At 61.1% G+C, this 41,137-nt stretch carries 29 protein-coding genes and 2 pseudogenes (1 of these 31 running past the window's edge); 15 read left to right on the forward strand and 16 right to left on the reverse strand.

Annotation, left to right across the window (positions count from 1 at the left end):
• On the reverse strand, positions 1-109 hold the start of the coding sequence (locus ACP7C5_RS13140; RefSeq protein ID WP_426264624.1) for an RNA polymerase sigma factor. Its footprint begins 440 nt before the window's first position; the window shows 109 of its 549 coding nt (coding positions 1-109); the start codon lies at positions 107-109; its stop codon lies beyond the left edge, outside the window.
• Positions 110-493: 384 nt separating this feature from the next.
• Between ACP7C5_RS13140 and ACP7C5_RS13145 the strand changes: the two genes are divergently transcribed.
• Complete coding sequence (locus tag ACP7C5_RS13145; RefSeq protein ID WP_426264585.1) at positions 494-1,405, forward strand: LysR substrate-binding domain-containing protein; 912 nt, start codon at positions 494-496, stop codon at positions 1,403-1,405.
• 151 nt (positions 1,406-1,556) lie between these two features.
• On the opposite strand, the gene ACP7C5_RS13150 is transcribed toward ACP7C5_RS13145, so the two are convergent.
• The 4 genes from ACP7C5_RS13150 to ACP7C5_RS13165 form a co-directional block, all read right to left on the reverse strand.
• A complete protein-coding gene (locus ACP7C5_RS13150; protein WP_426264586.1) occupies positions 1,557-4,916 on the reverse strand; it encodes a beta strand repeat-containing protein in 3,360 nt (1,119 codons plus the stop codon).
• A 270-nt stretch (positions 4,917-5,186) separates the two neighbouring features.
• Positions 5,187-5,570 carry a response regulator gene (locus ACP7C5_RS13155; protein WP_426264587.1) on the reverse strand — a complete coding sequence of 128 codons (384 nt, stop codon included), beginning with the start codon at positions 5,568-5,570 and terminating at the stop codon, positions 5,187-5,189.
• Between the two features lie 48 nt (positions 5,571-5,618).
• Entirely contained in the window at positions 5,619-9,104 is a 3,486-nt protein-coding gene (locus ACP7C5_RS13160) for a chemotaxis protein CheB (RefSeq protein ID WP_426264588.1), read from the reverse strand.
• 375 nt (positions 9,105-9,479) lie between these two features.
• A complete protein-coding gene (locus ACP7C5_RS13165; protein WP_426264589.1) occupies positions 9,480-9,848 on the reverse strand; it encodes a response regulator in 369 nt (122 codons plus the stop codon).
• 116 nt (positions 9,849-9,964) lie between these two features.
• Here ACP7C5_RS13165 and ACP7C5_RS13170 point away from each other — a divergent pair, with 116 nt between their 5' ends.
• From ACP7C5_RS13170 to ACP7C5_RS13180, 3 genes are all read left to right on the forward strand, one after another.
• Positions 9,965-10,699 carry a Crp/Fnr family transcriptional regulator gene (locus tag ACP7C5_RS13170; RefSeq protein ID WP_426264590.1) on the forward strand — a complete coding sequence of 245 codons (735 nt, stop codon included), beginning with the start codon at positions 9,965-9,967 and terminating at the stop codon, positions 10,697-10,699.
• A 55-nt stretch (positions 10,700-10,754) separates the two neighbouring features.
• Positions 10,755-11,798 (forward strand): sensor histidine kinase, encoded by a 1,044-nt coding sequence (locus ACP7C5_RS13175; protein ID WP_426264591.1) that lies wholly within the window; start codon positions 10,755-10,757, stop codon positions 11,796-11,798.
• 136 nt (positions 11,799-11,934) lie between these two features.
• Positions 11,935-12,897, forward strand: coding sequence for an alpha/beta hydrolase (locus tag ACP7C5_RS13180; protein WP_426264625.1), 963 nt, complete (start codon positions 11,935-11,937; stop codon positions 12,895-12,897).
• Here the strand turns inward: ACP7C5_RS13180 and ACP7C5_RS13185 are convergent.
• Positions 12,881-13,927, reverse strand: a complete 1,047-nt coding sequence (locus ACP7C5_RS13185; protein WP_426264592.1) for a chemotaxis protein CheB — start codon at positions 13,925-13,927, stop codon at positions 12,881-12,883. The genes ACP7C5_RS13180 and ACP7C5_RS13185 overlap by 17 nt on opposite strands.
• A 302-nt stretch (positions 13,928-14,229) precedes the next feature.
• On the opposite strand from ACP7C5_RS13185, the gene ACP7C5_RS13190 reads away from it, so the two are divergent.
• Positions 14,230-14,856, forward strand: coding sequence for a recombinase family protein (locus tag ACP7C5_RS13190; RefSeq protein ID WP_426264593.1), 627 nt, complete (start codon positions 14,230-14,232; stop codon positions 14,854-14,856).
• A 107-nt stretch (positions 14,857-14,963) separates the two neighbouring features.
• Here the strand turns inward: ACP7C5_RS13190 and ACP7C5_RS13195 are convergent, their stop codons facing one another.
• Positions 14,964-15,212: a hypothetical protein gene (locus ACP7C5_RS13195; RefSeq protein ID WP_426264594.1), complete on the reverse strand. Its 249-nt coding sequence runs from the start codon at positions 15,210-15,212 to the stop codon at positions 14,964-14,966.
• Between the two features lie 274 nt (positions 15,213-15,486).
• Here ACP7C5_RS13195 and ACP7C5_RS13200 point away from each other — a divergent pair, with 274 nt between their 5' ends.
• The 3 genes from ACP7C5_RS13200 (at position 15,487) to ACP7C5_RS13210 (ending at position 20,196) form a co-directional block, all read left to right on the forward strand.
• A complete protein-coding gene (locus tag ACP7C5_RS13200; RefSeq protein ID WP_426264595.1) occupies positions 15,487-17,073 on the forward strand; it encodes a hypothetical protein in 1,587 nt (528 codons plus the stop codon).
• A 467-nt stretch (positions 17,074-17,540) separates the two neighbouring features.
• Positions 17,541-18,956, forward strand: coding sequence for a multicopper oxidase family protein (locus ACP7C5_RS13205; RefSeq protein WP_426264596.1), 1,416 nt, complete (start codon positions 17,541-17,543; stop codon positions 18,954-18,956).
• Positions 18,957-18,966: 10 nt separating this feature from the next.
• Complete coding sequence (locus tag ACP7C5_RS13210; protein WP_426264597.1) at positions 18,967-20,196, forward strand: hypothetical protein; 1,230 nt, start codon at positions 18,967-18,969, stop codon at positions 20,194-20,196.
• Positions 20,197-20,276: 80 nt separating this feature from the next.
• Here ACP7C5_RS13210 and ACP7C5_RS13215 read toward each other — a convergent pair whose 3' ends face one another.
• The 5 genes and pseudogenes from ACP7C5_RS13215 to ACP7C5_RS13235 form a co-directional block, all read right to left on the reverse strand.
• Positions 20,277-22,253 (reverse strand): PQQ-binding-like beta-propeller repeat protein, encoded by a 1,977-nt coding sequence (locus ACP7C5_RS13215; protein ID WP_426264598.1) that lies wholly within the window; start codon positions 22,251-22,253, stop codon positions 20,277-20,279.
• 52 nt (positions 22,254-22,305) lie between these two features.
• Positions 22,306-22,917 carry a sigma-70 family RNA polymerase sigma factor gene (locus tag ACP7C5_RS13220; protein WP_426264626.1) on the reverse strand — a complete coding sequence of 204 codons (612 nt, stop codon included), beginning with the start codon at positions 22,915-22,917 and terminating at the stop codon, positions 22,306-22,308.
• A 115-nt stretch (positions 22,918-23,032) separates the two neighbouring features.
• Positions 23,033-23,917 (reverse strand): ferritin-like domain-containing protein, encoded by an 885-nt coding sequence (locus ACP7C5_RS13225; protein ID WP_426264599.1) that lies wholly within the window; start codon positions 23,915-23,917, stop codon positions 23,033-23,035.
• A 45-nt stretch (positions 23,918-23,962) separates the two neighbouring features.
• The gene (locus ACP7C5_RS13230; RefSeq protein WP_426264600.1) at positions 23,963-24,856 is read right to left on the reverse strand and encodes a ferritin-like domain-containing protein; all 894 of its coding nucleotides are present in this window, start codon (positions 24,854-24,856) and stop codon (positions 23,963-23,965) included.
• A 247-nt stretch (positions 24,857-25,103) separates the two neighbouring features.
• A pseudogene (locus ACP7C5_RS13235) lies at positions 25,104-25,252 on the reverse strand (integrase core domain-containing protein); the annotation flags it as partial.
• A gap of 278 nt (positions 25,253-25,530) precedes the next feature.
• Between ACP7C5_RS13235 and ACP7C5_RS13240 the strand changes: the two are divergent.
• Positions 25,531-26,304: an alpha/beta fold hydrolase gene (locus ACP7C5_RS13240; protein WP_426264601.1), complete on the forward strand. Its 774-nt coding sequence runs from the start codon at positions 25,531-25,533 to the stop codon at positions 26,302-26,304.
• A 211-nt stretch (positions 26,305-26,515) separates the two neighbouring features.
• Here ACP7C5_RS13240 and ACP7C5_RS13245 read toward each other — a convergent pair whose 3' ends face one another.
• Together ACP7C5_RS13245 and ACP7C5_RS13250 are read right to left on the reverse strand one after the other, a co-directional pair.
• Positions 26,516-27,754 carry an NRAMP family divalent metal transporter gene (locus ACP7C5_RS13245; protein ID WP_426264602.1) on the reverse strand — a complete coding sequence of 413 codons (1,239 nt, stop codon included), beginning with the start codon at positions 27,752-27,754 and terminating at the stop codon, positions 26,516-26,518.
• 127 nt (positions 27,755-27,881) lie between these two features.
• On the reverse strand, positions 27,882-28,217 hold the full coding sequence (locus ACP7C5_RS13250) for a TfoX/Sxy family protein (protein ID WP_426264603.1): 336 nt from the start codon (positions 28,215-28,217) through the stop codon (positions 27,882-27,884).
• Positions 28,218-28,326: 109 nt separating this feature from the next.
• On the opposite strand from ACP7C5_RS13250, the gene ACP7C5_RS13255 reads away from it, so the two are divergent.
• Entirely contained in the window at positions 28,327-28,770 is a 444-nt protein-coding gene (locus ACP7C5_RS13255; protein ID WP_426264604.1) for a hypothetical protein, read from the forward strand.
• Between the two features lie 289 nt (positions 28,771-29,059).
• Here ACP7C5_RS13255 and mgtA read toward each other — a convergent pair whose 3' ends face one another.
• The gene (gene mgtA, locus ACP7C5_RS13260) at positions 29,060-31,600 is read right to left on the reverse strand and encodes a magnesium-translocating P-type ATPase (RefSeq protein ID WP_426264605.1); all 2,541 of its coding nucleotides are present in this window, start codon (positions 31,598-31,600) and stop codon (positions 29,060-29,062) included.
• A gap of 494 nt (positions 31,601-32,094) precedes the next feature.
• Here mgtA and ACP7C5_RS13265 point away from each other — a divergent pair, with 494 nt between their 5' ends.
• The 3 genes from ACP7C5_RS13265 (at position 32,095) to ACP7C5_RS13275 (ending at position 35,972) form a co-directional block, all read left to right on the forward strand.
• On the forward strand, positions 32,095-34,455 hold the full coding sequence (locus ACP7C5_RS13265; RefSeq protein WP_426264606.1) for a phosphoketolase family protein: 2,361 nt from the start codon (positions 32,095-32,097) through the stop codon (positions 34,453-34,455).
• Complete coding sequence (locus tag ACP7C5_RS13270; RefSeq protein WP_426264607.1) at positions 34,452-35,597, forward strand: acetate/propionate family kinase; 1,146 nt, start codon at positions 34,452-34,454, stop codon at positions 35,595-35,597. The genes ACP7C5_RS13265 and ACP7C5_RS13270 overlap by 4 nt, the downstream gene beginning before the upstream one ends.
• 120 nt (positions 35,598-35,717) lie before the next feature.
• Positions 35,718-35,972 (forward strand): hypothetical protein, encoded by a 255-nt coding sequence (locus ACP7C5_RS13275; RefSeq protein WP_426264608.1) that lies wholly within the window; start codon positions 35,718-35,720, stop codon positions 35,970-35,972.
• Positions 35,973-36,100: 128 nt separating this feature from the next.
• Here ACP7C5_RS13275 and ACP7C5_RS13280 read toward each other — a convergent pair whose 3' ends face one another.
• On the reverse strand, positions 36,101-37,048 hold the full coding sequence (locus ACP7C5_RS13280; protein WP_426264609.1) for a CorA family divalent cation transporter: 948 nt from the start codon (positions 37,046-37,048) through the stop codon (positions 36,101-36,103).
• A gap of 744 nt (positions 37,049-37,792) precedes the next feature.
• On the opposite strand from ACP7C5_RS13280, the gene ACP7C5_RS13285 reads away from it, so the two are divergent.
• Together ACP7C5_RS13285 and ACP7C5_RS13290 are read left to right on the forward strand one after the other, a co-directional pair.
• Entirely contained in the window at positions 37,793-40,192 is a 2,400-nt protein-coding gene (locus ACP7C5_RS13285) for a membrane-bound PQQ-dependent dehydrogenase, glucose/quinate/shikimate family (protein WP_426264610.1), read from the forward strand.
• A 225-nt stretch (positions 40,193-40,417) separates the two neighbouring features.
• Positions 40,418-40,924 (forward strand): annotated as a pseudogene (locus ACP7C5_RS13290) (IS21 family transposase); the annotation flags it as partial.
• Positions 40,925-41,137 lie beyond the last annotated feature (213 nt).

Here is a 41,137-nt window from a genome sequence, read left to right on the forward strand (position 1 = left end):
AGAAGCGCATCAGGATATGGCGCTGGTCGCGGTACAACATTTCCAGCTCGACGGGAGCGCGTACCGAATCGGAGGCGACAGACTTCGGATCGGGCAAGGGCGCGGGCATGCCGGTCACCGGATTTCTGAACAAGGAAAGAGCATCGCCTGCCTCCAAACTGCGAGACAAGCGAGCACTGAAGCCGGGCGTTGAGAACAAGTTTGGGAACCTGCGCTGGCGCCTTTAGCTGCGAACAGCCTGAACATACGCACCAGCCACCCGGACACACAGGTGCCCGATTCATTTCCGCCCAAACGAGGTTCTCACGCCTCGGCGTCACCCGACAGGTTACGCGGGTATGATACTAAGCCGACCCAGAGTCGCATTGCAAGGCGGCAGACGAACGGCCGTTCGCTTTACCCCCCATTCTTTGGGATACCGCGAGAAGCGCAGAGTTTTCATTGTTTTAGCCCGTGTTGTCCGACAGAACGGTCGCACGTGGCGAGGCTCATCATGATCGAGATCAACCTGCTGCGATATGCCTTGGCCGCCGCCGACACCGGCAGCTTCAGCCGTGCCGCCGACACTTTTGGTATCAAACAATCGACGCTGAGCAAACGCGTTCATTATCTCGAGGCGCGGCTGGGGCTGCCGCTGTTCCTGCGCTCGCCGCGAGGCGTCGTTCCAACGTCTTCCAGCAAACGCTTTTTCACCATGGCGCGACGTATTCTTGACGACGTAGATGCGCTGGCCGGCGCGTCGCGCGCGCTTGCAAAGGGGGACGCTGGCCGATTGCGCCTCGGCTTTTGCGGGTCGCTTACTACTGGCGACCTCTCGGCCGCACTGGCAAGCTATCGCGTCGCCTTCCCGGATATTGAAATCGAGGCTCGCGAAAGTGGACGAACGAGGCTGCTCAATGGGCTCGAAGGAGACGAAATCGACGTGGCGGTCCTTGCGGGACGCCCGGAACGCATAGGCGTTCAGTCGCTCTCCTTCTGGAAGGAGCCGCTGACGATCGCCTTACCCGCTGGCAATCCGCTTGCCGATCGAGCGCCACTGTATTGGTCTGATTTTCGGGATTATGGCTTCGTGGTCACGGCAAACGACCCCGGACCGGATATCGCCGCGATGATCATAGCGCGATTGTCAGCGCCAGGTCATCGCCCATCGATCATCTCGCAGGACGTCAGCCGCGAGAATTTAGCCCAGTTCGGGAGTATTGGACACCTGCCGGTCATGGCTGGCGCAGCGCCCGACCTGATAGTCGTTCCCAGCTCCCACAGCTATCACGAAATCCATGATGCTTCCGGACCAACCGCGCTCGACCAAGGGGTGCACTGGCGGCGCTCGAATACCAATCCTGTTCTCAAATGCTTTCTACAGCATCTGTCGCAACGATACGCGCGGCCAATTCCTCGCACCTAAATGTGATACGAGCTTACCCGCTCAATCAGTCTGCGTGGTCAAATGTCTTCTGGATCATATGTTCGAAGGGCCGTCACGGGGGAGATCGTGACGGCCCCTCCCGCAGCCGACGCAGCGCTGGGGGCGGGCGCGCGCCGACGCGGATCCCGTATTACCGAATGCTGGTGATCACATTTGTCGCCTGATTGCCGGTCGCGGTGGCAACGAGTTGATTGCCGCTCAGGGTCAGCGCGCTGCGTGTGAGCGCCCCGACCTGACTAGCGTAACTCGCGCCGGTCACTTGCGCGGTGATGGCACCGCTATTCGACTGAACATTGGCGACAGCAGCGGTAGGCAATCGGCCTAGCGCCGAGACACTTGCCGCGTTGGACGCAACGTTGCCGAACGCCGCCGCGGAAGCGATGTTTCCGGTAACACCAATCGTCGACAAGACCGCCGGAACGTCTGGGCTGTTCAGCGGCGCAGGCGCGCTAATCGCGACGGCCCTTACAGATCCCAGGTTGGTCTGTCTGTTCAGCAGAGCGGCCTGGGCCGACACATCCGATCCGTATCGGCCAGCGTAAACGGTCGGGACTGAACTGGGATTGTTCGCGCCCGCTAGCGAGACGGCATTATCCGCGACGTTGCCGCGAGCAAGCGCAGCGGTCGTGTTGGTATCGATGGGAAGTGCGCTATCGTAAACGCCTGCGCTTGCGCCGGACTTTGAAACGCCCGCGATCGTGGTTCCGGCGGTTGCGGAAACGCTTGCTACGCTCATTTGGGTGCTGGTGAGCACCGCGCTTCGAGCATCTCCACTGGCGGCACTTGCGGTTAGCGCGTTGATGGCCTGATTGGCGGTTGCGTCGGCTCGTGTCAGGTTACCGGTCACGCGCAAGGTGGAGGCATCGAGACCTTGCACGCCGCCCACGCCTTTAGGCAGGGTGGTACTGTCCGCCGTGGCGCTACCGCTGGCGAACTGCTGGTTGGCCAGCGACTGGTCACCGGTCGCATATGGCGGGCCGTAGACATTCATCGAGCCGATGGCATCGAAACCGGTCAGCGACACTGCAACGGTGGCGCTAACTACCAGCTTATTGTCGACGTCATTGATAACCGCGACGCTTTGGTTGGCATTGCCGGAGACTGTCGCATTCGAGTGCGTCAACGATCCACCGTTCGCAACGAGCCTCATAGCAGATGTGGCATGGACATCGGCCTGACCGAATTGAATCGAGGAAACGGCTGCACCGGCGGCTGGCCCGTTATCGGCGGAAATCGACGTCGCTGAAAGCGTAAGCGCGTTCGAGGCTGTATTGGCTACGGCGGTGGCGCGCTGCGTGTTGTCGGACAGCGAGACGCTGGAGTCATCGAGGCCGCCATAGCCATTGACAACGAATTTGCCGTAGATCGCGCTGGAGATCTGGGTCAGTGGAGCACCGAGTCCGATCGGATGACCGATCGACTGGTCATTTGCCAGCGCGAGCGTGGCGGCAGCGCCGTAGCCGCTGCCGATCGAACCGGCCACCGCGTCGGTATGGCCGCTGTCATTGCCCAACGTGTTGACCGACAGGCTCATCTCATTGGCGGCGACATTGCCGATCGACGTCGCGGTCGCAGTGTTTCGCTCCACTGCAAGGCTGGAGCTAGTGACTGGGCCGAGCGACGCGATGACTGCCCCACCGCGCGCCGTGGTCGAGCCAATCGCAGTCTCGACATTGCCCTCACCACGCTGAACGTTGTTGAGGTCGGCACCTGACCGCAGCAAGCCAGCGTTAACGGCAAGACTGTTCGTCGCGTCGTTACCCGTGGCGGCATTCGCCGCAACATTGCCCGAGACGGCGATCGTCGAGTCTTTGATCCGGTCGGCTAGCGAAGCGGTAAAAGATGGCGATGACTGCTGCGCATTGACGCCGCCCGAGCCATAGTCCTGCACATTCTGGACACTGAGTCCGGCGGTCGTGCTGGCATTGCCATAGTCGCCGATCTGCGCGGTGCCGACCGGGGTCAGCCCGGGATCGCCGCCACCGGGCGTGTTCGTTGCATCACCGAGCTGGTTGGCTTTGACACTCAGCGCGTTACCCACGGCGAGATTGCCTGTAGCAGCTGTACGCACAGAATTACCGGCATAGACGACCGCGGCGCTTTCGACGTTGCCATCGACAAACAGGTCGACGCCTCCGCCGGCTCTTGAGCCGACGCTTGCCTCGCCGATCCGCTGGACGTTGGTTATGTTCGCGATCGGGCCTGATCGACCATATGCGCTGGCTCCAACCGTACTGATGTCGAGATCAGCGCGGTTGCCTGACTGATTGCCGATGGCAGTGGACGAAACGGAATTGTCTTTGGCATTCAACGAAGCGTTCGTGAGGTCTCCCCTGGCCGAGACCTGCGGAACGATTAGCCGCGATTGATCACCGGCAGTCGACGTAATGTTGCCGCCGAGTGATTGAACGCTGAGAACGCCGAAAGCCGCGCCCACTGCCGCATCGCCGTCGCCGGTCGCGGGCACCATGGATGCAATGCCGGCACTGACCGGCAGTGAGGCACGGACCAGCTTCGCGCTCAGCGCATTATCGACCGCATTGCCGTAGCTGGTAGCACGCACGAGATTCGCACTGACATCGAGCGTGCTAGCATCGACGAATCGCGTCGAAAGCGCTGGCAGGCCGCTCGACGTTGCGCTGACAGATGAGGCGGCGTCGGTCTTCTGAACGCTGACAATGCCAGCGCCGCTATCGCTCGACACACCGGCGAGCGTGATGGCATTGGCCCCGTCATTCCCAAGGGCTGCCGCGCTTTGAGTATTGGCTGTCAAAGCAAGCTTACTGACGCTGACCGAGCCGGTTCCGAGGGCAGTGTTGGCGGTGCTGGACGTCGCGCTGACATGGGCACCCCGCAGGCTCTGGTGATTGACGACGGCCACGCCAGCGTCGGCCACAGCGTGATCGTCGCCCGCGCGAAGCTTCGTTGGGCCGTGTTCTAAAGTCAGATCGAGCGGATCGAGCAAAAGCGATTGGTCGGCCCGATTGGAACGGGCGGTGGCGGTCGTCACTTTGCCTGTTACGCTCACGGATGAAGAAAGGACTGGTTCGCTGCTGATCACTTGCGCGGTGTCATTGGCCTGATCGGTATTTGATGCGCTGCGTCGACCGTTACTCGTCGCCGTACTGGCGTTGTCGGTCGCGCTGGACGTCGCGCCCGCGACAGTGGGGGAATTGGCCTGAGCCGTTTGGCTCCCAGCGTTGCCCGTCGCGGTCGCGGTAACGGCGCAATTGTTCTGCTGAGCGATAGAGGTATTGTAGACCAGTGCCGTGTAATAGCCGCTGCGTCGTTTCGCGATCAGGTCAAGGATTGCCGCCTGATTGGCGCGATCGGCGGTCGTCCTAAATTGCCAGCCAAGACTTTCGCCGTAATTGTTCGCAAGCGCGCCGTCCGATATTGAGCTTAGTACTGCAGCAGCGATGGTTGTGATAATCACGCGCTGTCGGACGCTATTACGATGTTCGCCCGACGAGTTTTTCGAATTCAACATATGATAGATCCCCGTGGCCGACCGCGACATGCGGTTTGGTGTTGGGGGCCATCAAAGGGGACACAAAAGCAGTTGCTGCAACACCTACGTTAGATGTTCGCAGCGTAGCGTAGAACGACAAAGGATCGGCGACGGCCTGAGGTGAAAACAACCCTGTTTGCTTAAAGAAAATTTGCCGAGTCGGCGTACTTTGCGATCGTAAACGTCTGCGTATCCGAACTCAAAAGATGTCTTTAAGCGCAAGACCCGAACGCACACTATTGCGAGCCGTCATAGACACCCTATTGCAGGGTCAACGTGGAATATCATTCCTTCAAGTTGCGCCACTATCACCGCTGCCCGGGTGGGTTTGATCCGGACAACGAGGTTGGGAAAGCGCGCGGCCAGATCGGCAGGAAGGCCAACCCCCGTTTGAAGAATGAGCGGAACTCCGTGTTCCACCAGATATTCCACGACGGGTGAAATATCCCCATCGACCAGATTTACATCGAGGATCGCTGCAACGACGGGACGGCTCTCAAGCAGCGCCAAAGCTTCTTTGATACTCGCAGCCGGACCGACCACTTCGCCGTCCGCATCCTCTACCGCCATGGCGAGGTCCAGCGCGATGAACGGTTGATCCTCTGCGATCAGGACGGCCGAGCGATTGAGCAAATATAATACCAACTCGGCGAAAGCGTCGCCTGAATTGCTTTGAACCCATTAGGAAGCAAGCCGTTCCGCCGCGGCTGAAAGATGCACAGTCAACCCCTCCGGGTTCCAGTCGTAAGCCAATTGCCCATCGAGCTGACCGTTGATGCTGCGGCGCGCCAGCAGACTGCCAAATCCTTCGCGTGCGGGCGGCCCTTTGACGACCGGGCCACCTTGTTCCGCCCATGTCAATTCGAGCCGCTCTTTCTTGACGTCCCAAGAAATATCAACCCGCCCACCCAGTTTTGAGAATGCTCCATATTTTGCAGCATTCGTGGCCAGCTCATGCAGGACCATTGCCAGACTCGTAACGGCGTCCCCGCTTATAGGAACCACCGGCCCCTTGAACACCGCGCGACTTTCGCCGTTTGCGTCGGTCGTTTCGATGTGCGGGCGTAAGACCGTCTCGACGATATCGGCGAGGGTCGTTTCCGGCTTGTCCGCGCCAGCGCCAAGTCGGCGTGGTCGGACGAGTTGATGGGCGCTTGCCATAGCACCCAAGCGCCCCTGAATGGTCGCGGCCATATCCTCCGGCGTGGTTGCCGATCGCGCGCTTAAGGATACCACGCCGCCGGTGATGGCAAACAGGTTTTTGACGCGGTGGTCCATCTCCAGCAGTAACAATTCCTGTTGTTCGTCGTGGCGCTTGCGGTCGCTTATATCAAGGAAAATTACACCCAGTTTCAATCCCGAGCCGTCATCGAAGCGAAAGGCAAATGCTTCGAGCACTCGCCCCCGTGTAATAAGCTCGCGCTCAAACCGCACCGGCTCTCCGGTTGCCCAGACCTTATCGTAAATATCGAACCATTCCTGGGACTCTTCAGGAACGACTTCCCGGATCGTCTTGCCGACGACGTCTCCGATCCCGCTTTGCTGTTCGAAACCCGGATTGGCGGAAAGATAACAAAAATCGCTCAGTTGACCAAGCTGGGTATCGACCTTCATCAACGTGCAGAAACCCTCGTCGATATTATCGAACAGCATCTGAAATTTGGCCTCGCTAGCGCGAACGGCTTCGTCCGCAGCCTGGCGATCTGTAATGTCGACGAACGTCAGCACCACGCCGTCGATGACATTATCAACCGTGCGGTATGGCCGTATCCTAAGGATAAAAGTCGCCTTCGTGTCTTGAATCGTGACCTGACGTTCGATCGAAGATAGCTTGCGCAGTACGGTTTTGACATCGCGTTGGAGGTCGCGGTAGTCGAGCAAGGTGACGATTTCGGTGATCGGTCGCCCAACATCGGCGTCACGCAGATGGAAAACCTCGTTCACCCCGCGCGTAAAGCGACGAACGCGAAGGCTGTCATCCAGGAATAGCGTCGCGATTTCGGTGCTTTCGAGCAAGTTCGACAAGTCGCTATTTAGAAAAGTTAGCTGCTCGTTTTTGCTACCAATTTCGGTATTGATCGTTTGTAGTTCCTCGTTGATGGATTGCATTTCCTCCTTGGCAGTCTCAAGCTCCTCGTTTGACGATTGCAGTTCTTCATTTACGGATTGATATTCCTCGTTTGAGGATTTCATCTCTTCGTTGGCGGTCTCGAGTTCATCGATCGTCGATTGGAGTTGAGTCCGCGTTGTGCGCAGCTCCTGCTGTAACGATTGCAGGTGTTCGACCGACTCTCCGCTGGCGTCGCCGCCTTTCCCAGCCCCGACGCCGGCGTCCTGCAGGGCGAGGACGACGAATTCCGCTTCGGGTCCCTGTTCGGCAAGACGTTCGGCGATCATGCTGACGAGGCGGGGTTTGCCGTCGATGCGGATCGGCACGTCGTCGCGTCGCACGGGCTCGGTTCCGCTCCGTACTTGCTGCAGCACTTCGCGCGCCGATGGCCGGAGCGCTTTGCGCAGAATATCGAACAGCGCCAGGCTCGCCGCGCCCGGCGACGGCTCCAGATATTGCCCCACCGAACCGCCCGAAAAACGCACGATCCGGTTTGAGCGGTCGAGCAGCAGATGCGGCGGGTTGTGCTTTTCCATTACGCGACGCACGCTTTTATCCAGCATTTCATCGTTCGGCGAAGACTTGGCATCGGACGGAACGCGCTCTGTCATCCGATTGCTGGTCGAGAATGGCGGCAGCGACGCGGTCGGAACATCGCGACGTTCAAAAATGCGATGCTTCTTGTCCGTCACGCTGAACAGCTTTGTCGCGCGCGTGACCGATTCCGATGATCCAAGAAATAATTTTCCACCAATCTTCAAGCCGTAGTGGAAGGTCCGCATCAACCGTTCCTGCATCGAGGGCTCGAGGTATATCAGCAGATTGCGACAGGAGATAAGATCGAGCTTGGAAAACGGGGGGTGCTTGATTGCGCTATGAACAGAGAAAATGCACATCTCGCGAATTTCCGGGATGACGCAACAATCGTCGCCCTCGACCGTGAACCATCGTTCGGAGCGCTCGGGCGACAGCCCCGCAATCGGCTTTCGATAGCGTCCTAGTCGTGCGACCGTGATCGCCCGTTCGTCTAGATCGGTGCCGAATATCTGCACCTTTGGTCGCGGTCGCCGCGTATCCATAGCTTCGCGTAGCAGGATCGCGATCGTATAGGCTTCTTCGCCCGTCGCGCAGCCCGGAACCCAGACGCGAACTTCCTCGCCCGCGTTCTTTCCTATCATCAGTCCTTTGAGAACGGTCTCATTCAGCGCATCGAATGCGTTTTTATCGCGGAAAAACTGCGTTACGCTAATCAACACCTCGCGGAGCAGCATATCGAGTTCTTCGGGATGTTTGGTCAGCCGATTCATATACGCTTCGAGCGTCTCGAGCTGGAGTACCTGCATTCGGCGCTGAAGCCGGCGCACCAAGGTCTTTTCCTTATACTCGCTGAAATCGTAGCCAGTATGCGCATGCAATGCGTTCAAGATCGATGAGAGGTGCGGTATCGCGTCCTGCCGGACACCATCGTCGTCCTTGCCATCGGCGACTTTCGCCAGATGCGCGCGGTAGGAGCGAATGCGCTCAGGCATCGCCTCGACCGCAAGCACATCATCGACCAGTCCCGTGTTCGCGGCGCTTTGTGGCATTCCCGGCATGGCGTGACGGTCATACTCAGCTTGTGCGAGGGTCAATCCGCCGTGCTCCTTCACCGCGGTAACGCCTAAGGCACCGTCGCTCCCTGTTCCCGACAGGATGATGCAAACGGCGCTTTCGCCAGCATCTTCGGCCAGCGACTGGAAGAAGGTGTCGATCGGGCGACGCCGCTCGCGCGGTGGTGCGGGCTTGACGATCTTGAGACGACCGTTGTTGATTGTCATCGTCGAATCCGGCGGAATTACAAAGACACAGTTCGGTTTGACCTCGACGCCATCAACGGCCTCGATCACGCCCATTTGGGTCGACCTGCCAAGCAGTTCCGCCAACATGCTTTTGTGATCGGGCGACAGGTGTTGGACCAGCACGAACGCCATGCCGGTATCCGCCGGCATTTTGGTGAAGAAGCTGGTGAATGCTTCAAGGCCGCCGGCGGAAGCGCCGATGCCAACTGTCAGGAACACGTGTGGGTCACCAGCATTTGAGTGGCGAATCGCCCCCCCCCCCCCCGCACTTGAGAGGCCGATCTTTTCAATTATTTTCGGCGGTTTTGATTCCATACGGAAGGCTACCTAAATCGCCGGAGGATTTGAGAGACGCCCTGGTGATAGCATCATAACGAGACCAGTAGCGAATCGGCGTCGCGTCATCGAAAGCGGCGCAAAATTATCGGTGGAGAACTTGCTCGCGTTCAGGCCCAGCAGGGAAATGGTCGATTTCCCGCCGCACAGAGGAAACGTGTCAACAGGGACGTCAATGCGACCGCATCGAGAGCCGCAATAGAGAGAATATTCCCCGAAGTTTTTATTGACCATCACACTTTTCTTACCGAGCGGGGTCTACAGCTGTGCAAGTCGCTTGATAAGCTTGGAGGTGGCGAGCGGCTTTTCCCAGCGTTCGATCGTTTGATACTCGACGGGGATCATGATGTCGTCATAGCCGGTCGTGAACACGAACGGCACCTTTTGAAGGCGCAACTCGTCGGCGAGAGGAAATACCAGCTCACCTTTAAGATTGACGTCCAGCACGGCCAGATCGACGTGTTGTTCAGCTATCAGCGCTTTTGCCTTGCGAATGTTGCTCGCTGGACCGGCAACGTCCGCGCCTTCTTCGCTGAGCGCGCGACAAAGGTCTTCGGCAAGATAAAACTCGTCCTCAACGACGAGGATCCGGCGGCCAGCCAGCTTGCCATTTTCCGTGTCGCTCATACGTGCGCCTCTTACTCTGATCCTCGGTAGATGCCGAGTTAGTCGCAACACATAACCTAGATTGAGCGAAATGGGTGCGTCGGTCGTTAATGTTGGGCTCAAGGACTGATCGTCGCATGACCAACCCGCTGATTTCAAAGCTCGAACGCTTCACGCGCTTGTCATCGGACGAGCGCGTGACATTGGATGCCTTGGCGAGCCGAAAATTACGGCGGATTCGGTCGCGCGAACACCTTATACACGAAGGCGACCGTCTGACCTGTGTCAATTTAATCGTCGTGGGCTGGGCGCATAGTTACAAGGTGCTTGCTGATGGGCGTCGGCAGATTGTCGCATTCCTGCTACCCGGCGATCTGTGCGATCCGCACGGCTATATTCTGAACGAATCCGATCATTCGATCGCGGCTGTAACGCCGCTCACCGTCGCGCAGCTTTCGCCTGAGGAGTTTGAGGCATTGAACAGCCCGCGCTTGGTTCAGGCGTTGCGATGGGATGCGCTGGTCACATCAGCGATTCAGCGCGAGTGGACCGTAAACATCGGCCAGCGTAGCGCGCTCGAGCGAACTGCTCATCTGATTCTGGAGCTATTCCATCGATTGGAATCGATCGGGCCAATCAACGCCAAGGGTTACGACTTCCCGATCCGGCAGACCGAGATGGCCGACGCGCTGGGGATGACGGCCGTGCACACCAATCGAATGCTTCAAATATTGCGAAAGGAACATTTGATCGATCTTGGCGATAAGCACCTCGCTATTCCGGACCTAGCCGCTCTGGAGTGCCTCGCGATGTTCAACCCTAACTATTTGCATCTCCAACACGAAGGGCACCATCTCGATGCCAAGGATTGACGACGGCGCCCCGCTTGCCGATCAAATGTTTCCTTGGCCAGTGGGCGGTGGCGACATGGGCGCGCGCATTCGTGCCTATGATTGGGGATCGACCTCGCTCGGGCCAAGCGACGCCTGGCAACCGAGCCTCAAGTCGTCGATCGATCTTATGTTGAACGTCGGCTTTCCGATGATGGTGATGGCCGGGGACAACTTCCTTCAAATCTACAACGACGCATATGCCGACCTAATGGCGGACGAGAACGGTGAAGGACTCGGTTTGCCGATCCGCGATCGTCGGCCACATTTTCTTGAGACCGACCCATCGATCCTCGATCGTGTGCTTGCGGGCGAAACGGTGAAATGGGCCGATTCACGCCATCCGATTCTGTATCGTGGTCGCGGGGTGGATCGCTGGTTCAACGCAACCATCAGCCCTTCGAAGGACGACGCAGGCAGGATCAGTGGTGCCGTTGTCGTTGCATTCGATGTGACCGGCTACATGCTCGCCGAGCGCCAGCTCGCTGGCGAGCTGCAGCATCGGGTCCGGAACAGTCTATCCGTCATACGCTCCATCGCGCGACGCACTGCCGAGTACAGCCAAAACCTCGATGAGTTCGCCGACCATCTAGATGGCCGTCTCGAAGCGTTCGCGCGCGCGCAAGGATCGACAGTAACCTTTCCGGCGCAACGTGCCGATCTCACCATGCTCATTGTTGACGAGTTAGCCGCCGCCACGATCCAGGAGGGCGATCTGCTGTTGCTCTCCGGACCAGATGTCAGCCTTCAATCGAAGGCGGCCGAAGCGCTGGGGATGGCTTTCCACGAACTGACAACGAACGCGATAAAATATGGCGCTTTTGCCGTAGAGGGCGGTTCGATCGCGGTTTCCTGGAGGATCGACGGTGAAGGCGACGATGGGCGCCTTACCATCATCTGGAAGGAGCGCCGACCTGGACCAGCGCTACCGCCGCCGACGCACCATGGCTTTGGCACCGAGTTTCTGGAGCAGACGCTGAGTTACGAACTCGAGGCCGAAACCATGCTCGATTATGGGCCGACGGGGTTTCGGTGCACGATCATCGTGCCGCTCACAGTTTGCGTCGTGACCGAAACGTAGCGAGGCGGACATCGCATGGTTTAACTGAAAACTGCACATCCTTGTAAAGCCGACGACCGAGAAATGCTGGGTTTCGGGTGACGAACGCTGATCGTAAGATTGCGGACTCATATGAGCGATTTACGAAGTGAACTTGATGCAACCAAATTTTACCGACCAAGACGTGGCAGAAGTTCGGCAATTGAACCGTAAGCTCAATCGTCTACCCCGCCTTCGAATGAAAACGACTCTCGGCCGTGTCGTTTTAAACGTCTTGCTCCGCATCGTGGAAATCTATCCGATGCTGCGCAGCCTTCGCTCAGGTGACCGGCCTAAATTGGAGACAATCGAAAGGCTCGGCAAACGCGTCAAGGTTCGCATCTTTAAACCTCGGCGTCCCTGCCGCGGCGTGATCCTCGATTGTCATGGCGGCGGCTGGACAATCGGTAACGCGCGGATGGCGGACACCCAAAACGCCGCGTTAGCTGCGAGACTTGGCGTGACCGTCATAAGCATCGACTACAGGTTGGCGCTTTCCAACCCTCTGGCAATGTTGATCGATGATTGCGAAGCCGTAATGATGTGGGCCATCGGCCAAGCGGAATCGAAGTTTGGAAGCCGCAGGATTATCGTCAAAGGGTCCTCCGCCGGAGCACATCTCGCCGCGGCGACGCTCTTACGATTACGGGACCGGGATAATGCCATTGGCCGCATCGACGGAGCGGTTCTTCTTTTCGGGCTATACGACTTTTCGGGGACGGCGATGGTACGTAATGCCGGGCCGGAAACGCTGATCCTACACGGACCTACGGTTCGTGCGACTTTGTGCAAACTGACGCCCGGTCTTACGGACGCCGAGCGCAAGAGTCCGGCTATCTCACCCGCATACGCTGACCTAACTGGGCTACCGCCAGCCTTATTTATCGTGGGAACAGAGGATATTTTGCTCGAAGATAGCCAAAGGATGGAGGCGCGGTGGCGCATTGCCAATGAGAATTCCGAGCTACTCATTGCCCCCGATAGTTCTCATGCGTTCAACCACATGGGAACATCGGTAGCCCGGAAAATCGAGCAATACATGGATGACTGGATTTTAGCGCGCTTCACGCAAGATCGGTAATTACAGAACCCTGCCCAACGATCCCATCACCATCAGGGTGGATCCATTCGCGCGTGAGAAGTTCCCGCAAAGGGGCAGTTTGATCAAACGCCTCGCTCATCGCATCCTGCCAGCGGGCTGGCGATATAGCTTCTCCTTCCTGAGCCTTTTCCATCATGATCCGGCACAATTCAGCGCGTTCGCTAAGCGAACGCATTGCCTGCTCGACCGATCGCTCCATCGTAAGAAATTGCGCCGCTAACATGATTTCGGCGGTATACACATGACCGATATGACAGCTAAATTGAGTCAGTGAACCCAGTTCGCTGCGCCGTAATGCTCCCCCGCAATCGGGGCATGTCACGGCGACAGGATGGTTTAGAGTAAATTGGGCAGTCATACCCTTCTCCTGCGAATCTCCTGTAGCCTGATCGCCACCTTTGCGTGCTTCCGCTGGCGATCGCTCGGCTACGAGTTGGACGAGTAGCGGGGCGATTTCGGGCACGGTCAGAACGTAATCGACTGCGACGTTCGCAATCGCGCTCTTAGGCATACTGGCACCCACGGCATCGGAGGGGTCTTGGACGATCGTCAGCCCCCCCTGCGCCTTCACCTCGTATAGCCCGGCCGTCCCGTCATTCAGGCCGCCAGTAAGGATAACGCCGATGACGTTTGCGCCGTAGGTGCGAGCGGCGCTCCGGAACATCGGGTCGATCGCGGGCCGCGCCATATTCTCGCGCGGACCTTTTGTAAGGCATACCTTGCCAGATTCTACCGTCATGTGATGGTCCGGCGGAGCGACGAAAATATGACCAGCGCGTATCTCTTCTCCATGTACAGCGTGACTTGCCGACATGGTGCCCAGGCGGCCGAGCAGCCAAGGCAAGTCGCTCTTGTGGGAACCGATGTGCAGCGTGACGAACACTGCCGCGCTCAGCGTTGCTGGCAAACCGACTACGATCGTGCGGATCGCGTCAACGCCGCCAGCAGAGGCTCCGATCACGATTATCTGTATCTGTTCGCGAAGTGGTGATCTCATCATGATTTCCATTCACGCTGGAAACGCACGATCAGTCCCGAAGACCCCTGCCGTTGCCGCATCAAGGCAGGGGCCTTCAGCCCAAGCGGGCCCCCCGCCCGAGCTGCGCTCGCTAAGCGGAGCGGCGCAGCCGTCTGCATTTTTCTCCAAATTCACGCCTCGCGCTACCCTTTTTGAAATGCGCAAGCTCTGTCCAGAAAACGACCGTTTTCCAGACACGCGGCGCGAGGGTCCAAAATATCGGCGGATCGCCGCCCGAGTGTTTACAAACCCGTTCGGGATTCTATGACGTGAAAACGTCTTGATTGGTTTGAATGATGAACACACGCGGCAGCACGGATTATTCTATCGCGACCGCAGGCGGCATCCGCATCGGCTATGCCCGTGTATCGACCGAGGATCAGAGCCTCGACGCCCAGATCGACGCACTCAATCGCGTCGGCTGCCACCGGATTTATTCCGAACATGCCAGCGGCGCGAAATCCGATCGGCCCGAGCTGACCCAGGCACTCAAAGCGCTTCGCCAGGGCGATAGCCTTGTTGTGTGGCGGCTCGATCGGCTAGGGCGCTCCCTGCCCCACTTGATCGCGACCGTCGCCGAGCTGGCCCGTGAAGGAATCGGATTCGAGAGCATCGACGAACGGATCGATACGGCCAGCGCAGGGGGTACGCTGATCTTTCACATCTTCGCCAGTCTGGCTCAGTTCGAGCGTCAGCTTACCAGCGAGCGCACCAAGGCTGGTCTCGCCGCTGGGCGGGCGCGTGGACGCATGGGCGGCCGACCGCCAGCGTTAACGATGAAACAGCTCCGCGAAGCGAAGCTGTTGCTGGCGGACCCACTTGCTACGGTTACGGATGTCGCGGCGACTTACGGGGTCAGTCGGGCGACGCTCTATAGCGGACTGAAAAAGCTCGACGGGATTTGCTCCGTCTCTGCTTGATTGTCAGATTGCGCTAGCATCAAGATCCAGCGCGGCTGGTTCGGCGCTGCTTGGCAATACAGTCAATCGCGTGAGGGCGGCGATACCGCCGCCCTCCGTTGCGCCGGTTATTTCTTCATCATGCCCGAGTTCATCATGTCGGGGTGCATCTTCATCATTTTCGCGCATCCGCTGTTTCGCATCATCATGCGGTGCGACATCTTTTGGCAGCTTGCCATTTTCTTTTTGTCCGCCATCGACATCTGCATTGGCTTGTCGGAAGACATCATCCCGCCCTTGGCCATTTGCGCGTAAGCGGGCACGCTGACGGAAATAGTCAGTACAGCCGCAGCACAGATTAATTTGATCGAGTTCATAATCGTAACTCCTTTGGGGATTTCCAGTTTGACCGAGGGCAAGTGAACAGTTTGAGAAAGTTGCCTATCGGGGATCGGTCTCTCCGTCCCAAATCGGCAAGATTACCGAAATAGTGGGACCGGCTTCGAGGCGCGTCTCGAACAAATCCGATCGACACCGCGATACGAAGACATTCTAGTTCGCATTTCCTCCCATATGTTGATCTCGATTACGTTCTGACGATCGCATCGGCTTACGCTGTCAACGACAGTCGGCACCATTGGAGCAAAGCAAATGATCGATACGATCCGCGGCGGGAAGTTTCTGCTGGCTGCCTCAGCGATGGCCTTGGCGCTTTCAGTGGCTGCCGGCCACGCACAGCGAACCCAGCCGTCTGACGCAATGTTGGCGGATCAAGGCCCGCTCCTCCCAGCGCGTCAGGACGGTGATCCGCTGCTGGGCAAGCAGGTCTTTCGGTTTGAGACCTTCGGCAACGAAGGCTTTTGGACCGATGCGGTGCGCTTACCTGCGGGTATCGCTGCGGCGAAAGTTACCCCGATGCAGGCGCTCCAGCTTGGGCTCCAAATCGATATGGATGCCATCGATCCCGCGACGCAGGCGCGGCTCGCCGAGGATTTGCGCCGCGATCCCTCGGGCCGGACATCCGCCCTGCTGAACGATCCTGCAGTCACTCTGGCGCTGATTAAGGCCAATGCGGTGATCGGCATGGCGGCCAAAGGCGACAAGGTTGGAACGAGCTGCGCGCTCTGTCACACGATGACCGACGCCGCCGTGTTCAAATCCTCCAAGGGCGGATCGATCGGCCACCGTCTCGACGGCCTGGCCAACCACGATCTCAATCTCGGCGCGATCTTCGCCGCCGCCGCCAACACGCGGGCGCTCTATACCATCGCGCAGACGCAGCTTGCCGCCAATCACGGCAAGACGCTCGGTCGTGCGCCGCGCGGGCTTACAGGCAATTCGACCGAAGCCGAGTTCGACGCCTATTTTAGCAATCCCAAATATTATCCCGTTGGGATGTTCGACGACACGTTCGACGGCAATGGCGACCCAATGCACAACACGCCGATGTTCCGGCAGGATCTCGCAGCGCCTTATGGGAGCGAAGGGACGATCGCCCGGCTCGATAATTTCTCAAACCTCGTTTACACCACGCTCTTCGACCAGACGATGTTGACGACCCCCGGCGGACGCGCGTTTGCACACAAGCTGGCGGGACCGGCCGGCGACGAGCTGATCGACACTTATGTGAAGATTCTGCGCGATACGCATGTCACCGGCTACCCCTATGTGACGGCGCGCGCCCATCCGCGACCGGGTAGCGAGGATGCGCCGATCGGCGTGCGCGTCGATCAGGCCAAGTTGCTTGCGCTCAACGCCTATTTCGTTGCGCTTCAGGCGCCTCGCGGTGCCGATATCGATGAGGCTACGTTCGCGAGAGGTCGCGCGGTTTTCAGTGCGGCGGGTTGTGCATCGTGCCACAATGCCGATCAGGGTCGCGCCGTGCCGACGACGGTCCACCCTATGGCGCGAATTTTCCCGGGCGACCGGCCCGTGACGCTTGCGATGCGGACACCGCCGCTCAACCCGGTGCTGAACACCCCGGGCAGCGTCTTCGACGACAAGATGGCCGTGTTCAACGCAAGCATTCGCGGCGAGAAGCGTGGCCTTGCGATGCCGCTGCTACTAGATCTCGCCCGAAAGCCGGTGTTCCTGCACGACAATTCGGTGCCGAGCCTCAACGCGCTGTTCGACCCCACGCGAGGGAAAATGGCTCCGCATCCCTTCTATCTAGCGGATCGCAAGCAGCGTGCATATCTCGTCGCGTATCTTAAAGGTGTGGATACCGTACGGCGCTAAGTCATGCAGGGGATGCCGTATATTCGCTGATGAATTAAAATAGTGCATTGTAGAGCGACTTGCGACCGGACAATATTAGTACCTACTTGGCTGTCTCCGGTCACCTGTTCCACGTCCTTATTCGATCTGGCCCGTTGACAGTCATTAACGCCGACGGCCATGCGCTTATGTTGTTCAGGGACCAATATAAGCCGCGTCGAGTTTTCCCGCGACCGCGCGAATGGTTCGAGCGAGGCCATAAAAATGGCCGACTGATTGTCGGTACCGGGGACATTTGCGCTCTCACCGCTCTCATCGACTGCAAAAAACTTCGACCAACGTTTAGCCCACTGCACGTCACATCGTGTCCGTAATACTTATCACACATCACGAAGGGGCCATTCTTGACGATCTATCGATTTGGCGTTGCGCTCGCAGCTTGGGCGTTTTTTTGCCCTGGGAACGACGCAGCCTATAGCCGCGTGGGTGTGAGCGAGACGTTTTGGGCAGTCCAGCCGCTCCGGACGCCGCCCGAGTATCACAGCAAGGACGGCGTCCTTTCCATCACAATCGAAGCGCAGCCGAAGCGTGTTATGATTGGCGGGCAGATTATCGAGGGTGCCACGTACAATGGCGACTACGGCGGGCCGGTGCTGCGGCTCAAACCCGGCGACACGCTGCGCATGCACTTCGTCAACCACCTACCGCAGATCACCAACGTGCATTTTCACGGCCTGTCGATCACGCCCGAGGGCCATGGCGATAATTCTATGCGGATGATCGCTCCCGGCGAGAGCTGGGATTACATTTTCACGATCCCGAAGGATCACGCGCCGGGCGTCTACTGGTACCACACGCACGGTCACGATTTCGCCGAGCGGCAGATCATGGGTGGTCTGAGCGGCACGCTGGTGATCGAAGGGTTTCAGGACGAGGTACCTGTGACGAAGCCGCTGGTCGAGCGGCTGATGGCGCTGAAGGAATTCTCACCCAATGGCAGCGGGCGCCTCAACCATGTGCCCAAGCCGTCGCATGGCACGATCAAGACGATCAACGGCCAGCTCGATCCGCAGATCGCGATGCAGCCGGGCGAAACCCAACTGTGGCGCATGAGCGCGCAAACCGCAGATGGCTATTTCCGCCTTCGCGCCAAGGGTGTGAAGCTGGTGGTCCTTGGCCGCGATGCGCGCCCGCTGGTGACGCCGGAACCGACCGATGAAGTGCTGATCGGTCCAAGCGAGCGAGTCGACGTGCTCGCCACGGCCGGCGCGGCGGGGCGGTACAGCCTGATGCAGGAGAAGACCGACACCGGGCCGCTTGGTGACATGTCACCGCCGCAGGAGATGGCGTCGGTCGTCGTCGCGGCTGACCCGTCTCGGCCGGTGCCTGCGCCGCTGGGACCGATCGTCGTCAACGCCCCGAAACAGCTTCCCGTGTCGGCCGACCACATCGACGCACGCCGCCTGGTGGTGTTCTCCGAGGACGTGACCACGGGCCTGTTCTTCATCAACCACCAGACCTTCGACCCCAAGCGCACGGACATCCGCGTGCCGCTCGGCTCGACCGAGGAATGGACCGTCCGCAACGCGTCGCAGGAACTGCATGTCTTCCACATCCACCAGGTGCCGTTCCAGGTCGTGAGCATCAACGGCAAGGCGCAGCCGTTCGTGGGATTGCGCGACACGATCGATGTGCCGATCCACGGCGAGGTCAAGATCCGCATGGCGTTCACCGATCCCCGGATCGTCGGGCGCTTCATGTACCACTGCCATATCCTCGAACATGAGGACAAAGGCATGATGGCGACGATCGAGGTCTACGATCCGAAGAAGCCCGCTGCGCCGGATGCGAAGATGCCGGGCATGACGATGAGCGCCACGGCGGAACGTCGTCATGTCGGCTAAGCGGTTCGCGATGGCAGCCTTGGCCGCACTCACCTGTTCGACGGCGGCATCCGCGCAATCGGCCGGCTCGACCAACGGCAATGCCATGCAGGCCGGCAAGGTAAAAGGTGGTGACGCAGACGGCGGCATGGACATGGGCGCCGAGCCAGTGAAGTCCTATCCCAAGATCACCTTCGACACGCTGGCCAACTTCGAGTTCTCCGGGCTCGCCGCAGACGGCGGACCGAACCGCTGGCCGCAACCCTATCTGCGCTTCGACACCACGGTCTCCGTCGCGACGAGCGACGCACTCAATTTCTACGGCTTGTTCCAGTTCAAGGCGCGTGAGCCGCGCCCGGCTGACGACCCCAATAAGGATCTGTTCGTCAACCAGGGGGCGGGGCGCAAGGTCGGCGGCAAGTTCAAGGAACTCTACGCCCGCTACGACACGTGGCGCGTCGGCAAGTTCGTCCAGAATTTCGGGCGCGCCTACGTGCTGCTGCCGGGGCCGTTCTCCGCCGACTTCATCGAGGAGCCTGACCAGGGCTACGAGCCGAGCGAGATGCTCGGGGTCGAGAAGCTGCACGTCTTCGGCAGCGAGAAATACGGCTGGCAGCAAGTGAGCGTGTCGGCCTTCATGGTCGATCGCTCGCCGCTCCATCGCAGTTTCCCGTATGACGAGGGCCAGATCCATTACAAGGATGGCGGCGTCGGCAACACGCACCTGCCGACCAACGTGATGGTGACCTATGATGCGCTGAACGTGCCGGTCGGCCACGGCGCGCAAGCGTCGTTCCAGGCGAGCGCGATCCGCTGGGGACGCACCTACGGCGTTCCGCGCGGCGAGTTCTGGACGACGGTTGGCGGTGATATCTCGATCCCGCTCGGGAACTCGGTGCGCAGGACGCTGCAGCGCAAATACACCGAGGTTCATCTGTATGTCGAGGGAGCACGCCGCGCGAACTTCCAGGGAATGCCCGGACGAGACCGCGATTACGTGACCGAGGCTGGGGAGTTCATGCGCGGTCCTTGGCAGATCGATCTGTCGGCGACGCAGCGCTGGACGACCGATCCGGCGATGCCGACCCAACAGGATCGGATCTACACCGGCACGATCGGTCGTAATTTCGCGTCACAGAGTCTGCTTATGCTCAGTGTCGCGCGGGAGCGCGTCGCGGATCGGGCGGGGGTCTATGCCGGCATCCGGCTCGTCCAGACGCTAACTACGTGTGCCCGATGCGCCGTTGGCCCGGCCTATTGATAGGGCACTGTAGCACTCGAGCGTGCACCAGCCGATGCAAAATAAACAGGTTCAGAGCGTTATGACGTTGCGGCTAAAGCTTACTGCCCCCCTGGCTTACCGGCATGATCCGAGACGATGACCGTGCCGAGCAGGCCGGGTGCTGCTGGGGCCACAAAATCGAACGCTCCTTCCAGCCGGAAGACATACGTGAACGGTTTACCTGGGGCGAGCGGCCCCGAACGCCACTCGCCGAGCCGTGCCGCCACAGTCTGAGACATGTCGGTGTCGTTCGTCCAGGTTATTGCGGTCCCCGGTTGCACAACGAGGCGCGACGGCGTGAATCCGGTGAGCTTGATGCTGATCGCGCTCGTTAACACCGTCCGTGGCTCGACGGGCTGCGGCTTGGCGGGCGGTAACGTTCCGTCGAGCGCGAAGACCCACAGCGTATCGCCGCGCGGGAAGTTTAATTGCCAGCTCCCGCCGGAGGCGACCGCGATATACTGCTTCCCGTTGACCGCATAGGTGACAGGCGGCGCATTGACGCCGGCACCGGTCTGAAAGCTCCAGCGGGATTGGCCGTTACGTGTGCTGTACGCCCGGAACGTCCCGTCGCCGTCGCCGATGAACACCAGCCCCCCAGCGGTCGCCAGCGTTCCGCCGATGCACATGTTGTCCAGCTTGTTCTGCCACGCGATTCTGTTGGTGTGTGGATCGATCGCGGTCAGCGTTCCCGAATAGTGACCGCCAGGGACGCGCGTCCAGATGCTGCCGAGGCGTTCCTTGCCGGTCGGCTCGTTACCTTCATGCACCGCGAAGACCTGCGGTTCGTCGATCCCGCAGACGAAGAGATATCCGGTGGCCGGATCATAGGAGACTGGCGACCATTCCGATCCTCCGTTGCCGCCCGGACAGCGCTCGACCGGATGCCCAGGACTGGCGGGTGGGAACATCGATTTGGCGTTAGGGAAATCGGCCAATTGTTCAGCGCACGATTGCGGTACAAAGGAATCGCCGGTGACGAATGGCTGCGTAGCGGCTGTCTTCTGCCAGGCGTCCTGCGGGACCGGCATTTCTTTGATCGGGGTCAACGGCTTGCCGGTCTCGCGGTCGAACAGATAGACCCAACCGATCTTGCCCGCTTGCGCGAGTGCTGGCACTCGCTTGCCTCCTACCGTCATGTCGAACAGTACCGGCGGACTCGACGGGTCGGTATCCCACACGTCGTGATGGATTTCCTGGAAATGCCAGCGCAGCTTTCCCGTCTTAACGTCGAGCGCGACGATCGAGTCCGTGTAGAGATTGTCGCCCGCCCGAATATGACCATTCAGGTCCGGGCTAGGGTTTCCGGTAACGAAATATACCAGCCCAAGCTCGTGATCGACCACGGGCGCTGTCCAGACGGCGCCACCGCCGTGCATCCAGGCGTCCCCAGCGGGCCAGGTTTCGTGGCCTTTCGTGCCTGGTCCCGGCACGGTGTAGAACCGCCAGATCAGCTTCCCGCTCGACGCATCATAGGCACTAAAGTACCCGCGGATGCCGAATTCTCCGCCTGCGACGCCGACATAGACCCGCCCGTTTTCAAACAGTGGCGGACCCGTGCCGGAATACCCCTTGAGCGGATCGCCTACGACGACCGACCACGCGACCTTGCCCGTTGCATGATCGAGCGCAGTAAGCTTGCCGTCCAGTTGCGAAACATAGACTTTGCCACCGCCGACGGCCGCGCCGCGATTGTTGCGGGCACAGCACAGCGGTAACTTGTCAATTGTCTCATAACGCGGCCGATATTCCCATCGTCTGACACCGGTCACCGCATCGAGGGCAAAGACATCGCTATGCGGATCGGTGATGTACAGCACGCCGTCAGCAACGACCGGAGCGCCTTCGAAGGAGGTGAACGCGTTCGCGATCCCGGTGCGGAACGTCCACGCCCCGCCCAAGCGCTTGACGTTGCTTTCGTTGATCTGATCGAGGGTGGAATTGTGCTGACCTAGCGGCGTTCCGCCATAGCTCGTCCATTCGTCAGACGTCGAAGCGACGGTCTGCGCTAAGCACGTTGAGCTCGAGATTGCCAAAGCAAGCGCCACAACCAACGCAAGACATTTTGGACCCACCGGACGGTCTCCCTTACTGGTTTATTACGATTGATCGAGCTGGCCGACATTCAGGGTCACGGAGCACGGTATTGCTATCCCGATCCCGTTCGACATTGGCCCTGAGCTTTGCAAGACCACGCCGCACCCAGCTCTTCATCGTTCCGACCGGCACACCATGTTGTTCTGCCAATTCATTGTAGGTGAGGCCTTCGAGAAACGCGCTGCGTATTGCATCGCGCTCTCGCTGATCGAGGGCATCGAGGCATCGCAAGACGCGGCAATTTTCCCGACGCGAACCGGCAATCAGTTCGGGATCGTCAGCAGGATCGACCACGCCGAGTCCATCCTCCAGCGGCGCTGCGCGCCTAATGCGTTGGGCACGACGCCAATCGATCGCCCGATTGCGGGCGATGACGGCGAGCCAGGTTATGGGACTTGATCGCCCCGGCTCCCACGCTCCCGCCCGTTTCCAAATCGTCATGTACACCTCGTGCAGGATGTCCTCGGCCGCGGTACGTTCACCACACACACGCAGGCAAATGCCGAACAGTTTCGCAGATGTCAGCTGGTACACATCCTGGAAGGCTTGCCGGTCCTGCTCCCCAGTTCGTATGAGCGCTTCTGCCAAGTGCGTCCGCGCTATATCTGCCGCCTGTACGCCCGCTCCGGCAGCAGACGATTGAGAATCTGCCTTGTCAAACACGAGACCGTCGAGCACTTCCAACGCCGTTCTCCCAATCGCCGATGCCGCAAACGGATCAGGTGGCGTTGATCCGGCCATTAATGCCCTCGGGAAAGAAACCGCCCATCGTGATGCCGACTGAAGGGTTGGCGAAAGCGATGTTCAAGACATGCGCAGTCGTGCGGCTGAATGCGATTGAGTTTTCGTTGGCCGGGACGATGTTGGCCTGCCCACTGATGCTGATCGCTTGGTCGAGCATCTCCGGACCGTCGAGCATATCGCGTAGGTCGGAGATACGCTTTGCACCATCCTGCGCCTGCGACCCCATCTTGTAGAGTACCGACCGGACGACCCCGGCGTGATACGCCTCCACCGCGAGGATGCCCGCGGCGGCAGTCAAGATTTTGCGACTCTTAAGCAAAGGAGACGCGCCTTTGTACGCTGTGACGCCGACGTCCTCGAACAGCATAGCGCCGAGGTAGAAGCTGATTTCATCAGCAAAGGGATCAAAGCCCGCGCCAAGCCCCGCCGCTTGCGCGACGGCAGCAAAGCCAGCGCTGAAATCGATCGTTGCTCTTGCGACCGGCGTATCGACGGCGGTGCGCAGGAAATTGACGTGCGCGACTTCGTTACGAGCGACGTCCTCCAGAAAACCGCGCCGCACTGGTGTGCTGAACGTGACCTTACGCCCCCCCCGCACTTGGCCGCCAAGCGTCGTGCTCATCGTCTGGTCGAGCGTCAGGCCTGTCACGCCGCGCGCATAATATTCCGCTTCGAGATATTCGAGGTTGAGCGCGAAGTTTAGAATGTCGCTATCGCTATAGCGCATGGCTGCGGCGTTAGCGGAGACGGCCGCGCCGACAGCAACGGTTGCAGTGGCGAGGACCGCACCGCCGGTGAACATGGTGCGACGACTTGGCTTTTCGGGAGCATCGTAATCAAGGGTCTGGGTGGTTGGCATGGGAACCTCCGGAGAACGCTGAAAGGAACTGCGAACGTCAACAAGTCAGGTGTGCAGCACGACGCCGTTGAACCCGCGCGGGAAAAAGCCGCCCCGCCGCTTGTTCTTTTCCGGAGTGAGATAGACGACATTCAGCACCTGCTGTGGCGTCCGGTGGAAGGCGAGCCCGTTCGCGTCGCTGGGCGCGATAATGATCTTGTCACCGCCGCCGATTGCCGCCTCGGTCGGGGTCGGACCATCGAGCGTGTCGCGCGCCGCCGAGATGGCATTTGCCTTGTCGATCGTCGCCTGGCCCATCTCGCCGATCTGGCCCCGGATGAGACCACCGTGATAGGCTTCCACTGCGAGGATGCCGGCTGCTGCTTCCAGCGAAGCCCGGTCGGACACCAGCTTTGCTGCGCCGGCATAGGCGGTCACGCCGACGTCCTCGAAAATGAACGCGCCAAGTAAGAACGACTCTTCGTCCGCGAACGGGTCAAAATTGTCGCCTAGCCCCGCGGCGGCGCCCGCCGCGCGGAACGAGCCTTCAAGATCGATCTCGGGACGACTCATCTCGATCAGGGGTGATTTGCGGATCGTGCGACGCAGGAAGCGGACGTGGTTGCGTTCGTCGTTGGCGATCTCCGCAACGAATTCCGCGATGTAACGGCTATTAAAATTGACCTTGCGCCCGCCGGTGACGTTGCCCGGCTTGGGACCAAGCAGGTCGGCGCTCAAGCCCTCGCCAGTTAAACCGCGCGAATAATATTCAGCCTCAAGATATTCGAGGTTGAGCGCGAAATTGAACACCGCCGGGTCGGTCAGCGGACTGGGCGTCAGCGCCAATCCGATCGACTGGGGAATGAGGTTGGCGCAACCGCTCATACTTGCGCCAACAATCGTCGCCATCATTGCGCGGATCGTGTGCCTCCGGCTGAGCAACGCCAAATGATCGATCATGGTCGGCCCTTCCGAAAGTCGATGCTGCATCAGGACAGGCGCGACGGGCCGCACCTGTCCTATGCAACTTTGACATTATTTGGTGCAGGAACGGACATATTGACCGTAATCAGTTAATTGCGCTGATCGAGATCAATTTATAAATTCTGTGCGTTGGGCTCGGTTTCGCATTTGGTCTGGGGTGAGTATTCAGCGTTCAATCTGCCGCTTGAGCGGCTGTGGCAGCAGCATATTTGACCAGCTTCATCTATCCATGCGACGTGTGAAGACGGCGCTCATTATGGTCCATCGGCCACGCCTCGATTTTGGTTCGGACGTCTGCCATAGACAAAACCAATATGCGTTTAGGCACTCATCGCGGAGGCGACCGTTGCCATGATCGGACGACTTACCCGGCAGCTTCGTGACGGCAACGATCCACAAAACGGCCATTCAGCCCCGCCCCGCCGCTTCCCCAAAAGCGGTCACTCATTCATCCTGAAATTCGACCCTTCTCAGCGAGCGCGATCTGTAGCCCGAGCGGTATAGAGCGCGACGGAATTCGAGGTCTTTTCCTGCGTGAAGGAGGACCGATGTACCGCTTTCATGAAGCTCGCCGCAAATGTCGCAGATGCATTGGGGCCATGTATGGTCCGGGATCGTTAAGCCGTTCTAGGTAACAAGAATGAGATGAGATGCACCAAATTAACCGCGGCACGGGCCACAAACTGCTGCTGGTCCACGGTCTGGGCGCAAGCTGGCGATCGTGGAGCCCTATTTTGGACTCGCTAAGCGTCAGCCGAACGGTGATCGCAATTGACCTGCCAGGACATGGCGCGACCCCGGCGCAACAAGATAGTGGTACTTTTGACGGCTTGGTCGGTAGTGTCCAGCGCTACATCGCGGAAAACAGGCTGGCCGGAATCGATGTCGTCGGCAGTTCGATGGGCGCGCGGATCGTGCTCGAACTTGCTCGCCGCGGCGTTGTCGGCAACGTCGTCGCGCTTGACCCGGGAGGGTTTTGGCGTGGTTGGGAGCGAACCTTTTTCAAAACCACGATCGGTCTCTCGGGCCGCTTGTTGCGGGCAATTCGACCCGGTCTGCCGATGCTAAGCCGCAACGCGGCGTCGCGCACAGCACTGCTGGCCCAGTTGTCAGCGCGCCCGTGGGCGCTTGATCCTCAGTTCGTGGCGACTGAGTTGATAGCTCTCAGTACGACACCGACATTCGATGCGCTGGTTCATGACCTCGCGGCCGGACCCGAACAGACCGGGCCTGCTGCCGATGGCACCGGCCGGATCGTGATCGGGTGGGGCAAACATGACAGGCTCTGCCTGAAGAGGCAGGCGGTGCGTGCAAAAGCTGCGTTTCCGTCGGCGGAACTGCACTGGTTTGAGTCCAGCGGCCACTTTCCAATGTGGGACATGCCGGAGGAGACGGTCGACGTTATCCTCGGCGCAACGCAGTAAGACATCGAGGATTCGCCGGCAGGCTGCCTAATGCTTGCGTAGGCGCCGCCGATACTCCTCGGCTGGCCAATCGCTCGCGAGCCAAGTGCGGTATGACCCACTTGCAGACGCTTACGGTAGCTGAGGCGCTTTGCGGATCCGGACATGCGTTTATGCGATTGCCTCAATAGAATTTGGGCCGGTAGTCGGGCGTGACGTCTGTGGCGACCGCTCAGTTAGGCACGAACGCCATGGCGGCAGCGGCGACTGCCATTACTGCCGTAGCGATCCAGCCTAGCGTCAGCAAAAGCGGCGAAGCCACGAAGTTTCCCATCGTCTTTTGACTCGAGACGACGATCATCATGCCCACCATGATCGGTACGGCGACCACGCCGTTGATCACGGCGCTCCAGAATAGCGCCTTGATGGGATCGAGCGGTGACCAGTCGATCGCGATGCCCATGACGGTCGCCAGACCGATCACTGAGTAGAATCCCACCGCCTCGTGCGGCCGATTTCCCAGGCCGCATTTCCAGCCATACGCCTCGCCGACCGCGAACGCGGCCGACCCGGCCAGAACGGGGACCGCCAGCAATCCAGTTCCGATAATCCCGATACTGAAAAGCAGAAAGGCGAACTTGCCTGCGACCGGCTGGAGTGCTTTGGCGGCGTCCGCGGCGGTGTTGATTGTGGTGGTGCCGGAAGCGTGCACTGTCGCCGCAGTGGCGACGATGATCGCGATCGCGACCAGATTCGACACCGCCATGCCAAAGAACGTGTCGAGCCGCATGCGCGCGAACTCACGACGTGCTTGCTCGGGCGCGTCGATCAGCGCTTCCGCCGCCGGATCTTGCGCGACCTCCTCCACCTCCTGCGCGGACTGCCAGAAAAAGAGATAGGGACTGATCGTCGTGCCGAAGATCGCGACGATCGTGGTGACGGCCGCGACACCCCCGATCCTTGGCCACACCAACCCTATCCCGATCGAACGCCAATCGAGCTTGATCATGAACAGGACGGCCAAATAAGCGAGCAACGTCAACGTCAGCCATTTCAGCAGATGCGCATAGCGTCGATACGGCACGAAAAGTTGCAGCACCAACGAGAGCAACGCGAAGCCGACGGTGAATGCGTGGCCACCATAGCCGACCGTAAGCTCCGCCGCGTCCCCCATGGCAGCGAGATCGGCCCCAATGTTTATGGTGTTGGCGACGAACAACAGTGCCACGAGACCGATCACGAGCGGCCGCCAGAGGACGGTGCCCATGTTCTTGGCTAGCCCGCACCCCGTAACGCGCCCGATATGGGCACTGATCAACTGGATCGCGCTCATCAGCGGATAGGTCAGCACCATCGTCCAAAGCAGGCCAAAACCGAATTGGGCACCAGCTTGCGAATAGGTTGCAATGCCACTTGGGTCGTCGTCGGCGGCACCGGTGATCAGGCCAGGGCCTAACTTTTCGAACAACACGATCGAATGCAGACGCCGAATAGGTTTCACAAACCGAAACCCGCAGGCAGCATTATCTTGCCGGCTGGCTTCGGGCGCCGGATAGACCGCGAGCGCCGGATCGACCGTAAGCTGCGGTATGGCGCAATCACTTCGCGGCCCGTTTCGATTTCGGCTCTGGCAGCGGCAATTCGCTGGCCGTGATCCGCGCCAGCGCGGTCATCCAATCGCTATCATCCCAGTGGTGGGCCGCGACAAGCAGGCAGGGCTTGGCCCCGGGGTAAGGCGGCGCCTCATCGACCGTGCCGGCAAAGTTGCGCCCGCCCGCGGTCGGTTTGACGAATAGCTGATCGTCACACACCATCGCGATCATCTTGCCGTCGCAATAGAGTCCGTATTCGCCGAACATCGGCTTGGCATGCAAGGTCCCCGCATTGGCGATCTGATCGACCAGAAATGCAACGATTTCCGGGTCCGACGCCATACCACCTCCTGAACCCGGTGCTTGTCGGACAACGTAATTGAACCGTCCACCGGAATATACCGGATGTCGGGTAGATCGCAGGCGACGTTGAGCGGCAACGAATCCGACCGTGCAGCAATTTGCGAACGCCGCACGTACTATTCAGCGCGATGCTGTCAGGAGTTCGGTCGTGTTTGAAATCTGCTGGGTCGATGGCGACATTTTGAATGTCCGGATGTCAGGCTTTTTCTCGCTCGGCGAAATGAAGGCGCTCGAGGCCGAAACCGAACATCTTCTCCGCCAAAAGCCTGCCGGCCCATTTTTCGGCTTGGCCGAAATCTCCCCGCTGCCGGTGCAGCGGCCCGACGTTGTTTTTCGTTTGCGCGATCTCCTGTCCACGCTGCGGACGGCTGGGATGGCGAATGGAGCGATGGTCGTCCAGAGCATGCTCGTAAAACTGCAGACACGCCGTGCCGTGGATACGGGACGGGCGGCCTATTTCGATAAGCAGGAGGACGCGGTCGCATGGCTGGCGACGCGGCGGGATGCAATCAAATCGGGCTCAGCCACTTAGAGGCTTTAATCGGCGACCGCGCTCGCTTTGAAATGTTGATAGGGAGCGCGGTTAGGGCCTCGCCGCTATCTCCTCAACCAACCAGATTGCTGTCACGCAGTTGAGACGAGCGGTTGGCGAGTAAGCTCGTGATTTTCAGGTAACGACTGGCGCGGATGACCTATTCGTGGACATTGGCTGCCATATGACTGCCTTCCAAAACCGGACGTTCACTCAAGTGCAGGGCGTTGCACGGATACGCTAAATGCCATCCAGTGGCGTTGCGCAGAAAGGCGCGCGGAGAATCTGGTCATTGCCGCGTTGAAGGGTGTTCGATCCACGCCTGCTTCGCCATCTCGGCTGCGGCGAGATAGGTTATGACGATCGCGCCAAGACCGAGGGTAACCGGCCACCGGGGCGGGACGAACCCGAACCAGGCGCCGAACGGCGTGAACGGCAGGGCCATCGCGACGACCAGCGCGCCGAGCGATGATGCCGCCAGCCACGGCCGGGGCAGATCTCGCCATGGCCGGCCGTTGGTGCGGATGACGAAGATCACGAGGATCTGCGTCGCCATGGATTCGAGGAACCATGCTGTCCGGAACGTCGGCGGCGCGGCATGGAACAGGAAGACGAGGCCACCGAACGTCAGGAGGTCGAAGACTGACGAGAGCGGTCCCATGATCGCCGCGAACCAGACCAACGCCTTGAGGTCCCAGACCTGCGGCCTGGCAACGGCTTCGGGTCGGACGGAGTCGAACGGGATTCCGATCTCCGACACGTCGTAGAGCAGGTTGTTGAGCAGGATCTGCGTCGGCAGCATGGGCAGGAACGGCAGGAACAGCGATGCCGCGGCCATCGAGAGCATGTTGCCGAAATTCGAACTCGCGCCCATCCGCACATATTTCAGGATGTTGGCGAACGTCCGCCGCCCCTCCTCCACACCGTCGGCGACCACCGCCAGATCGGAGTCGAGCAGGATCATGTCGGCGGCTGCCTGCGCGACACCTGTCGCACCCGCGACCGACAGCCCGACATCGGCCACCTTCAGCGCCGGCGCGTCGTTGATGCCGTCGCCGAGATAGCCGACGACGTCGCCCCTGGCCTGGAGCGCCTTGACCAGCCGCGACTTCTGATCGGGCGCGAGGCGCCCATAGGCGTCCACGCTCTGGACCTGGACCGCGAGCGCGTCGTCCGAGAAATTGGCGATGTCGGCGCCCGACAGCACGCGATCGGCATTGAGCCCGACCAGTCCGGCGAGGCGCTTCACCACGACCGGATCGTCGCCGGACAATATCTTCAGGCGGATTCCGGCAGCAGTTAGGCGCGCGATCGCCGCCGCCGCGGTCGGCTTCGGCGGATCCTCGAACGCGCAGAGCCCCTCGAACACGAGGTCGGCTTCATCGGTATCGGCAAGCTCGTGCGGGTCGCCGTGCCAGACGCGCGATGCCACCGCGACGGCGCGCTGGCCGGCTTCGGCGAGGGTGTGAACCTGGGAGAGCGCGGCGGACCGCGCGCCCTCGTCCATGACGACCGTCGCGTCCGCACCCCGGCTGGAGGCACAGAGCGCCAGCACGGCTTCGGGCGCGCCTTTCACGATGAGCAGACTGCCTTCAGGTCCGGTCGCTAGCACGGAGCCGAGCCGCCGCGTGTAATCGAAGGCGCGGCGCTGCAGCGACGTCCAGCCGCTCGCGGCATCGGCGACGCCTGCGATCAGGGCGGCATCCATCGCGCCGCGATCACCGCCGAGCGTCGCGGCGATCGCGCCGAGCCGCGCAGCACGCGGATCGTCGTCCCCGGCGGGGCCGATGCTGCGAGCGAGCTTGATCTCGGCCGAGGTCAGCGTGCCGGTCTTGTCGGTGCAGAAAATCGTCATGGCACCGAGATCGTGGATCGAAGCGAGCCGCTTCACGATCACCTTCCGCTTGGCCATCCGCACCGCGCCACGCGACAGTGTCACGGTCGTGATCATCGGCAGCAGTTCGGGCGTCAGGCCAACCGCCAGCGCCACGGCGAAGAGAAGCGACTGCAAGAGCGGCCGACCGAAGAAGACGTTGATCGCCAGAACCACTACCACGAGCGCCAGCGTGAGCCGAGCGGTGAGGAGCCCATAGGCGCGAAGGTCACGCTGGAACGGCGACGCGACCTCGGTTTGAGAAAGCGCGGTCGCAGCCGCGCCGAACAAGGTCGCGGCACCCGTCCCGACGACCAGTGCCACTGCTTCTCCCGTCTGGATGACGGCGCCTCGAAAGAGACCGTCAACGGCTTCCGCAGCCGTCGTGCCGGTCACCACGCCCGGCTTCTTCTCGACGGGATAGGGTTCGCCGGTCAGCGCCGCTTCGTTGGCCGTGCAGGCCGACGCGGTGAGCACGAGAGCGTCCGCCGGTACGATGTCGCCAGCACGTACCCGGATCACATCCCCGGGCACGACCGTCTCGACCGGCAACTGCAGGAAAGTACCGTCGCGCTTGACCTCGGCCTTGAGCGCGACCGACCGCCGAAGCACCTCGGCGGCTTGCTCGGCATGGCCTTCCTGATACGTGTCCAGCCCCACCGAAAACGCCAGGATGGCGACGATGATCGCGCCGCCGATCGCGTCTCCGGTCGCGATCGACACGATGCCGGCTGCCAGGAGGATGAGCGACAGTGGCTCGAGGAGCCGCCGGAGGATGGCGCGCACAGGATCGACCCGGCGATGCTCGGCATCCGCGTTCTGGCCGTAGCGCTTGAGCCGCTCTGCGGCATCGGCCGCTCCGAGACCATCCTGACCGCAGCCCAGCAGCTTGCACTGTGCGTCTGGAGACAGCGTCCAGAAGGGCGGAGAGGCCGAGGAGGAGGCCGTCGACGTCATTGCGAAGCGCCGCTTATTCGGCGGGCGACAGCAATGCCGGGGCCGGCGATGCGGTAGCCGTCATCCGGGTTACGAGCAGGTCGTACGCGACGGCCAACCCCTTATGGGCGTCCCGGGCGCATACATCGCCCGCACATCCTGCCGCGGCGTGCGACTGCCGAGCGCGAAGCGTAAAATAGGCGAGTTCCGAAGCGGTCTTCACGGCAATCTCCCGACAAGCGGGAGCACGAACGTCTCTCAGTCGCTGGATGCCCGTAAGTGCCTCGGCGATGTCATCACGATACAGGGAGTTACGACCGAACGCGAACGATTTAATTTCAACATGACTGTATATTCGGCAGCGCCATATTCTTCGCTTGTTCGTTGAAGAACTGCGCGTGGATCAGCCGCCGAAACAAACATGGGTCGTATTTGCTCCGAGCGACAACCAAGAACCAGCTAATTCTTAGCTTAAGTTAATTGTTCAGTATGGCTTCCCGACCGGAGATGCGGAAATGACCGACGCCCTGACCGCCGAACTCGCGGGCAAGATGGATGCCTATTGGCGCGCTGCAAACTATTTGTCGGTCGGGCAGATCTACCTGCGCGACAACGCGCTGCTGGAGACGCCGCTGACGCTGGCGCACGTCAAGCCGCGGCTCCTCGGCCATTGGGGAACGACGACGGGGCTGAACTTCCTCTACGTCCACCTCAACCGGCTGATCGTCGAGCATGATCTCGACATGATCTACGTCATCGGACCCGGGCATGGCGGACCGGGACTCGTGGCGCACACGTATCTCGAAGGGTCGTACACCGAGCTGTATCCGGCGATCGAGCGCAACCGGGGCGGCATGCAGCGGCTGTTCCGGCAGTTCTCCTGGCCCGGCGGCATTCCGAGCCACGTCGCGCCCGAGACGCCGGGGTCGATCCACGAGGGCGGTGAACTCGGCTACTCGCTCGCGCACGCCTACGGCGCGGCGTTCGACAATCCCGATCTGATCGTCGCCTGCGTCGTCGGCGATGGTGAGGCGGAGACCGGCCCGCTCGCGACGAGCTGGCATTCCAACAAGTTCCTGAATCCCGCGCGCGACGGCGCCGTTCTGCCGATCCTGCACCTGAACGGCTTCAAGATTGCCAATCCGACGGTGCTGGCGCGCATTGGCCGCGAGGAGCTGACCGACCTGCTGCGCGGCTACGGCCATGAGCCGTTCTTCGTCGAGGGCGACGATCCCGCGCTCGTCCACCAGCAGCTCGCCGCCACGCTCGACACCGTGCTGGAGCACATCCGCGCGATTCAGGCCGAGGCACGGGCGCCCGATGCGCCAGCGGGCGGGGCGGCACGTCCGCGCTGGCCGATGATCGTGTTCCGCACGCCCAAGGGCTGGACTGGGCCGAAGGAGGTCGACGGCAAGCCGGTCGAGGGCACGTGGCGCGCGCATCAGGTGCCGATCGCGAGCTTCAAAGACCCGGAGCATCTCGCCCAGCTCGAAGCCTGGATGCGGAGCTACAGGCCCGAGGAGCTGTTCGACGCCGACGGCAAGCTGATCGAGGAGCTGGCGGCGCTGGCGCCGACCGGGCATCGGCGGATGGGCTCTAACCCGCACGCGAATGGCGGGCTGCGTCAACCGCTGGCGATGCCGCACTTCCGCGATCATGCCGTTGCGGTGCCATCGCCCGGCAGCGTGACGGGCGAGGCCACGCGCGTGCTCGGCGGCTTCCTGCGCGAGGTGATGCGGATGAGCTTGCCGGACGCGAACTTCCGCTTGTTCGGCCCGGACGAAACCGCGTCGAACCGGCTGGAGGCGACCTACGATGTCTCGGGCAAGGTCTGGATGGCCGAAATGGCGGCGGTCGACGAGAACCTATCGCCTTCGGGCCGGGTGATGGAGGTGCTCAGCGAGCATCTCTGCCAGGGCTGGCTGGAGGGCTATCTGCTCACAGGCCGTCACGGCTTCTTCTCCTGCTACGAGGCGTTCGTCCACATCGTCGATTCGATGGTCAACCAGCATGCAAAATGGCTTAAGGTCAGCGCGAAGATCCCGTGGCGCAAGCCGATCGCGTCGCTCAACTACCTGCTTACCAGCCATGTGTGGCGGCAGGATCATAACGGCCTGTCGCACCAGGATCCCGGGTTCATCGATCATCTGGCGAACAAGAAAGCGGATGTCGCGCGCATCTACCTGCCGCCCGATGCGAACTGCCTGCTCTCGGTCGCCGACCACTGCCTGCGCAGTCGCGGCTACATCAACCTCGTCGTCGCCGGGAAGGAGCCCGAGTGGCAGTGGCTGACGACGGACGAGGCGGTGGTGCATTGCGCCGCGGGTGCAGGTATCTGGCAGTGGGCGAGCGACGATGGCGAGCCGGACGTAGTCATGGCGTGCGCCGGCGACGTGCCGACGCTGGAGACGCTGGCGGCGGTCACGCTGCTGCGCGACTATGTGCCCGGCATCCGCATCCGCGTCGTCAACGTGGTCGATCTGATGGTGCTGGAGCCGCAGTCCGAACACCCCCACGGTCTGCCCGATACGGATTTCGACGAGCTGTTCACGACGGCCACGCCAGTGATCTTCGCCTTTCACGGCTACCCGGCGATGATCCACAAGCTCACCTATCGCCGCCGCAACCACGCCAACATCCATGTCCGCGGCTACAAGGAGGAAGGCACCACCACGACGCCGTTCGACATGGTCGTGCTCAACAACCTCGACCGCTACCAGCTCGCGCTCGACGCGATCCGCCGGATCCCGCGCCTCGCCGATCGCGTCCCCGCAGAGACGCAGCGCTACTGGACTGTAATGGAGCGTCACAAGCTATACGTCGCCGAGCACGGCGAGGACATGCCGGAGGTCCGTGACTGGCGCTGGTCGCGATGATCGTCCTCACGCTCAACAGCGGATCATCCTCGCTCAAGTTCGGCCTCTACCGGGTCGAGGATTCTGATCTCGACCTGCTGATGACGGGAGAGGTGGAAGGCGGCGAGCTTCAGGCGCGGGATGCGCAGGGCGTAACACTCTCCGGTTCACCGATGTCTGCTGGGACGACCGAAGCGGCTATCGAGGCGATCGTCTCCCTGCTGGCTGCGGCGAAGCTGCCCCCGCCGGACGCCATCGGCCTCCGGATCGTGCATGGTGGCCCCAAGCTCCTCGCTCATCGCCTGATCGATCACGACGTGGAGCGCGACCTCGAACTCGCCGCCGCCATGTCGCCGCTCCACGCTCCCGCCGCGCTGGCGATGATACGACTCGCCAAGGCCAGCTGGCCGCGGGTACCGCAGGTCGCATGCCTCGACACCGCGTTCCACTCCGACATGCCCGCGCTCGCGCGGACGTTGCCGATCGCGAAGGAACTCCGGGCGCTTGGGATGCAGCGCTACGGTTTTCACGGGCTGTCCTGCGAGTCGGTCGTCCGCCAGCTCGGCGCGGCGCTGCCGTCGCGCACGGTCGTCGCCCATCTCGGCAGCGGCGCCAGCGTCACGGCCATTCTCGACGGTCGGTCGGTCGATACCAGCATGGGGCTTACGCCCTCGGGTGGCGTCGTCATGGCCACGCGCACCGGCGACCTCGATCCGGGGATCCTGATCTACCTGCTGCGCGAACGGTCCTTAGATGCCGCCATGCTGGAGGACATGATCGACCATCGTTCAGGGTTGCTCGGTATCTCCGGCCTGAGCGGCGACCTGCGGCAACTGCACAGAGCAGCACCCTCGAACCCCGACGCTCGCTTGGCCATCGCGATGTTCTGCATGTCGGTGGCAAAGGCGATCGCGGGCATGACCGTGACGCTGGGCGGTGTCGATGCGATCGTGTTCACCGGCGGCATCGGAGAGAATGACACGGCCGTGCGGGCGGCAGTCTGCGATCATCTCGGCTGGCTGGGCGTGAGCCTCGCGGATGATCGCAACGGAAATGCGGCACGTCGTGTCGACACCCCCGGCTCGCGCTGCGAAATCCATGTCCTGCCCTCCCTCGAGGAGGATCAGATCGCACGGCACACCGCTATGCTCGTGGAGATTTGAGGCTGTACGAATGTGAGAGATTGCCGTGTTTCAGATGTCGCTGATAGAAATGACGTCGTTGTCATTATGTAACGACCCAATTCCAACGTAACAGGGCGCGAAACGGAACAGCCTGGTTCCATGCCCCAAATTACCGTCGCCCTCGTGATAGCCCTCGCGGACTTCGGCGCCGCCAGCGGGATCGAGGTGATGGCCAGACGTCGCGGGTCCGCGATCTCGGGGGCGGGAGAAGTCGTGGCGTCGATGGCGGGAGTGGCCTACTTCGCCTTGATCGGCATGACGGTTTTCGTCTCGCAGTTACAAACTTCGATTCCGACCATAGCGCTCGGGATGTTCGGAACCGCCATGCTCGTAAAGCTGTTGCCCGCACCCTGATATGGGTGGTGTCCACCGCGCTCGTGGGGATCGTCGGGACGGCGCTATACCTCTTCGCATGAGGATCTATCGCAGCGAGAGTGACCTGGGCAAATGTCAAACCTACGCGGCCACCGCGCTAACGCTGTCTAAATCCAGTCTCGCCACTTGAACCACAGCAGCGGCACGATCACGGAGACGGCGCACAGCGCCAGAGCGTAGGGATAGCCGTATTGCCAGGAGAGCTCGGGCATGTGCTTGAAGTTCATGCCGTAGACGCCGACGATCAGGACGGGTGGCACGCCCACGACCGACACGACGGTGAGGACCTTCACGACGTCGTTCTGCGCGATGCTGATGAACCCGGTTGCGGCGTCCTGGATCAGCTGGACGCGCGCGGACAGGCTGGCCTCGAACTCGTCGAGCGAGGCGATGTCGTGCCGCACCGCCTCCAGCCGTTCACGGATGTCCGGCTCGATCCGCGGCGTGCAGCGATCGAGCATGAACGTCGCCACCCGCCCGATGCTGAGGAAGGTATAGCGGACCCGGGAGGTACGATCGCTGACCTGACCGATGCGGCGCATCGCGTCGCGCAGCATCGTCGTCTCCTTGCTAAGCTGGCGGAGCTTCGGCTCATCGAAGAACACGGACTGCGACGTGTCGTTCACGACACCCGCACCGCGTTCGAGATGATCGGCCGCGCGGTCGACCAGCTCCTCCAGCAACCGCGTGAGGATCTCGGCGGGCGGGATGTCGGGCTTGTTGCCGATGTCCGTCGCGACCGCATCGAAAGCCGCAAGCTCGACGAAGCGCACCGTAACGCATACCTTGGGGTTTAGGATGAAGCCGACCGGCGCCAATTCCCAGCGTTCGGTCTCGGTGCCCGACAGGAGCGGGGCGCTCATTCGCAAGGTGTCGCCCTCCGCGCGTAGCCGACTGCTCGCGTCGATCCGGGTCAGCTCTTCCATCGTCGGAACGGCGATGCCGAAGCCGTCTCGCACCATGTCGCGCTCGCGTTCGTCGGGATCGATCAGGTCAATCCAGCGGCAATTAGGCGAAAGCGACCGGTCGTCGCTGGCTGGATATGAACGGAGCACGATCTGCTTCTACGACGGCTAGAAACGCGGCGAAAGCCTGATGCGCCTGCCCGTCGGCATCCGTTCCGCCCCTTCGCGGAGGATCATCGCATTTATCACTGCCATTAAGATTAGCGACCGTTTTCAAACGGACAAAAACGTCTCACACCAGTGTCACCGAACGGCATACTCTTCTGGAAGGTAGGGCGTAGCTATCTGGCAGAGCTCAGCGGCGATGGATCGAATGGAGCCGCTCGACGTTGGTGCTCAGTCGCTGTTCAATCTCTTGAGCGTACGTCGCAAGTGAGGTTGTCGTATGACCGACCAAGACTCGCTTATCCATCACGATCTGGCGCTGCGACCTGATCCTTCGCGGATAGGCTTAAAACGTTCGAGTCCGACGAATACAGACGAAACGCGCGCGAATCCTATAGCAGCGCGGTTCATGTCGATCGGGGACGCGGACGACGCTTCGATCCTTGGCCAGGTCATAGCCGCCGCAGGCGAGTGGAATCGCAACCTTCCTGCGACGCTCCTTGCGTGGTCCGAGCAAGTGCGCCTTTACCTAGCAAGATTCGCATCCATCGCCGAAACAGTGTTCGAGCCGTGTTCGATAGCGGGTGCTCGATGCAGCCGCCCTGATGCGGTCCTCAGATAAATGATCGGCTGCATCTCTTGGTTATCCAGCGACCGCAAGCGGGCTGGAACGATACCGTGTTGCGTCAGAAATGGCGGCGGATGCCGAGCAACCCACGGAGACATACTATGAGCGGACGGCGTAGCTGGTCAGCGATCGTTTTGGGATTGATCATCGCCGCGATTGGTCTCGTGCTGGCTATCGGTGGCGCTTGGCTAGCGGTGCTGGGCGGCTCGGTTTATTACCTTGTGGCTGGCGTCGCGATGCTCGTCGCTGGCGTACAGTTGGCGCGCAGCCGGATGATCGGCGCCTATATCTATATCGGCATCGTCGTGCTGACCGTGCTGTGGGCATTCGTAGACGCGCGTAGCAATTTCGTCTGGGCGCTGGTCCCGCGCATCATCGCGCCGATCGTGCTGCTGATCGCCACTTTCCTGGTCATGCCCACGTTGAGCCGCGCGGCGAATCGCTGGAAGCTGGCGGGCGGCGGCATCGCCGCGGTCGTCGTCGCAACCGCCGCCTTGTTTACCGTACTCGGCACGCAGGGCGAGGCCGTCGCCGCGCTGCCCACCGCCAGTTCACGGGGAATGATGGACCCGTCAGGCATCGCGGTCGGTGCCGACTGGCCCGCTTATGGCGGAACCGGCGCGGCGCGGCGGTATTCGCCTTTGACGCAAATCAATTCCGGCAATGTCGGCCAGCTCCGTCAAGTCTGGCTCAGCCACACCCGCGACATGCCGGCGACTGCCGCCGCCGCCAAGATGTACGGCGCGGAGACGACCCCGTTGAAAATCGGCGATGCGCTTTATCTATGTTCTGCCAAGAACATCATGATTTCGCTCGACGCCGCCACCGGCAAGGAACGCTGGCGCTACGACCCCAAAGTCAAGGACGAGTGGATTCCGTATACGGCGGCCTGTCGCGGGGTTAGCTATTACAAAAATCCCAATGCCGCTCCCGGTGCCGCCTGCGCCGAGCGCGTGATCGAAGGCACGCTTGATGCGCGCCTGATCGCGGTCGACGTCAAGACCGGCATTCCTTGCGCAGATTTCGGCACCAACGGGCAAGTCGATGCCAAGACCGGCATGGGAAAGGTCTTTCCCGGCCTGGTCTCGATCAACTCGCCGCCGGTCATCATCCGCGGCATTGCCGTTACCGGTCACCAGACCACCGACGGGCAGGAACGTTGGGAGCCTTCGGGCGTGATCCAGGGTTTCGACGCCGTCACCGGCAAGCTCCGCTTTGCGTGGGACATGAAGCATCCGGAATGGAACGGCTACCCGCCCGCCGGGCAGGAATGGTCACGCGGCACGCCCAACATGTGGACGATCGCGAGCGGCGACGAACGGCTCGGCCTCGTCTATCTGCCAATGGGTAATTCGACCGTGGATTACTGGAGCAGCATGCGCTCGCCGGTCGAGAACGCTTACGCCACCTCGATCGTCGCGCTCGATGTGACGACGGGTAAACCGCGCTGGAAGTTCCAGGCGGTGAAGAACGACGTGTGGGATTACGACTTCGGCAGCCAGCCGACGCTGATCGACTACAAAGGCACGCCGGCGCTGCTGGTCTCGTCCAAGCAAGGCGACATGTATGTGCTCGATCGTGCCACCGGCAAACCGCTGACGCCGGTCGGTACGATCAAGGTGCCGACCGACGGCGTCGAGCCCGGCCAGCGTTCGCCGACGCAAATCGTTTCGCGGTGGCAGACGCTGCGCAGGGACCCGCTGACCGAGCACGACATGTGGGGGATGTCGCCGATCGACCAGATGATCTGCCGCATCAACTTCAAACGCGCGAGCTACAAGGGCTTCTTTACCCCGCCTGAAGTCGACCGGCATTCAATCGAATATCCCGGATACAATGGCGGCACCGATTGGGGCAGTGTGGCGGTCGATCCGGCACGTGGTGTGATTGTCGCCAATTACAACGATATGCCCAACTACGTCCGCCTGGTGCCGCGCGCGGCGGCGAACAAGCAGGGATGGTTCACTCGCGAACAGAATGCCGACCTGAAGAAGCACGGCAAGGCCGTAAGGTTCGAGCCCGGTGCCGAAGGGGCGGGCGATCCGCAGGCTCAGACGCCCTACGCCGTCGACGTCAACGCCGGTTGGGTGATGCCGTTTACCGGTATGCTGTGCAAACAGCCGCCTTACGGTGGTATCCGCGCGATCAATCTCGCCACCGGCAAGACGCTTTGGGACCACCCGTTCGGCTCGGCGCGAGAGAACGGGCCGTTCGGCATTCCCAGTCGGCTTCCCGTCACGATCGGTACGCCCAACAACGGCGGCGCGGTGGTGACAGCGGGCGGGGTGATCTTCGTAGCGGCGTCGACCGACAACCTGTTCAAGGCGATCGACCTGAAGACCGGCAAGATACTCTGGCAAGTGGCGTTGCCCGCCGGCGGCCAGGCAACGCCGATGGTCTATGAACAAGGCGGTCGCGAATATGTCGTGCTGGTGACCGGCGGGCACCACTTCATGAAGACGCCGATTGGCGATCAAGTGATCGCTTGGGCGCTGACCTAGACCTGAACTGAGGAATAGCCACGCCGCTGGCGTTCCAGTCGCCGCCCACCATGCCCCAATGTTCACGACGTACTCGCAATCGTGGCAACCTTCCGTTTGGACGGCGTTCCAGACTGCTTGGGCGACCGCCTAAAGCGGCGGTCTGGCTGTTGATCGGCGTGCAAAGGGACCCTCATTTCGATGGTTTAGACAGCGGCCTAGGAATTCTCAGGCGACGAGATCGGGATGTTGGTGGTGGAGACGGTGGTTCGGATTCGGCGCGAGTACGTCGGCGGCAAAGCGATCAACGAGATCGCGCGGGATCTGCGTTTCTCGCGCAAGGTAATATGGAAGTTGATCCGGGCGCCGGAAGGTGCGTTCGACTATCATCGTTCGGGGCAACCGCTGCGGCGGATCGGACCGTATCAGGAGCGGCTCGATACCTTGCTGGCGCAGAACGAGGCGCGGCCTCGCCGTGATTGGCTGCGGATGACGCGCATCCAAGATCTATTGCTGCGCGAAGGCTTCGAGGGATCGTACAATGCGATCCGGCGCTCCGCGGCGCGCTGGTCTGAAGCGTGACGCAAGGACCCGGGCGATGGCGTGGCGGCGTTCATCCCGCTGCTCTTCAAGGCGGGCAAGGCATACCAGTTCGACTGGAGCCGCGAAGACGTGGAGATCGCGGGCAAGCCGATGCGCGTGAAGGTCGCTCACCTGCGGCTGTGCGCGTCGCGTGCGATCTACGTCCTTGCGTAGCCGATCGCGCATGAAGCGCACCGAAAAGGAAGAGCGAAGGAAGGCCGCCGCTGCTCCAATACTATGCCCTACAAACGTGTCCAAGGGCGAGTGTCAACGCCGGTCGGATTCCAGGCCAGCGGGGCGGAGTAAAAGCAGGCCATTGTTGATGCGGGCCTGACGATATGAAGAGGGCCCCGATCGGGGCCCTCTTCATATCGTTGTCGTCGT

Source organism: Sphingomonas sp. PWP1-2 (assembly GCF_049898305.1).
Taxonomy (GTDB): Bacteria; Pseudomonadota; Alphaproteobacteria; order Sphingomonadales; family Sphingomonadaceae; genus Sphingomonas; species Sphingomonas glacialis.

Excerpts from the sequence above, each read along its gene's own strand:
- ACP7C5_RS13145 (WP_426264585.1), top strand. The coding sequence starts at position 494 with ATGATCGAGATCAACCTGCTGCGATATGCCTTGGCCGCCGCCGACACC.
- ACP7C5_RS13150 (WP_426264586.1), bottom strand. The coding sequence starts at position 4,916 with ATGTTGAATTCGAAAAACTCGTCGGGCGAACATCGTAATAGCGTCCGA.
- ACP7C5_RS13165 (WP_426264589.1), bottom strand. The coding sequence starts at position 9,848 with ATGAGCGACACGGAAAATGGCAAGCTGGCTGGCCGCCGGATCCTCGTC.
- ACP7C5_RS13170 (WP_426264590.1), top strand. The coding sequence starts at position 9,965 with ATGACCAACCCGCTGATTTCAAAGCTCGAACGCTTCACGCGCTTGTCA.
- ACP7C5_RS13175 (WP_426264591.1), top strand. The coding sequence starts at position 10,755 with ATGGGCGCGCGCATTCGTGCCTATGATTGGGGATCGACCTCGCTCGGG.
- ACP7C5_RS13180 (WP_426264625.1), top strand. The coding sequence starts at position 11,935 with ATGCAACCAAATTTTACCGACCAAGACGTGGCAGAAGTTCGGCAATTG.
- ACP7C5_RS13185 (WP_426264592.1), bottom strand. The coding sequence starts at position 13,927 with ATGGAAATCATGATGAGATCACCACTTCGCGAACAGATACAGATAATC.
- ACP7C5_RS13190 (WP_426264593.1), top strand. The coding sequence starts at position 14,230 with ATGATGAACACACGCGGCAGCACGGATTATTCTATCGCGACCGCAGGC.
- ACP7C5_RS13195 (WP_426264594.1), bottom strand. The coding sequence starts at position 15,212 with ATGAACTCGATCAAATTAATCTGTGCTGCGGCTGTACTGACTATTTCC.
- ACP7C5_RS13200 (WP_426264595.1), top strand. The coding sequence starts at position 15,487 with ATGATCGATACGATCCGCGGCGGGAAGTTTCTGCTGGCTGCCTCAGCG.
- ACP7C5_RS13210 (WP_426264597.1), top strand. The coding sequence starts at position 18,967 with ATGGCAGCCTTGGCCGCACTCACCTGTTCGACGGCGGCATCCGCGCAA.
- ACP7C5_RS13225 (WP_426264599.1), bottom strand. The coding sequence starts at position 23,917 with ATGCCAACCACCCAGACCCTTGATTACGATGCTCCCGAAAAGCCAAGT.
- ACP7C5_RS13230 (WP_426264600.1), bottom strand. The coding sequence starts at position 24,856 with ATGATCGATCATTTGGCGTTGCTCAGCCGGAGGCACACGATCCGCGCA.
- ACP7C5_RS13240 (WP_426264601.1), top strand. The coding sequence starts at position 25,531 with ATGCACCAAATTAACCGCGGCACGGGCCACAAACTGCTGCTGGTCCAC.
- ACP7C5_RS13250 (WP_426264603.1), bottom strand. The coding sequence starts at position 28,217 with ATGGCGTCGGACCCGGAAATCGTTGCATTTCTGGTCGATCAGATCGCC.
- mgtA (WP_426264605.1), bottom strand. The coding sequence starts at position 31,600 with ATGACGTCGACGGCCTCCTCCTCGGCCTCTCCGCCCTTCTGGACGCTG.
- ACP7C5_RS13265 (WP_426264606.1), top strand. The coding sequence starts at position 32,095 with ATGACCGACGCCCTGACCGCCGAACTCGCGGGCAAGATGGATGCCTAT.
- ACP7C5_RS13270 (WP_426264607.1), top strand. The coding sequence starts at position 34,452 with ATGATCGTCCTCACGCTCAACAGCGGATCATCCTCGCTCAAGTTCGGC.
- ACP7C5_RS13275 (WP_426264608.1), top strand. The coding sequence starts at position 35,718 with ATGCCCCAAATTACCGTCGCCCTCGTGATAGCCCTCGCGGACTTCGGC.
- ACP7C5_RS13285 (WP_426264610.1), top strand. The coding sequence starts at position 37,793 with ATGAGCGGACGGCGTAGCTGGTCAGCGATCGTTTTGGGATTGATCATC.